Source organism: Herbiconiux sp. (genome assembly GCF_004297105.1).
Taxonomy (GTDB): Bacteria; Actinomycetota; Actinomycetes; order Actinomycetales; family Microbacteriaceae; genus Herbiconiux.
Genome location: NZ_SCVE01000012.1, coordinates 1 through 56,796, shown reverse-complemented (window position 1 = coordinate 56,796; position 56,796 = coordinate 1). Strand labels below are relative to the sequence as shown.

The following is a 56,796-nucleotide window of genomic DNA, read 5'->3' as shown; positions in this document are numbered from 1 at the left end:
AGATAGTTGCTCTTGTGTATCCGAAGACTGCCTCGAGCGCGGACCTAATTTCGTCCTTCGCCTCAGGAGAGACTCGCCAGCTGAAAGTTGGAACCAGCTGGATCTTATTCGCTTGCGCTCTCCGCTCTGGGTTGTACATCTTGGCGTAGATGGAGCTCGCCGCGAGTAGATCTGAGCGCTTCCAGTAGTTACTTTCGGTATTGATCTTGAAGTAGGGAGCGACCCTCCTCGAAGTTAGTGGGACGCCATCGAGAATGAACGCGGCATTTTGGGCAACAATGCGAGGGTCGTAGGCTGGAGGTACCCAGATGCGGCGCCGAGATCCCGTTCCCCACTGGTAATCTTCTCGCGCTTCTGGTGTTGAAAGCCCGAACCAGAATGGTTGGCCGTTGATAGTTAGATTACGAGTGGGCGTATCAGCCTGCTTTGGCGTCGTCGCTCCAGCGATCGGGGATGCTGTAGCGATTGCAAACAATCGCCCGTCAATGTGGTCGGTGTCTTCGCTTGCCTCTGTTGCGAACCAAGCGCCGATGTACGGGTTCTTGGTTACGTCTATCAGTCGAGTTGGCGCACCGTAATGCTGCATGCGTGCAAGCAGCTCGAGGGGTGAGCCGTCATCCATGCGCCAGTCAGTGCGCGCGATCTCAAGCATGCTGGCTTCTGTCTCGATCATCTGGTGTTCATTGGGATAAGGCTGAGGGCCTGATGGCTGGTCCTTCGGAGGAACTACCTCATTGAGCTTCATGAGCTCTAAAAAGAGCCCGCTATGTAATCCCCAGCTAGCATCCCGGACCCCTCTCCAAACGAATCTCAAACTGGGATTCTTTGACGTCAGTTGAGCGACTGACGCGTGTAACTCCTGGAGGGAGCCGATTCGCTTTTCTGTGTGAGAAAAATAGCTGGCCGCCGACTTCATCTCGTCCGAATACGACGACGGCGTCTCTTCTGCGGACGAGCGCGTTCTGAATTGCCCAGCAGCTATTGCAGCTTCTAGCTTTGCGATCGACGCTTGCATCACGCCGCTCTCAAAAATTGCAGCTTGGGCTCGAGACAAGGCACCCTGCAGGGCTGCCCCAGAGGCCAGGGCTGCCTCTGCCTGAGCGATAGCGCCGGCGGTGAGCGCCCCGGACGCGATATCGGCCTGAGCCTTCGCGAGTGCGCCGGAGACCACGGCACCAGAAGCGACATCAGCACGCACTTGACTCAGTGCGCTCTGCCCCAAGCCACTCGCCGACAACCCAGCAACAGCACGAGCCCCGGCGCCGACGCTCGCCGAGAGGCTACTATCGGAGCTGGGCTCCGCGGATGACTGCTCGGCAGAAGCGTCATCTGACTCCTGGTCCGGCTCTTCAGCATTGGAGACCATAGTCGCGATACTAGGGGATGCGGGCACTTGAGCCTCCTTGCGAAAATTCGCCTCACATCCCGATGGATGCGAGACACCTCTTGATCTGCCCTGCCGAGAGCCTCTGAAGGCTTTGGGGTTGACAGGCAGTGGTTAGGGTCGGGCGGTTGGTTCGGCGGTAGCGAGTGTTGTCTAGCCGGCTACGTCTTCGCCGGCAGGGCAGGAGTGACGCTTGCGGGAGGGCGGTAAGCGCCGCCACAGTGGGCGTATGCGCCACTTCGTTGCGCTCCCCGGCAAGACCGGCCCGCGCGGCACGGATGTGGATCAACCCGAACACATCGTGTCCATGGTCCCGAAGATCACCCGCGACGGCATCCAATATTCCCTGCGAGTCGAGGTGAAGCTCGTCGTTACCCCGCCGTTCGATGCGTTGCTGGGCGATTACAGTGACGTCGGGAGAGCGGATGCGGGATGGGCGTCATTTCTCCAGCAGCTACAGGAACTGCGACCGGTGCCGCCGGCTGACCTCGCTGTATTTCTACCTGTACCTGACCACCACGGGCAAGGCGATTGATCCCCCAAGAACCCCCAGCATTCCGCTGACGCTGACGACTCCGGGCGCGTAATCCCGTAGCTGCTGAGGTCAGGTGGATTCGGCGACGTGGGATTGGAACTGTGCTCGGACGATGCGGTTGATGTTCTCGGTGGCCTGTGGAATGCCATCCCTGGAACTGAGGGCATCTGCGCCCTCGTCCGGGACATCGACGGAAAGCGCGTCATCAATAAGGGATTGCAGGAGGTCCGGGCCGAGATCACGCTCGAGTTGGTCGATGGAGATCCCGTAGACCGTGGAGGGATTCCCTGCGCGAGTTTGGACGTAAATGCCCGCGATATCGAGAGCGCTCCAGCTGCCGGCAGTGTGTTGGGCTGCGGTGATGTTGCGGAGGGCGGCTGCGTCAAGCCTAAGGAGATTGACGAAATCGCGTCGGCTTTCGGGTGCGTCCAACGACGGTGAAGGAGCAGACTTCAACCGCTCTGCGAGACGGTCTCTGAGCGCTTGGCGCGCCGAGGCGACCCATCCCTTCAGCGGCTTGTCGGGTATGTCCCGTAGGAGTCCAGGATCTGTCAGAGCGTCGCGGAAGACATTCATCGCGGCGATATCTGGGCCGTTCGTCGGGTTCCAGAACTGACCGAGTTCTTCCGGGCTCATCCAGGGGATGGTTCGGGCGGTCAGTCGCGTGAGCAGGGCGCGAGCACTGTGTGGTGCCATGGGCGAAACTTCGCCTGCAGGGCCGTATAGCTGTTCGCATAGCTCGACGATGTGGACGCGTTCCACAGGTTGTGACCTTGTGAAGTTGAAGTTCCGCTCGATCGCCTCGATGACTGCCAGCGGGGAAGAGGTGAAGAGTCGACGGATACCTGTGCTGGCGTCGGGTGCAGGGAGGGCTCGGAGGTAAGCGCGAACCTCGCCCTCGGGGACGTGGCCAGGTGGGATGTCGGGCCACACGTAGCGGTGGAAGAACGCGGGGTGTCCGATACCGCGGGCGTCGACAGAGGAATTGGGATCGAAGTCGGCACTGACCTTGTTGCCACCGGTGACAAGCCTGTCGTAGGCGGGGAACAAAAGCTCCAGGAGTATCAGTATGTCCACGGCTATCGGAACATCACCGAGGAGGGCGGCGAATCTGTCTCGGAGCCGTGACGCGCGGTCCTGAACGACCTCGTCCCTGTTGGAGATGTGGCCGTGAGTGACTCCAGTGAGAAGGTCTCGCTCCGAAACGGCAAGTTCCCACACTCGAGGAAAGAACGTGCGGAGCAGGCATGCCAGTACCCAGTGTTCGAGCCGGACCTCGGCCACCATTTGCGGGCGAAGTGATCGAACCGTACTCAGGTAGCGTTGCGCAGCCCGAGGTGTCGCCACGCACCGAAACACGATCGACGCCAACCGCAGGTTGATCATCGCCTCATCACCTTCGGACAGATCAGGATCGACGCTTCTGGCCCACTCGAGAACAGGAGCGATAGCCAGCGCCTCGATCTGTTCAGTTGTCAGAGTCGGGACCGGGATGCGGGTTTCGACGATCTTCTCGAGGTACTGCTCAGACCGTGATGGATCGCCCGCCGAGACATCTGTCTGGTCCAGAAGCCGAAGCACTGTGTCCTGGTCGTAGGCGAGTATGTAGTGCAAGTTCGGTATGTCGCCGAGGAGGCGCACCAAGCGAAAGACAGTGAGCAGTTCACCCGGAGAGAGCCGGTCAAGATCGTCCATAACAACGAACACCCTGCGCCCGCGCAAGTTCATCGCGTTCGCGATTGCCTCGCGCATCGCCTTCGGAGACCCGATAGGGGAAAGACTGTTCGCGAGCTTGTCGGTGAAAGGTGCAAGCCCAGCGCCGAAGAACCAAAAGGACGCGTCTGCCTTGATCAGGCCGATACCGACTGCGAACCAATGACGCCACTTCCTCCGGAGGGCGTCGCGACCCAGAAGCATCAGCGTGAAGCCCCGATACAGCGCGGTCTCGTCTGGAAAAATCCACGGGTTGAACTCAACGACGATGTCCCCAGAGTCCGAGGTGGATGACTTCAAGTGCTCCATCATCCGCTCGAGCAGCCAAGACTTTCCGGAGCCCCACGGGCCCGTCAGGCCGAAGATCCTGGACTTCCCGCGCTCCGCGTCCTCCCGGATCTGGTCCGAGTACGACGCGACCAGGTGAAAGCGACCCAGATCCACGGGGCGCGGGCCATTTTCAGGGGTCATTTCTCTATTCTCGCGCTAAAACTGGGCCCTTACCTCTTAGTCCTACCCACGCGTGATTGGGCGGTGCTCGAGTGGTTCTGCCTACGGGTCAGTTCTGGGCTGCGGACACCCTGCCGGCAGTTCTCGCGCAGGCTGCCATCAACGCGACCATCGACGTCGCCTCCACCCACCTACTCGGCACGAGCTCCCCGGGTTGCGTGTGGGTCGGAACCGACGCCCGGTACGAGCTCTGCACGATCATCTCCCTAGTCGACGAGCCGAAGGTCTCCTCGATCCGCTGCACCAACCTGGACAAGTTCCAAACGCAGGGCCTGTCGGTATCCAACGGGACCACCACCGCTGCGGTCGAGGCCTACCTCGTCCCCGATGCGGCAGTAGCGTCATTGCCCGCGATCGCGAGCGTCGACGGGTCCCAGTCCCCAACCTCGTGCTGGGCGACCCGGCCATCAACGACCCCTAAATCGATGCCTCAGCAGTTGATGAGTTCACGAACGAACCGAACACGGGCGGCTCTGGGAGGGCACGCAATGGCACGTCGTCGACGGGCCTGATGCAGTCTGACGACACCGGCCAGCGCTGCAACGGCACCTCTCGCGATCGAAGTGCGACGCAGGCTCCCAGGTCGGACTGAGCGACACCATTGCTGACCTGACCCGGGCGGTGGCCGGGATTGGTCGTACCCAGATCCAGATCGGACTGACGTTGGAGGCCGACGTTATCATCGACACGTACCCGACGAAGGGGAGCGTCGTCATGAGCGACATTTTGTTCTCAGCCCTGAAACTCACCGGCGGTCCGATTCTGCGGTGGCTTAAGCGTTTCTTCATCGAGGTCCGCGTCGGAATCGCCGTCCGGCGCAAGCTCCGCAGGGCTGGCTGCACTGTGAACAGCAAGCAGTTGCGCGAGGTGATGTACGCAGCCGGATTCCGGGACCGACTAGTCAAGCAGCCGCGCGCCGACGACGAGCTCGACCTTGCGCTCAGCGCGGTCATCGTGCCGTCCACCCCCCAGAGCATCGCGCTGCTGCGTCAGACACTGACCAAAGCGTTCCGTGCGGGGCTCGAGGGCAGCACCCAATCTGCCGAGTTTCGCGAGGATCGGGCGGACGCGCGACACGACGAGGCCATGTCCACCTTCGCTGCCGCCGACGAAAGCGCGTGGGAAGCCCGCCTCAACGCGATGCCGCCGCTTCGCTCGGAGGTGCTGCGCGATCTCCGAATTGAGTGGCCGATGGTGACCCGCCTGATCGCGGATCTTGCGACGGCACCCGATCGCACCGAGCACCTGCGTCGCCTGGCCGCGTACCCGCCGAAATATCTAGAAGGGGCGCCAGCCTCTGTATTCGGGCTGCTTGCCGACATGGCCGCCGAACTCTCGGCTCCGGACGACCTGCGGACCTCAGTCCGTCTCATTGAGGTTGGTCTTGAGCGCGGCCTTCAGCCAGCCGGGTACTGGATGCTTCGCCTTTCAGGCGCGCAAGGGATCACCGACCTCGCCGAGGCCGACCAGTTCCTGCGCGATGTGCGCGACTACCCGCTTGTAAAGGGCGCTCTCCGCGACGGAGGCATTGAAGGAGCGATCGAGAACCTTGAGCAATGGAACGCCCCGTCCAAGCTCGAGGACCTCCAACGTCGCGTCATGCTCGCCGACCTCTACCTCGGTTCGAAGCGGATCGACGACGGTGTGACTCTGTCGCGGGAGACTGCCGACCTGTATGACTCGACCAGCGCAGCGATGGCCGCCGTTCGAGCACTCATCGCACGGCAGATGATTCAGCCGTCGGCGGTTCACGCCGCGGACCTGTCGACGGCGCTGCAGATGGTGATGGAGGCCCGCGCGAAGAGGCGTCGATGGGGACTGGAATCCGGAACGGCGCTCGCTCTGGAGATCCGCGTCCGCCGCGCTCTCACCGACCAGCAGGGGGTGTTGGATCTGGTGAACGGGACCGGGGAGCTTCCCGCCACGAGCGAGGAGTTCCAGCATCCCGACGTTGTCGCAGAGGCGGCATTGTTCCACGCCGAGTTCGGCGACATCGACGTCGCAAAAAGGCTCCTCTCTACTGCACCGGCAGCAAAGCGCGAGCACATCTCCGCCGTAATCGCCGAAAGCGAGGGTCGGCATGATGACGCCATCACGCACTGGCATGCGGCGGTCGAGCAGACCGAGGACTGGGGAGAGAAGGCGGATCTCTCGCTCCAGCTCGCATTCCAAGGCGTCCGAGCAGAATTCGTCCACCAGCTTGGATCCGAAAACGCGGAGACCGCGCAAGAACTGAGTATGATCGCCGCGCTCTACGGCCATGAGCCCGGTGCACTCGAAGCCTTCCGCGGGTTCGCGAATGCCAACTACCGCGGCACCCTATTCCTCTACATGTACTACAAGAAAGTCGGCGACGATGACACTGCCGCGGCGGTGGCACGGGACGGCGCCGCGCGGTGGGGCGACCCGGATCTCTGGGTGGCATCGGCGAAGTCTCGGATCCCCGGAGGCCAGATTCCGGAGGCTATCGCCGACCTTCAAAGCGCCCTTAGCAGCGCAACCGAGGCCTGGGGCGGCAGAGCGGGCGCGTACCGGCTCCTGGTCGAAGCGTACTCGGCGAACGGCGATTGGCAGGGGGCGTTGACGGCCGCTGGGCGCCTGCTCGCCGACCGGCCCGGTAGTACGGGTGCAGCGTGGGCTGTGGTCATCTGCCAGGTCAAAACACACGACCTGCCCGGCGCCCTGCGCACATGGCGTGAGCAGGGAACTCCCGAGCCGCATACACACAACGAGGTCGCCGCCTGGATCGAGCTGGTCACGGAGTACGGCCCTGAGGTCGGTACCGCGCAGGACGCGCTCCGCATCTCCGCGCGTTTTCCCACCGAGGAGGATGTCCAGGGGGCGCTTCTGGGCGCCTTTTTCTTCGGCCCAAGGTCGGATCTCGACGACTCAGAAGACGAGCCTGACGAAGAGACGCCTGACCCGGACCGCGACGCATTCCGGGAGATGTTGCAGAACTACGTCGATCAGTTCCCCGAGGGAGGGATCCGCCAGGTCGCCATCGACATGGAGAACCCTCTCCAGTCGATGCAGGACTTCATCGGTGACCGACCGCGGAACGTCGGGCTTGAGGAACAGATTTCTACGGGTGGCGCCCCGCTGGGGCTCGCCGGGCTCATGTATGGAAAGGGCTATCTCGAGACACTGCTCGCTCGAGACTATGGCCCTGTCTTCAGCGCCTCACGTGACACCGAGGCGGAGCGGACTGCGATCGAGCACGCGCACGCCGTGGGCGCCGTTCTCGACCTATCGGCGCTTGTCACCATCGCCCGTCTGCCCGAGCAGATCCGACCCCAACTAATCGGGCATTTCGCGAACGCCCGAGTCCTGCGGGAGCAACATGCCGACGCGGTCAACGGCGCGCGCCTGAAGCGACGCGAAAGTGGAATGACATACCGTCCAGGCATCAACGGCGAATTGGGCACTGTCGAGCAAATAGACGAGGAAGCAGTCGCTGCGCAATCCACCCTAGCTGACCAGGTAGAAGCGTCCTTCGAGCAGTTCGCCACCGATTCCCACCCGGCCATTACCGCGTTCGACCCGCTCGCCGAGCGCGACTTCAACCAGACCTTCCTGCTCGGAGCCGACCACGCAGTGGGCGCGGACCTCAGCCTGTGGGTCGATGACTTTGCCCTGAAGGAACTCGTCCGGCAGCAGGGTGGGCACGCGTTCGGCACCCCGGAGCTGATGGTCCGCCTCCGTACGGAAGGATTCATCGACGAGGCGCTCGTCGATCTCGCCGAGGCCCACCTCATCGCGGCCGGTTATGTTGGCATCCGATTTCGGCGGCCGGTCTGGGATCTCGCCGCGGGGCTGGCCGGCTCGCCCTTCGGTCTCGCCAATGCGATCCGCAATGCCGGTGCAGACGACGTGCCGGATCGAGCGCATTTCGCGATCGAGATGATCAACACGCACGTTGGAGATCCGAGCGAGCTGGCAATGTTCGTGCACGCCATGGCACAGTGGCTAATCAACATCGCTGCTGACGAACCCACCGCCGCCAGGAACCTTCAGGTGCTCACCGTCGATATCATGCATCGCCCGTGGATCAGCTCGTCCACCCTGCCCTACTGCCTGAACGCGTTCCGTGCTACGACCGGCAAGGCGGATGCGGTGCCGATGCTGCTGCGGGGAATCTTTCGCTACTACGAGATTCTTGCGGCTCGCACCAGTCATGAAGAAGCGGCGCTAGTCGTGTTCGACCTAGTCAGCCGTTTGGATCCTCCGGACGCTCACCGCGTCCGCGCCGCCATTTTGTCCGGCGAGTTTGAGTAGCTCGGACTGGGCCGGGGCGCAAATGCCAGCCCGCAATGCTGCAATGTGTTCCCCGCGGTCACGGCGTCCGCGCCAGGGGAGGGCGCGGAGGGGATGGACCTCGGGTTGCGCATCGTGTTCGGGATCGGCGCGGCGGCGGTCGCGAGTGCCGCCGCGCTAGTCGGTCGGGCCTTGCCGCCGGCGGCGCGTTAGAAGTCTCACCCACAGTCTCCGCGGCATCAACTCCAGGGTCTCTCCGTCGAGGCCTCCCGACGTAGGCCGAGCAGGCGTAGAGCGTGCTGCACGAAACCTTGAGTCAGGGGCGGCAGGCCAGGAAGCGTCTCCAGCTTGGAGAGCAGATTGCGAGTGGCCAGCGGCTTGAGGCGCAGGTCGCGGCGGCTCTGGGGGTAAGAGATCCCGAGGGTCAGTGACAATACGAACTCGTTGACGGCTGCTCCCCGTTCGCGGTTTCCGTTCACGGCGGCATCAACGATCAGGTCGCTGACATAGTTGCTTCGCGAGTCGTCCATCGAGTAATCGAGTTCTCCCTGACCGGCCGCGCGGAGCAGACTCGCCTGGATCACCGGATCGTTGAACCGGTCGAACATTGCCGGCTCGATCACGAAGAATTGGCCACCGCCGGAGACATGCATGTACCGGCCACCGTCTTTGGTGGTTGCTGCACTCCACCGGTTGGTTTGCATGACGCTGGTGATGGTCCAGAACACTTGCTCTTCGGTCGGTTCGTGATCGTAAGCGAACGACCAGAATACGAACCCTCGATTCAGCGTGGGCAACCGGCTCCCGTACGGTCCCACGCCGCTTCCCAAGAAGAGCCACTTGGGATCGTCGGTGTCCACATGGCCCTCGAGCGTCTGCAGCCGGGAGAAGACGGCATCCGTCAGGCCCGGGATGCTTCCATCGTCGTGACTGATCAGATCGTTGAGTAGTCGCGTTTCGCGGGTCCAGGCGTCGTCGCCCTCGCTGGCTTCCCGATAGATCCTCCAGCCGACGGCCAGCGCGTTGTTCGCCGAGGAGGACCGTTTCTGCAGCGTCGTCGAGACCAGATGCCACCCGTGCTCGGTCTCCGGGTGAGCGACCGCGACCAGGAAGCTGAGCCCCGTCGACTCCGGGAGGAACCGGAGTCGACGGCTCGCCTCCAAGAGTGTCCGCCCACTCGACGCGACCGCGCAGACGACCTGCAGGTGTCGCGGAAGCGGATCGCCCACCGCGACCCGTCTCTCCAACTCCTGGACGGCCTTGTCGATGTCGAGCACAGGCGGATGATTCCGTTGCAATCCGCTCACGGCCTGAGCGAAGCCGGTCGAGTTCTCTCCCCGCGTGTGGGCGATCATCTCGACTGGGCCGTACTCCTTGTTCGTGCTCTCGACCGAGGCGATCAGCTCGCGACACTTCGCTTCGAACGCCGAGGACATCGGCGAGATGAGGGGCGCCAGCTGCGTCGCGATCGTCCTCACGCGGTCGGGTCTGGTCCGATGCCTGACCCGGAGCGACGAGGGGTGCGCGACCGCGATCCGGACGAAGTCGCTCAGTGAATCCGTGGTGTCGCTCGCGAGAATCCGGCGCGCAGTTAGGGTCCCGGTCGCCGGCAAGAAGCCATCGCCCTCCAACGGAACGGCGGGTTCTCCTTGATCGATGCACAGCACGCACTCGTTGGCCGGGTACGACTCGAACGGCTCGATGTAGGAATCGTCGCGCCCGGGACCGTACTCGGTGAGGTCGCAGACGATTGGATGTCCGGGAGCGCCGACCAGTGTGGCGATCCCGGCCATGTTTGCCGTAGGCGGCGTGTCCCGTGCCTGCAACGCCACGCCCGGGGAGCCCCCCTTGAGCGTTGCCATGAGGTAGAACAGGGTTACCGCTCGTCCGTGGGTGAGCTCGGTCTTCCTGATGACATCGCCCGCCAGATTGCCCGAGGTGCTGCAGGAGATCAGGGCTACGTCGTCCGCGGCCACGCGCAAGGCGACCTCGTCCAGGCCGTCATAGCCCCCGAACGTGTCGACCAGGAGGAGCGGCGATTCCGGATGGTGCACCGAGCGGATCGCGCCGAGTGCCGCTGCGACCCCGACGATTCCAGCGGTGTCGACCCACACGCGCCTGATGCTCTCGAGGTCGAGATGACGCAAGAGGCCGGCGGCGACGAAGTGGGCGTGCGCATCGCGGGCGACCGCTGGCTGTGCGCGGAGAAAGTGCTTGGTGTGGGTCCGGCCGGGCTTGCCGAAGTGGAAGTTACCGTGGGCGGTGAGGAGGGCGCGGCTGTCACGGAACTGCTGCCGCAATCCCGCACTTTGCACGTGCACCGCCCGGCTATCGCTCTCATGCGCGGAGAGCGCATTCGCGTCCGGTTCCGCCAGCGGTCGCCACCGCCCGTCCGACTCGACTACCATTCCCACGACGGGTCGATCGAGCCTCGGCTCCCTCGCCCCGTGGTCGACCAGGGATTCGAGATGCCGGCGATGGGGTGCGTGCGCGACCAGCCAGATCTCCTGAGCGAGGGGAACCCGGTCGAGGTGGTCGGAGAGTGCAGCGAAGACTAAAGCGGCCGGTGCGCTGTCATGCGGCATGAACGCCACCGCGATGTTCAACGGTGGGGCGGCCGGTAGGTCGACCGAGGCGGTGTAGATGTAGGTGAATTCGGTGACGATGCTCGCCGAGCGTTGGCGACGGCCCGGGTCGCTGACAGAGTCGTCACTCATTCCGCGTCTCCGTACGAGGGCAGGACCACGGTCACCGCAGACCCGAATCGCCTGAACGGCCGAGCGGAGTCATCCAGGTCGAAGTGCCAGTCCAGCGGATCGTCTCGCTCATTGGCGGACCGAGGGCGCGCGGCGAAGTCTCGGCTGAGCGACAGGGAGCCGCTGCGAATCCGGAGCAGACCGCCGAGGTCGGTCAGCAACTGCGACACGATGGGCATCCCGAATCCGTGCATCGGACGTTCCGGGGACTGGCTCGTTCCGCGGACGGCCGACTTCAGGTAGGCGATCTCATCACTCTCGTCGAGGAACCCCACATCGTCGCGCGCCGCCGCGGTGTACGCCAGTCCGTCACCGCTGTCGAGGACCGTGACCATGAGGTAGCCGTCCACCTTCGTTCCGGATGCGCGTTCCACGCCGTCGACATAGCGCGACATAGTCTCGGGAGCGGACATCAGCTCCGTCTTCGACCACCGGGTGCACAGGAGCATGCGAGTTGCGCGATCGATGCGTGTTCCGCCCGTGCTGCTCGCGTGGTGCTCGGTGTTCTGGAAGATCTCCCACAGCGCCTGACCGAGCCAGTCAGCCGGACTGGACCCGCGGGGATGGCCCCGCTCCCAGGCGTCGATCATGGGCCGTGTCGGGTTCAGGATCCTCTGCCCCAGGGTGGTGAACGGCCCGCTTCCCCCGAGCGGATGCGCCTCGGGCCAGCGTGCCCGGACCAGCCAGTCACGGGTGAACTCATCCGTGACCACCGTCTCGCCAGCACCCAGCAGCATGGACCTCTCATCGGTGGACGTTCCTTCGAGACTGACGCGGAAGAACAGGCTGCGTGCGCCGGCATCGGTGCTTACCGACGGCGGAGCACCAGCCATCGCGTCCGGGGAGGTGTTCCACGAGGGTTCGGTGTTGTTCAGAACGAGGGTTCGGTGGGTGCCTTCGCTCGGGATGGCCCGACGCCGGGCCAACTCGTGGCTCGCGGAGGAACGGGCGTCCGGTGTGATCTGGGCGTCGTTGAATCGCCGAACCTGGCGTGCCGAGATGCCAGCGAGCAGCAATTCGTCGCACTCCATGAACCGCGTCAGATCCGCTGCGCTGGACACGGCTTCGCCCACGACGAGCGTGGAACTCTGCGTGAGGCGACCCCAGGTGATGATGGCGTGGAGCAGGTTCGATCGATCGAGCGGAGTTGCGTAGCTCGTCGGCTCGTGCCAAACCAGTCGCGCGTCGGGTGCGCGAAAGATGCGCTCCTCGAACTCGCGCACGGTCGACTGGTCGGCAACCGCCGGGATGACGTGACTTACCATCGGCCGCCACGTGAAAGTGTCGTTGACTGCATGCTCACCTCTGCCCCCCCCCGAAAACCCACCCCCCGGTGGTGCTCACCCACTGAGCATATCCATCGACGGGAATCGAGACGGGAAATGCTCCGAAACCGCCGATCAGTTGAGCCTCGAGGATCGACTAAACGTGCGCCGTAAGCAGTTCGCGAGCGTGACTACATTCCGACTACATTCGGAACCCCAGCGAGTCGCGTCAACGTGATCACATGAGTGCCTAGATCTCTGCAAAACCCGGGTTTTCCAGGCTGGGCCGCTCATTTCTGAGGCCCTGGCTAGAGTCCAAATCCCACCGGTACCGCCATCAGAACACCTCATCAGGGGCACTTTTCGAAGTGCCCCTGATCTGCGTTCGGCGGCCTTTCGGCGACCGACCCGGTGCGGAAGCGGCGGGCGGGGCCACACTGGGAGGAATGACTCCACACAACGCCCGCGCCGCCCGAACGCTCCTCGATCTGGTTCAGGTGCGGGGCGCCCGCGAGCACAACCTGCAGAACGTCGACGTCGATCTGCCCCGCGACGCCCTCGTGGCCTTCACGGGTGTCTCGGGGTCGGGCAAGAGCTCGCTCGCTTTCGGCACGCTCTACGCCGAGGCTCAGCGCCGGTACTTCGAGTCGGTCGCGCCGTATGCCCGCCGACTGATCGACCAGGTCGGCGTGGCCGACGTCGACTCCATCGAAGGGCTCCCGCCGGCCGTGGCTCTGCCGCAGCAGCGCACGGGGGGCAGCGCGCGCTCGACCGTGGGCAGCGCCACCACCATCTCCAGCGTGGTGCGCATGCTCTTCTCACGAGTGGGCACGTACCCGCCCGGAGCGCCGATGCTCTTCGCGGAGGACTTCTCGGCCAACACCGTGCAAGGCGCCTGCCCCACCTGCCACGGGATCGGCCGTGTGTTCGACGTTCCGCTCGAACTCATGGTGCCCGACGACTCGCTGAGCATTCGGGAGGGCGCCCTGGCCGCCTGGCCCACCGCCTGGCACGGCAAGCAGCTGCGTGACAGCCTGATCTCGCTCGGCTACGACATCGATGTGCCGTGGCGCGACCTCCCCGAGGAGCAGCGAACCTGGGCGCTGCTCACCGACGAGTCGCCGCAGGTGCCCATCTTCACCGACCGCTCGCCGGCCGAGGTGCGCAAGGCCGTGGCCGCCGGGCGGTCGCCGCGGTACATGAGCACCTTCCTCGGGGTGCGACGCTACGTGCTCGACACCTTCGCCAATTCCAAGAGCGCCCGGATGCGCGAGCGGGCGTCCACGTTCATGCGCAGCGTGTCCTGCCCGACCTGCGGCGGCCGGCGGCTCAAGCCCGAGGCCCTGGCCGTGACCTTCGAGGGCCGCTCCATCACCGATGTCGCGGCGATGCCGCTCGACGAGGTGGCGCAGCTGATGGCCGTCGCGCTGGCGCCCGAGTGGGAGCCGCTCGGCGCGGAGCCGCTCGCCCCGGAGAAGCGCCTGGCCGCACAGCGGCTGGTGGGCGAGTTGCTCGCCCGGTTGTCGCCCATCACCGACCTCGGCCTCGGTTACCTGTCGCTCAGCCGTACCACGATCACACTCTCCTCGGGGGAGCTGCAGCGGATGAGGCTGGCCACACAGGTGCTGTCGCAACTGTTCGGCGTCGTGTTCGTTCTCGATGAGCCGTCGGCAGGGCTCCATCCTGCCGACACGACGGCTCTGCTCGGCATCCTGCGCCGGCTGCGCGACAGTGGCAACACGGTGTTCTTCGTCGAGCACTCCCTCGACGTCATCCGCGAGGCCGACTGGATCGTCGACATCGGCCCGGGCCCCGGGGCGGCGGGTGGACGAGTGGTCTACTCGGGCGAGCTCGAGGGTCTGCGTTCGGCGAAAGAGTCGGTCACACGCCGGTATCTGTTCCACGATGCCGATCCCTCCGACGTGCAGCCCCGTGCATCCGCCCCTCGCGTCGCCGATGGCCGGCTGGAAATGCGCGACGTGACCCGCAACAACATCGAGGGGCTGTCGGTGTCGTTCCCTCTGGGCTGCCTGACGGCGGTCACCGGCGTCTCGGGTTCGGGCAAGTCGACGCTCGTCAACCAGGCCGTGCCCGAACTGCTGCGCGCCAGCCTCGACAGCGAGGTGGAGGAGCGGGAGGAGCGGGATGGCGGGTCGAGCGCCGGGAAGTCGGCAGCGGATGCGCGCGCCGACGACCTCCTGCTCACGCCCTCGCCCACGGCCACCACGGGTCGCGCCTCCGGGCCCGCAGATCGGCTGCGGCGGGTCGTGCAGGTCAGCCAGAAGCCGATCGGGCGCACTCCGCGATCGAACGTGGCGACCTACACGGGTCTGTTCGACCGGATCCGCACCCTGTTCGCGGCGACACCGGAGGCTCGGAAGCGGCGGTACGCCGCGAGCCGCTTCTCGTTCAACCTGCCGAGTGGCCGGTGCCCGACGTGCAAGGGCGAGGGCACCATGGAGGTCGAACTGCTCTTCCTGCCGACGGTGCACGCGCCCTGCAGCACGTGCCATGGTGCCCGGTACAACAGTGAGACGCTCGAGATCCGGTTCGACGGTGCGACCATCGCCGACGTGCTCGGTCTCAGCGTCACCCGGGCCCGCGAGCTGTTCGCCCGCGACCCCGAGGCGGTGCGGCACCTGGATGCTCTGCTCGACGTCGGGCTGGGCTACGTCGCCCTCGGGCAGCCGGCCACAGAGCTGTCAGGCGGGGAGGCGCAGCGCGTGAAGCTCGCCTCGGAGCTCCGTCGCGTGCAGCGTGGGGACACGCTGTACCTGCTCGACGAGCCGACGTCGGGCCTGCATCCGGCCGACACCGACCGCCTGCTGGAGCACCTGCAGCAGCTGGTCGACGGCGGCAACACGGTGATCATGGTCGAGCACGACATGCGGGTGGTGGCCCAGGCCGACTGGGTGATCGACCTCGGCCCGGGCGCGGGCGACGCCGGCGGCCAGGTGATGGCCGAGGGTACTCCGCGCCAGGTCGCCGACGCCGAGCGGAGCGTCACGGCGCCCTTCCTGGCTGCCGCGCTCCCGGCGCGCTGACCCGCCCATCCCGGTCGTGTCGATCTCGAGTGGAGGGAGGCTCGGACGCGCTCGGATAGGCTTGAACTCGATCAGAGGGAGTTCCGGATGACGTCGAGGTGGGCGCGGGTCGCGCGCGGTGGCCTCGTGGCGTCGATCGCGGTCTTCCTCGCCGCGTTCTCCCATGTCGCCGCCGGCGGCTCCGCTCCAGGAGTAGCGGGCACCGCGATCGCCATTGCGTTCGCACTTCTGGCAAGCATTGCCGTGACCGGCAAGCGCCTCACTCTTCCGCGGATCGCAGTCGCGGTCACGGTCAGTCAGTTCTTCTTCCACCTCGTGTTCTCCCTCGGCGGGGCGTCATCGATGACGATGACGCAGAACGGTCACCACGGCGCGGTCATCGTCGAAGGCGCCGCAGATCCGATGGCGTCCATGGATCACTCGGGCGGCTGGATGTGGGTTGCTCACGCGGTCGCTGCGGTAGTCACCATCGTCTTCCTCTGGCGCGGTGAGCGCGGACTGTGGAGGGTGCTGTCGACAGCGACCCGTCACCTCGCCACGGTACTGATCGACCACCTGGTGTTCGTGCCGGTGGCATCGAGGGGCGTGGCCGTGCGCGTGCCGACCGTTTCCCGAACGGTGTTCCGTGATGATCTGGGTGTGGTGCTGTCGTCATTGCGGCACCGCGGCCCGCCTGCGAGCATCCTCTCGTTCTGATTCCTTCCCTCACCTCACCGGTGTGACCGCTGCGCGCTCTCGCGCAGCATGGGTCGCCGTGAGCGCGTGTGGTGTGGGTTCGTATTCGGCACGCTCCCACGACGTGTGATCCGTCGCGTGGTGTGCTGCCGCCCCGAGGCTGGGGCGGGTTCTGCCTCGACCCGGTGATGGGCGTGGCGAGAGGATGTGTTCTTCGTGGTCGAGAAATCGACGATCGAAGACCAGGAGACGCGCGAGCCGCGCACGTTGACGCTTCCCCGGATCGGGGTCGTCGAGACGGTGCTGCTCGTGTGTGTTCCGCTGGCCGTCGGTGCGGCGTTGGCGGGGATGGTCTTCACGGATGCGTTCAGCGGAACTCTGCTGATCGATCCCGGCGTACTGGTGACCCGCGGGCTCCCGATCGCGCGGGTGCTGCACGATGCGGCCGCCTGCGTCACGGTCGGATTGCTGCTGATCGCCGCGTTCGCTCTGCCCGGGCAGAGCAGAGTGCCGGGAATCGCTTCGTTCACACAGTGGACGGCGGCGCGTTGGGCCGCGCGATCCGCATCGGTGTGGGCTGCCGCCGCGATCGCGGTGCTGATCTTCACCGCGGCCAACACGGTGGCCATCCCGGTGGACGAGCCGCGGTTCTGGCCGCAGTTCTGGTTCTTCGCCACAGGCATCGAGCTGGGCCAGTCGCTGCTGGTGTCGATCCTCCTCATCCTCCTCGTGCTCGTGGTTCTGCTGGTGTCCAAGCACGTGACGGCGATCGGATTCGCCGCCGTCGTCGCCGTGCTCGCCCTTCTGCCGCTGGCGCTGTCCGGGCATGCCGCCGGGTCGGATGAGCATGCGAACGCCGTCGACAGTCTCGCGATGCACTTGGTCGGCGTCACCGCCTGGGTCGGGGGCCTGGTCGCGATCGTGCTGCTGCGCAAGCGACTAGGCGACGACATCGCGCGGGTCGTGTCCCGGTACTCGACCTTGGCGCTGTGGGCCTTCGTGCTCGTCGCGATCTCCGGAACGATCAACGCATCCCTTCGGCTCGGCAGCCCCATCGAGTTGCTGACCACTCCCTACGGTGCGCTGATCTCGGTGAAGATCGCGATCCTCACCGGCCTCGGGGTCGCGGGGGCGTGGCAGCGGCGACGAATCATCCCGGGCCTGGTTCGTGAACCGACGCGCACCCGCGCGTTCGTGCGGCTCGCGGTCACCGAGACCGTGTTCATGGCGATTGCCATCGGCGTGTCCGTCGGGCTCTCGCGGAGTGCGCCTCCGGTGTCCCAGGAGTCGCTGGCGGCGATCGACATCCGGAAGTCGCTGCTGGGATTCGAGTGGCCCGAACCGGTGACCGTGTGGCGGATGCTGACCTCGGTGCATGTCGACTGGTTCTGGGTGCTGCTCGCCGGCACGATGGCCGGACTCTACGTCGCCGCCGTGCTGAGGCTGCGCCGCCGCGGGGACACCTGGCCGTGGGGGAGGACGGTACCGTGGCTGGCCGGCTGCGCCGCGCTCATCTGGGCGACGAGCGGTGGTCCGGGCGTGTACGGGGCAGTGTCCTTCTCGACGCACATGATCCAGCACATGTCCTTGATGATGGTCGTCGCACCGCTGCTCGTGCTCGGCGGACCTGTCCTCCTCGCCCTCCGGACGCTTCCGGCGCGACGCGACGGCGGTCGCGGCATCCGGGAATGGATCCTGCTGCTCGTGCACTCCCCGCTGCTGCGCTTGTTCGCCAACCCCATCGTCGCCGCGGTGCTCTTCGCGGGCAGCCTGGTCGCGTTCTACTACACCGACTGGTTCGAGTGGTCGCTGCAGACCCATCAGGGGCACTTCGTCATGACCGTGCACTTCCTCGCATCCGGGTACTTGTTCTTCTTCGTGCTCATCGGCATCGACCCCGGCCCGGCACGGCCGTCGTATCCGATGCGGCTGATCCTGCTGCTGGCGACCCTGGCGTTCCACGCGTTCTTCGGCCTCGCGATCATGAGCCAGACCACCGTGCTCGCCGAGGACTGGTGGCATGCGCTCGGCTTCACCGACACCGATGCTCTGCTGGCCGACCAGAGAGTCGGCGGGGGCATTGCCTGGGGCGCCGGGGAGATCCCGGTGGTGCTGGTCGCGTTGGCGGTGGTGAGGCAGTGGGTGCGGTCGGACGAGCGCACGGCGAAGCGCCTCGACCGCAAAGCCGACCGCGACGGCGACGCCGACCTCGCCGCCTACAACGCCCGCCTCGCGGGCCTCGCCGAGCACGACAACCGCACGACCTCGCGAGATGGCGGCTCCACGACCGTCGGCGACAGAACCGGAGACACCCCATGACCGCACCACGCACCCGAGCGCTCACTGCGATCAGCGCCGCCACAGTCCTGTTGCTGACCGTGGGAATCGGTGCCGGCACGGCGACCGCACACGACCAGCTCCTCTCGTCCACACCGGCCGAGGGGCAGGTGCTGGCAGAGGCGCCTGCGGAGATCTCGATGCAGTTCTCCGACGACGTCCTCGACATCGGTGGCGTCGTGGTGGTCGCCGATGCCGCCGGCACGAACTGGGCCGACGGCGCCCTCAGCCTGAACGGGGGCACCGTCACCCAACCCGTGATCCCGGGGGCGCCGGATGGGGCTTACCAGATCCGGTGGCGGGTCGTCTCGGCCGACGGCCATCCCATTTCCGACGTCATCAACTTCACCATCGGCGAGACCGCCCAACCCCCGCTCACCACGGGCCAGCAACCCTCCTCCGCCGACGAGACCGGCGGCGATCCGACCTCGACGTCGGATGCGGCTGTCGCGAGTTCCTCGACGCCACCCGATCTCGGCATCGTCGTCATCGCAGCCTGGGCGATCGGTGGAGCCGCTGCGGGAATCGGCGTCTACGCCCTGATCGCCATCCTGATCCGTCGCCGGAAGGTGACCCCGTGAACCTCCGGCCCACCAGGCCGGACCCCCAAGAAGAATCCGCAACCACCGCAAGGAGAAACCCCATGAAGTTCCGCACCGCTACCACGATCACGGCCCTCGCCGCCGCAGCGATGCTCACCCTCGCCGGCTGCGCCGGCACCACCACCGCCGCAGAGACCAGCACCGCAGCGCCGGAGGCGGACAGTCTGACGATCCAGGACGCGTGGGTCAAGGCCGCCGACAGCGGCATGTCGGCGGCGTTCGGCACCCTCGAGAACGCCAGCGACACCGACCTCGTCGTCACCGGTGTCGAGTCCGCCGCGTCGACCACGATGCAGCTGCACGAGACGGTCGAGAACGAGTCCGGCGCGATGGTCATGCGCGAGAAGGACGGCGGCTTCACCATCCCCGCCGGCGGCAGCTTCGAACTCGCCCCCGGCGGCAACCACCTGATGCTGATGGACCTCACCGCCCCGATCACCGCCGGCACCGATGTCGACTTCACCCTCACCCTCGAAGACGGTTCCACCTACGAGTTCACCGCGCCGGCGAAGGACTACACCGGCGCGAACGAGAACTACGAAGGCGGCGACATGGACATGGACATGGGAACCGGCACCCCGACCGACAGCATGGACATGGGGAACTGATGACCAGCGATCAGAACACTCCCGCATCCGCCACGGGTGCGGGGCGGGCTGGTCGCGGGCTGAGCCGGCGGCATCTCCTCTTCGGAGGTGCCGCCGCCGGCCTCGGCGCGGCCGCCGCAGCCGGTGCCGGTGTGGGCATCCTCACCGTCCAGCAGTCCACTGCGGCCGTGACACCGCCGGTCGAGGTGGTGCCGAACGGTGCCGAGACCGTGCCCTTCTATGGCGCCCATCAGGCGGGCATCGCGGTCATCCCGCAATCCCACGCGACCCACATCGCTGTCGATCTCGCCGCCGGCACCGACCGGGCCTCCCTGGTGCGGATGATGCAGATCCTCACCGACGACGCCGCCCGACTCTCCCAAGGCCAGCACGCCCTCGCCGACTCCGAACCGGAACTGGCGACCGTCCCTGCCCGGCTCACGGTCACGTTCGGGTTCGGCCACGAATTCGTGACCCGCGCCGCCGGGGTCGTGCCATCGTGGTTGCGGCCGCTGCCGGCGTTCGGTGTCGACCGGCTCGAGGACGCCTGGACCGGGGGCGACTTCCTGATGATCGTCGCCGCCGACGACCCACTCACGGTCGCGCACGCGACCCGGATGCTGCTGAAAGACACCCGCTCCTTCGGCACCGTCCGCTGGACCCAAGCCGGATTCCGGCGCGCCCCCGGCTCGGAGAAGCCGGGCACGACGATGCGGAACCTCTTCGGACAGGTCGACGGCACCGTCAACCCGCACACCCAGGACACCGACTTCGACCAGCTCGTCTGGTCGCAGGGCGACCCGGCGTGGATGGCGGGCGGGACGTCGTTCGTGCTGCGCCGCATCCACATGAACCTCGACAAGTGGGACCTCCTTGACCGCTCCGGCCGCGAACAATCCGTCGGCCGAGACCTCGCCAACGGCGCACCCCTCACCGGCATCAACGAAACCGACGAACCCGACTTCACCGCAGTCACCCCGATCGGGTTCCCAGTCATCCCGGAGTTCTCCCACATCCGCCGCGCCCGCTCCGACAACCCCGCCGAACGCATCCACCGCCGCGGCTACAACTACGACGACACCCCCAACCCGGGCAGCGTCTCGAACTCGGGCCTGCTGTTCGGCTCCTACCAGGCCGACGTCGACAAACAGTTCGTCCCCATCCAGAAGAGGCTCGACGACCTCGACCTGCTGAACGAGTGGATCACCCCGATCGGGTCAGCCGTGTTCGCGATCCCACCCGGGTGCGCCGAGACCGGATTCATCGGTGAGAGTCTCCTCGCCTGACGCCCCCGCACCCACCGACCCACGTCGACGGCTCGGGCTCCTACCGCTGGCGTAGGAGGTCGAGGAACTCGTCGGCCATGTCGAGCTGCTTCTGGAGCTTCTGCCGCTGCTCGGTGGCGCGCGCGATGAACCCCTCGAGCTCTGCGCGGAGTGACGGGTCATCGGCCTGTTCGAGCACGGTGATGATACGCAGCAGCTCGCTCATCTCCTCGAGCGGGAACCCGAGCGGCTTCATCCGCCGGATCAGCATCAGCCGCGAGAAGTCGCTCTCGGTGTAGAGCCGGAAACCGCCTTCGGTGCGCCCGGAGGGCTTCAACAGGCCGACCTCGTCGTAGTGGCGGATGGTGCGCAGCGAAAGTTCGGTGCGTTCGGCCAGTTCCCCGATGTGCATCATCGGGGTCGTCTTCTCGGGCTCCATGACACCCTCCTGTAAATCAACCCTTACGTTAGGGTAGTGTTGCAGTGTCCACTGAGAGATCGGTGAGACGCACACTCTTCCCCACCATTCTCGGCCACGAGACCGGTGGCGTGCGCAATGGGGCGCCGGACCCGACATAGTCCACCGGCCCTCCGAGGATGGCCCCGCCCATTGGAGACAGCTTTGGCTCTCGCCCGGAAATCCGACTCCCCCGATCGTTACACAGCGAATCCCTCCGTGCTCACCGCCTTGCGTACCCCGCGCCTGCTGACCCGCGAAGTGCTCGCCGGACTGGTCGTCGCCCTCGCGCTCATTCCCGAAGCGATCTCGTTCTCGATCATCGCCGGCGTCGATCCTCAGGTCGGTCTGTTCTCCTCGTTCGTGATGGCGATCGCGATCGCATTCCTCGGCGGCCGCCCCGCGATGATCACCGCCGCGACCGGTGCCGTCGCACTCGTCATCGCACCCGTCGCGCGCGACTACGGGATGGACTACTTCATCGCAACGGTCATCCTGGCCGGCATCTTCCAGGTGCTCTTCGCCGTGCTCGGCGTTGCGAAGCTGATGCGATTCATCCCGCGCAGCGTGATGGTCGGCTTCGTGAACTCCCTCGCGATCCTGATCTTCGTCGCCCAGGTTCCGAACCTCATCGGAGTGCCATGGCTGGTGTACCCATTGGTCGCAGCGGGCATCCTGATCATGGTGTTCATGCCGAGGATCACGAAAGTGATTCCCGCCCCGCTGGTGGCGATCGTGCTGGTCACCGGTGCCGCTGTGCTGTTCGCATTCACCGTGCCGACCGTCGGCGACCAGGGGGAGCTGCCGCGCAGCCTGCCGTCGTTGTTCCTCCCGAACGTGCCGTTCACCTGGGAGACGTTCACGATCATCGCCCCGTTCGCGGCCGCGATGGCTGTCGTCGGGCTGCTCGAGTCGTTGATGACCGCGAAGCTCGTCGACGACATCACCGACACCCACTCCCGCAAGACCCGCGAAGCGTGGGGTCAGGGCGCCGCGAACGTGCTCTCCGGCTTCTTCGGAGGAATGGGCGGCTGCGCCATGATCGGCCAGACGATGATCAACGTCAAGGCGTCCGGTGCCCGCACCCGCATCTCGACGTTCCTCGCCGGCGTGTTCCTCCTCGTCCTCGTGGTCGGCCTCGGCGACCTGGTGTCGATCATCCCGATGGCTGCACTGGTGGCCGTGATGATAATGGTGTCGGTGGCGACATTCGACTGGCACTCGATCAAGCCCTCGACCCTCAAGGCGATGCCCGTCGGAGAGACCGCCGTCATGGTGGCCACAGTGGTCGTGGTCGTGGTCACCCACAACCTCGCGATCGGCGTGATCGTCGGCGTGTTCGTGGCCATGGTGATCTTCGCTCGCCGTGTTGCCCACTTCGCCACCGTCACCCGGGATGTGCGGCTCGATGAGACCGTTCCGACCGCCCGTTACACCGTCGACGGGGAACTGTTCTTCGCATCCTCGAACGACCTCACCACGCAGTTCGAGTACGTCGCCGACCCCGACAGAGTGGTCATCGACATGTCCGCCAGCCACATCTGGGATGCGTCGACCGTCGCAGCCCTCGACGCCATCGCGACCAAATACGAGAGCCACGGCAAACACGTCGTCTTCGAAGGCCTCAACGAGGCCAGCAGTCAGTTCCGTGGTCGGCTCGCCGGAAAGCTCGGTGTCGGCCACTGACCTGAACGCATCCCGCATCTCGGCGAGTGCTCCTGGGTGTCGAGGTGCCCGCCCCTGACACGGCCGGTTCGACCAGCGCTGTGGTGCTACTTGAGGGCGATCGCGTTCGGCGGCGAACCGACTCCGCCGATCAGGTTCAAGGGTTTGCAGGTGAGCAGGAACTCGTACCGCCCGTCGGCGGCGCAGTCGGCTGCGAGCTCGTCCAGCTTCCAGAGCTCACCGAGCGCCATGCCCAGCAGCGCGATCAGGGGCCGGTGCAGCATGCCGCTGTGGTCCACTCCACGTTCGGGTGGCACGTCCCCCGGGGCGCGGAAGTCGCTGTCGATCACGGGATCGGCCTCGACCGCGAGGTTGTCGGCGGCCACCAGGGCGATCTCGTGGTCCCACAGCCAGCGCACGATCTCCTCGCGCTGCGCGAGTCCGGGAGAGCGCCGCCACGGTGTCGCCGCCCTCTCCTCGGTGGTCTTCGCGAGATACTGCTCGGCCCATCCGGTGCGCAGCAGCAGCATGTCACCCGGCTGCCACGACACCCCCTGGCTCTCGGCGATGTCGTCCAGCATCCGGGCATCCACGACAATCGTGGTCGCCGCATCGTAGGGGAGCCCGAGGCGCTCGAAATAACGCGGCAGGTCGAGCAGCACTCCTCGCCCGGCGATGCCCGCGTTCGCCCAGGTGTGCACGCCGAGTGCCGTGCTCGCCGGGCTGTTCGCCTCGGGGGTCAACCCGTTGTAGAAGCCGTGCTCGGGGTGGCCGATGTGACGGAGGGCGTCGATCTGAGACGACGCCTGCAGGTAGAACGAGTCGACCCAGTCGTCGCGGTGCCATTCGTTGTTCGAGAACACGTGGTGGTCGAGCGGATGCCGGGTGCCGGTCGGGTAGGGCTCGAACGCCGTCACCGGGTGGTCGAGCCCGAAGCGGCGGCCGGTGCGGACGAGCCGTGCCGCGGCGGCGATGCGCTCAGGGGTCAGGAAGTTGATGGTGCCGAGCTGGTCGTGTCGGCCGAAGACGTCCCAGCTCGATCCGGGCGGATCGGCCGAGGCGAGCTCGTCATACGTCGGAGGTCTCATTCTGTCGCGCCTCTCGGGTGTTGCGCAGTTCGTCGCTGAGAGCCCGAGTGGTCTTCAGCAACTGGGTGACGATGGGGGAGCCGGGGGAGAGGTCTGCGTGCGGGTCTGCCCCCAGAAGGCCCACCGTGGCAGCGATACCGAGTTCATCGAACACCGGTGCGGCCACGGAGAAGACGCCGCCCGACTGCGAGGCGATGCAGTAGCCCGCTCGCCGAGCGGTGTAGACGGCCGCCTCGAGCTCGGCGCGCTGGGCAGAACTGGCGCCCTCGGTCAGCCCCTCGATCGCGCGCTCGTCGGCGAGATGACCGAGGAAGACGCGGGTCTGCGCGGCGGTGGCGTCCAGCTGGGAGCCGGCCCGCACCGTCACGACGGCCGTGCGGCTCGTGTCCTCCTCGACCAGCGCGACAACGGGGCCACGAGCCCCCCAGAGGCTGAGCACGGCCGTCATACGAACGGCCGCACCCAGCTCGGTGAGGTGGCGGGGGGCGATCTCGACGACCTGCCGGCGGCTCAGGGCATGGATGCCGAGCTGCAACATCAAGCCGCCCAGCACGAAGGTGCCCCGGCGGGGCCCGCGCTCGAGGATTCCGGCCGCGACGAGCGACGCGCAGTAGCGGTACGCCGTCGTGCGGTTCAGGTGGAGGCGCTCAGCCACATCCGCCGCCGTCAGCTCGATCGTGTTCGGGCCGAAGAGGGAGCAGATCTGGCCGACTCGCGCCACCGCCTGGATGTCGGAACCGGACGCCTCGCCTGTGCCATCGGTGTTCACCATGCCTGAAGCGTAGTTCAGAGGCAGAACATCTCCGGAGGGGCGGAGCGTGAGCGCGGGCCCGGGGGTCATCCGGCCAACCAGGTGGTCAGCTTGGTCGACACGTCATTGAAGTTCTCGGCGTACCAGTCGACATCCTGCAGCACCGTGCCGCCCGTGTTCGCGGGCCCGTAGACCTCCACTTGCTTCGTGAACTCGTCGAGCTGCGGCTTCGCCGCCGTATTCACCGGTGCGACACCGAGCAGTTCGGAGATCTTCGCCACCTGGTCGGGCTCCACCACGCTCGAGATGAAGTCGACGGCGGCATCCTTGTTGGGCGCACCCTTCGGGATGGCGAAGGCGTTCAGCGATGCCACGGTCTCGTCCCACACGATCGTGATGTCCATGCCGCTCTGCAGCAGGGGGACCAGACGGGAGTCGGGCAGCAGGAACATGTCGACCTGGTCGGCCTCGACGGCCTGCTGCAGCGCGCCCACGTTGGGAGCGAACGTCGTGACGTCGCGGATGGTGTCGAGCTTGTTCAGGGCGCGATCGACGTCCAGCGGGTAGAGCTCGTCGGGGTCGACGCCGTCGGCGAGCAACGGGTACTCGAGGATGCCGTTCTGCAGGTTGGTGACGATGCCGCGCTGCCCGGGGAACTTGTCGGTGTCGAAGAAGTCGGCGACCGTCTTGGGTCCCTGTCCGGCAGGGAAGGCGTCGGTTCGGTAGGCGATCGGGGTGGCATTGATCCAGTTGCCGAGGTAGCACTCACCGACCGTGCCCTCGACGAGGTCGGTCTGGTCGATCGCGCTGAGGTCGAGCTTCTCGAAGAGCGTGCCGCAGTTCTGTTGAGCTGCGTACGGAGCGGTCGCCATGACGTCCCACTGCACGGAACCGCTCTCGACCTGCGCCTTGACCTGGGCGACGTCGGGCGGTGAGGTGTTCACGAAGGTCACATTCGGGTGCGCCTCGGTGTACGGCTTCTGCCAGGCCTCGATCTGGGCGTCCTGGCCACCTCCGCCGTAGCCCACGAACGTGATGGTGGCTGGCGCATCGGCATCGCCCGCCGCAGTGCTGCTGCCGGGGTCGCTTGAGCCTCCGGCGCAGCCCGAGAGCAGCGCGGTCACGGCGAGGAGGCCGAGGCTGACGGAGAGGGTTCTGGATCTGGACACCATTGTCGTTTCCTTCGATCGGGTACCCGGGGGCCGGGTGCTGTGGTGGTTGTGGTGGTCGGATGGATGGATGGATGGATGGACGGGAGGAGGGGGACGGTTCGACGGCGTTCCAGGTCACGCGGCGACGATGCGCTGGCGTTCCGGCTTCCACCAGGCCGTGACCTCGTCGCCCACCGCGAAGGCGGCGTCGAGGGCATCGATCCTGGCGCGGCCGAGCTGCCGGGAGTGACCGACGTCGAGCATGACCGTGCGGTACGACCCCATGTACTCGAGGTCGCGAACGGTCGCGCGCACCGCATTGGCGCCGGGCGCGACCGCTTGGGGATCGTGAGAGATCCGAACGTCTTCCGGTCTGACGACGACCGCGCCGTGAGCCTTCACACCCGGATGTTCGGCCACGGTGGCCGGATCGACCGACCAGATGTGGTCCTCCCACGTCGCCTGCGTGCCGACTGCGGCTTCGCCGAGATCGAACACGTTCGAATCGCCCAGGAAGCGAGCCGTGAAGAGGGTGTCGGGGCGGCGGTAGAGCTCCTCCGGAGTGCCGACCTGCTCGATTCGTCCGGTGTTGAACAGCGCGATCCGATCGGAGAGGTTCATCGCCTCCTCCTGGTCGTGCGTGACGAACACGAAGGTCGAGCCCACCTCGCGGTGGATGCGACGGATCTCCATCTGCAGGGCTCCGCGCAGATTGCGGTCGAGTGCTCCGAGCGGCTCGTCCAGCAGGAGTGCAGCCGGGTCGAACACGATCGCCCGTGCGAGGGCGACACGCTGCTGCTGGCCTCCGGAGAGCTGCGACGGATAGTTCTGATCGCGTCCGGGCAGCTGCACGAGCTCGAGCACCTCGGCGACACGACGCGCGATCTCGTCCTTCGGCACCTTTCGTTCCCGCAACGGGTACGCCACGTTCTGCGCGACCGTCATGTGGGGGAAGAGGGCGTAGTTCTGGAAGAGCATGCCGAGGTTGCGCTTGTGCGGAGGGAGGGTACCCACATCGGCGCCGTCGAGCGCGATGGTGCCGGAGGAGAGGGTCTCGAAGCCGGCGATGAGGTTGAGAGTGGTGGTCTTGCCCGATCCGCTCGGTCCCAACAGGGTCATGAACTCGCCGGGCTGGATCGTGAGCGAGACGGCGTCGACGGCGGGAGAAGCGAGTCCGTAGTCCTTCGTGACGCCTGACAACCGGATCTGCGTTCCCTGCCGTGCGGAATCCGGCGTGGATGCCGGTGCCGGCGCGGCGGCGGCTACTTTGCTCGAGATGGTCAAGTCGGTCTCCTAACGGGTCTTCTTGCGGCTGCCGATGAGCAGCGGCACCAGGAAGATGATGGTCACCACGACGACGACGAGACTCGACGAGGCGGAGATGGTGGGGTCGAGCTCGAAGGTCACGCTGTTGTACATCTGCACGGGCAGGGTCTGGAACGTGGGCGAGCGGAGGAAGAGCGCGATCACGACCTCGTCGAAGGAGGTCACGAAGGCGAAGATGGCTCCCGTGATCACGCCTCGACTGATCAGTGGCATCGTCACCCGCAGGAACGACCGAAGCGGCGGTGCACCCAGGGACGCGGAGGCGCGGAGCAACGTGGAGTCGAACCCGCCGAGCGCAGTCGTCACCGACACGAGCACGAACGGTACGCCGAGTGCGGCGTGCGCGAGCACGTAGCCCAGGAGACTGCCGGTGAGGTGCCACTGCAGGAACGAGATGTACACGGCCACCGCCACCACGATGGCCGGGGTGACCATCGAGATCATGAGCAGCGTGCGAAGGAAGCCTGCGAGCCGGCCGGTCAGCCGGTTGAGCCCCACCGCGGCAGCCGTGCCGACCACCGTGGCGATAAGGGCGGCGAGTATGGCCACCAGGAACGAGTTGCCGAGCGACTTCAGCCAGACCGGATCGGTGAAGAAGTTCTCGTACCAGCGGAGTGAGAAGTCTTTCGGCGGAAACTCGAACGCCGACGCCGAGCTGAAGCTCAACGGGATGACGATCAGGGTGGGGAGGATGAAGTAGAGCGCCACGAGCGTGCCGACGGCGATCAGCCACCAGGGGATCGGGTCGACTCCCCGCTCGCGGCGGCGGGCGGCGGTCATCGGGTCTCCTTCGTTCGTGAGGTGCTGGCGACCCCGATCGCCGAGATGGTGCCGCCGAAGCGATTCGCCCAGGCGACGAGCACGAGCGTGATCACGAGCACGAGGATGCCCAGGGCGCCCGCGCCGGCGAAGTCCAGCAACTGGGTGGTGCGCTGGGCGAGGAGCTGGGCGATCAGTGACTGCTGGGGGGAGCCGAGCAGCGCGGGAGTGACGTAGAAGCCGAGACTCAGGGTGAACACGAGGATCAGGCCCGAGACCACCCCACCACGCGACAGCGGCCAGTAGATCTTCCAGAACGCCATGAGCGGTGACGATCCGAGTCCACGGGCGGCGAGCAGCAGCTTCCGGTCGATTCCGCCGAGCGAACTGAACAGCGGAAGAACCATGAACGGCAACAGAACCTGGCTCATCGCGATGGTGACGCCCACCACACTGCCCTGGAAGACGATGTCGCCGGCCCCGAAGAACTCGAAGACGCTCTGCACCGGGCCGCCGCGCTGGAGCAGCACGATCCACGCGTAGTTGCGGGCCATCACCGAGGTCCAGAAAGGGATCAGCACGATCACGAGCAGCACACCGCGCAGCCGTGGACCCACTCGCGTCATGAGGTAGGCGTAGGGGTAGCCGAGCAGGAACGCCACGGCCGTCACGATCACCGCGGTCATCGCCGTGCGGCCCAGCACGGTCAGCGTCACGCCGTCGGTGAAGAGGCTCGCGTAGTGCTCGAGGGTGAACTCCGGCGCGCCGATGCTCCTCAACAGGCTCTGCCCGAGCGGCACGAGCAGGATCCCGGCGAGCAGCGCGAGAGCGGGCACCAACAGGAGCCAACTCGGGCGCGGGGCCCGCCGTGGTCGGGGTGTTGTCGTCATGGGGGTCATCCGTTCACCATCGCGCTGAGTTGCTCTGCGGCGTCTCTCAGCATCATCACGCGCTCCGCCGACTGTTCGGAGGAGGGCAGCATCGTTGTGGTTCCGAGCACGGCCATGGCCGCCTGCACATCACCGCTGCCGAACACGGGTACGGCGACCGATGCCAGTCCTACCCGCCCGAGATCGGCCCACGCCACACGGTCGCGGCGCACGAGCGCCAGTTCGGCGTTCTCTTTGCGCGCTTCCTCGGGGGTGAGGCCCGCGTGCAGACGTGCCACCACGGCGGGGTCGGACTGGAAGGCCAGGAGTGCGCGGGACTGCGCGGCCTTCAGCTCCAGCACCGTGCCGACTCGCACCGTGAGCACGATCGTGCCCGCGTTGGCCTCCTCGACGTGACCCACGACCGCTCCTGACCGGCCGAGGAAGCTGAGCACCGCGGTCAGACCGGTGCGGTCGGAGAGCTGCCGGAGCATGGTCGGGGCGAGGGACAGGATCTGCTGCCGCCCCGAGACGAGACCCGAGAGCTGGTCGATCAGTGGTCCGGGGCCGTACGAGGCACCGAGGAATCCGGATGCCTGCAGCGACTGCAGATAGCGGTGCGCGGTCGTGCGATTCAGTCCGAGGCGCTCCGACACCAGTGCCGGGGACAGCCTGCGGGTGTTCTGGTCGAAGAGCGCCAGCACCATGGCTGCGCGCTCGATCGACTGGATCGCGCCTCGCTCGGCCTCGGGGAGGGGGAAGACCCGCTGGTCGTCTCCGGACTCGGTTGCCGTCTCGGTCATCTCTCACCTCCTCATCGAGGTTTCTGCGGACTTGTACGAGCACCAGTAAAGCAAGCAAATGTTCATAATGCAATTACCAATTTCGCATCACGAACATGATGGAGGGTCATCAAACCGTGAAGATCAGCGGAACTGCGCTGGACAGTTCCGGCGAAAGTCCGTATTCTGAACCAAAAGTACGCAATCCGAACACAAGGAGGTTCTCGGATGCTCGTCGCCGACGACATGACCACACCAACGCCCGCTCTACTCAAAGTGCTCGACGGAGCGGTCGACCTGCACGTGCACTCCGGCCCCAGCCCGTTTCCGCGCCGGCTCGACCACGTCGACGCCTCCTACGACGCGGCCCGCATCAACATGCGCGCGATCCTGATCAAGTCGCACCACCACAACACCGTGATGGACCTGCTGGCGATGAAGGAATTGCTGAAGGATGCGCCGACCCCGGTCTACGGCGGCGTGGCGCTCAACTCCGAGGTCGGCGGCATCAATCCCTCGGCGGTCGCGGTGGCGATCCAGATGGGCGGGCGGGCCGTGTGGGGCCCGACGGTCTCGGCCGGCCAGCACATCCGGGCCCACAGTCACGACGACGGGTTTCCGACGGCGGGCTCCAACCTCGAGGAGAAGGAGGAGTCGGTGTGGGCGAGCCCCGGCGTCGTCTCGCCGGAGACGGTGCGCGTCACCCAGTTGGTGGGCGAGGCCGGGATCATGCTGTCGGGCGGTCACCTCGATGCGGAGTCGATGAAGGCCCTCTTCGCGACCGCGAAGGAGAACGGCGTACGCCGGCTTCTGCTGCACCACCCCGACTTCATCGTGAACGCCTCGGAGGGCGATGTCGAGGAGATGCTCGGCTACGGGGCTTTCGTCGAGCATGAGATGTCGATGTACCACCCGGGCGTTCCTGCCCCGGGTTTCCCCATCTCCCAACTGGTCGACTGGATCCGGAAGGTCGGCCCGGAGCGCACCGTCATCGATTCCGATCTCGGCCAGAAGACCAACCCGCTGCCGGTCGACGGCTACATCTATGTGGTGCAGCAGCTGCTCGATCACGGCATACCGGAGAAGGATGTGCGCCAGATGATCTGCCGCAACACCGCCTTCCTCCTCGGCCTCGAGGAGACCATCTGATGCGCACCGCCGAGAAGGTCATCATCAGCACGGCCGTCACCGGCTCGGTCAACGTTCCGTCGCAGAGCGAGTATCTGCCGCGCGACGCCGACCAGATCGTGGCCTCCGCCTTGGAGGCCGTCGAGGCCGGCTCGGCGATCATCCATCTGCACGCCCGGCACCCCGATGGCCGGCCGGCCTGGGAGGCCGAGATCTATGAGCAGATCGTGCCGCGCATCCTCGAGAAGACCGACGTGGTGATCAACATCACCACCGGAGGGTCGTCGGCGATGACCATGCCGGAACGGCTGGCGGGAGCACTTCGCTTCGCGCCCGAGCTCGCGTCGCTCAACATGGGCTCGATGAACTTCGTCTACTCCGGAATCGCCGACAAGGTCACCGACTGGAAGTACGACTGGGAGAGGCAGTACGTGCTCAACACGTATTCACACCCCTTCATCAACTCCTTCGACCGCATCGAGTACACCCTCCGCGAGCTGGGCGAGAATCTCGGAACCCGGTTCGAGTTCGAGTGCTACGACATCGGTCATCTCTACACGTTGGCGTATTTCGTGGAGCGGGGATTGATCCGGCCGCCGTTCCTGATCCAGGGCGTGTTCGGCATCCTGGGCGGCATCGGTGCCGATCACGAGAATCTCACGCACATGGTGGCGATCGCCGACAAGCTGTTCGGCAACGAGTACTACTTCTCCGCCTTCGCCGCCGGCCGGGCTCAGATGCAGTTCGGCACGCACAGTGCCTGGCTGGGCGGGCATGTCCGGGTGGGGCTCGAGGACAGTCTGTGGATCGGCAAGGGCCGGCTCGCCACGAGCAACGCACAGCAGGTGCGGAAGGCGCGCGCCGTGGTCGAAGACCTCGGCAAGGCCATCGCCACCCCGGCCGACGCGCGCCGGATGCTCGCCCTCAAGGGCGGCGACAAGGTCACCCTCTAAGACGACACGAACGACAAGGATCACGAAGATGACGATGTATGCCGACGACGACATCCGTTCACGGCTCGCCGCCCCGACCGCCCCGGCGCGTGCGGTCGACCCGTCCACCCCCATCAAGCCCTCGCAGTGGATCGCCTTCCACGACACCGAGCCCACAGAGGTGGGTGAGGCCGGCAGTCGCACGTGGATCGCGCGCGCCGCGAACCTCGTGATCGCCTATACCGACGCGAAGGCGGGAGAGGTTTTCGTGCGCATCGGGCAGCCCGACGAGTACGCGGTGCTGATGTATTCGGAGAGCGCACCCCTGCGGGTGACCGCGGGTGACGCCCACGTGGAGGTCGACGAGGAGGCATTCGTCGTCGTTCCGCCGGGCGACAGCCGGATCGAAGTCGTTGCCGACGGGCCGCTCATCCGTGTGTTCTCGCGTGTCGACGAGCAGCTGCGCGAATCGGCACTCAATGCGCAGGCCTACGCCGAGCCCGATGGGCGGGCCACGCCGCTCGTGCCGTGGCCTGATCCCGTCGGTGGCTTCGCCCTGCGCGTCTACCCCCTGTCGGAGACGCCGATCACCGAGGGCCGCTTCGGCCGCATCTTCCGCACGACCAACCTGATGGTGAATTTTCTGGCCGAGGAGCCGGCGCCGCGCAACGAGCACAAGCTCTCCCCCCACCACCACGACGACTTCGAGCAGATCTCCTTCGGCGTGAAGGGCCGCTTCGTGCACCACATCCGCTATCCCTGGGGGCCCGACTCCGCGAGGTGGCGGCCCGACGAGCACCGCGAGATCGGCACTCCGTCGATCTGCATCATCCCTCCACCCACCGTTCACACCACCCAGGGTGTCGGGCCCCACCAGCAGCTGTTGGACATCTTCTCGCCTCCGCGAGAGGACTTCTCGGCTTCGGGCTGGGTGCTCAACGCCGACGACTATCCGTCGAAATGACCGCGCTTCCCAGGCCCTCGAGCCTGTTCAGAGCGGCGTTGGCCAGGCCGCATGGGCCGGCCATCGGCACCTGGGTGAAGATCCCGGCCATGGAGAGCATGGAGCTGATCGCGCTGGCGGGCTTCGACTTCGCGGTCATCGATCTGGAGCACTCGGCGATGAGTATCGAGTCGGCCTACCGACAGATCGGCGTCGCCCTGTTCGCGGGTGTGTCGCCCATCGTGCGCATCCCGTCCCTCGACTCCGGGGTGGTGCAGCGCGTGCTCGATGCGGGCGCCGAGGGCATCATGCTGCCGCACGTCGACACCGTGGCCGAGGCGCAGGCCGCTGCGGCGGCCGTGCGGTTCCCCCCGCGGGGCACCCGAGGGGTGGGCGGCACGAGCCGCGCGGGCGCGTGGGGGGCTCTGCCACGCGAGGAGTACCTCCGTTTCGGTCAGGAGGAGGTGGTCTTGATCGCACAGATCGAGAGCGCGACCGCGGCCCGCGAGGCGGGTGCCATCGCCTCGGTCGACGGGGTGGATGCGCTGCTGATCGGCGCGGCCGATCTGTCGACGAGCGAGGGCCGCAGCGAAGACGATCCCGCGGTCGTGGGCCTGATCGCCGACGCGATCCGCGACACCCTCGCCGTGGGCGTGCCGATCGGCAACGCCGGTGGCGCGACCGCGGCCTCCGTCCAGGCGGCGGTGGACGCGGGCTACCGGTTCACCCTGATGAGCAACGATGCGAGCTTGCTCGGCGCTGCGGCGGCGGCTGCCGTGCGGGAGGGTCGCACGGTGTCGTATGACTGAATCGCCGACCGCGATCACAATCGATTCAGCACCACTCGAGAGGAACAGCAATGACAGACCATGACCACACCCGGATGCTGCACGGCAAGGTCGTGCTCGTCGTGGGCGCGAGCGCGGGCATCGGGGCCGACGCGGCCCGGGTCTTCGCCGGGCACGGGGCATCCGTCATGCTCGTGGCGCGCACCGAGGGACCGCTCAGGGAGACGGCCGACGGGCTCACCGCGGCGGGCTTCGACGCCGCGTGGGCGGTCGGTGACATCAGCTCGGGACGGGATGTCGCGCGGGTCGTCGACGCGGCGGTCGACCGGTTCGGTCGCCTCGATGGAGCGTTCAACAACGCCGGGCTCACACAGGGCGGCCGCCTCGACGAGGTGTCGGAGGAGGCCTTCGACCGAATTCTCGCGGTGAACGTCAAGGGTGTCTGGCTGTGCCTGCGCGAGGAATTGCGGGTGATGCGCCAGGCGGGCACGGGCTCGATCGTGAACGTGAGCAGCATCGGCGGACTACGAGGCAGCTCGGGCATGGGCGCCTACCAGGCCACGAAGCACGCCGTGATCGGCCTGACGCGCACGGCGGCCCACGACAACGGGCCCCTCGGTGTGCGGGTGAACGCGCTCGCCCCGGGGCCCACCGAGACGCCGATGCTCGAACAGACCCGCATCGCGATCCCCGGGGGAGTCGAGGCGCGGATCGCCGCCACCCCTCTGCGCAAGGCCGGCACCGGCGCCGAGGTGGGCGAGGCCGCGGCGTGGCTGATGAGCGATCTCGCCAGCCATGTCAGCGGCGTGGTTCTGCCGGTGGACGGAGGATTCAGTGCTTAGGGACACGGACTCCGACCGCCGGAGGAGCGGGGAGCTGCACGAGACGGGCACGCTGAGGCTCCCGTCCCGCATCCACTTCGGCTACGGGGTGCGTCGGCAGCTTCGCACGATCCTGGCCGAGCACGGCCGCAGGGTGTTCGCGGTGGTCGACCCCTTCCTCGCGGGCTCACCCGAGTTCGTGCGGCTGCACGACGAGCTGATCGCCGACGGGTTCACCGTCGAGGTGCACACCGAGGTGCTGCCGGAGCTGCCCGTGGACTCGCTCACCGCATCCGGGACGGTGGCGGCGAGCTTCTCGCCCGACGTCGTGCTCGCGTACGGCGGCGGGAGTGCGCTCGATGCGGCAAAGCTCATCGCCCTTCTCGTGGCGCACGGCGGTCCGCTCGGTGCGTACTACGGCGAGAACAAGGTTCCTGGCCCGGTGCTGCCGATCGTGGCGGTACCCACCACGGCGGGCACCGGGTCGGAGGTCACTCCTGTCGCAGTCGTCTCCGACCCGGCTCAGGAGATGAAGATCGGGATCTCGAGCCCCTACCTCATCCCCGTCGCAGCGGTCGTCGACCCGGAGCTGACCCTCGGCGCGCCGGCGTCGGTCACGGCCTTCGCCGGCATCGATGCCCTCGTGCACGCCCTGGAGTCGTACACCGCCGCCGTGCTCCCGGTCGACTGGTCGGAGACCCTGCCGGTCTTCACCGGTCACAACCTGTTCGCCGGCCATCTCGCGCTCGAGGCCGTGAGGCAGATCGCGCCGAACCTGGCGCGAGCAGTCGCCGACGGAGGCGATCGCGAAGCACGCGCCCAGGTGGCCTACGGGAGCCTGTTGGCCGGTATGTCGTTCGGGCCGAGCGGCACCCATCTCTCGCACGCCCTGCAGTACCCGATCGGTGCGATCACGAAGACGCCGCACGGGCTCGGCACCGGCCTGATGATCCCCTACGTGCTGCAGGCGTGCGTGCCTGTCATCCCGCTCAGGCTTGCGGCGATCGACGCCGCCCTCGGCGGGTCGGAGAGCGACCCCTCGATCGCGGCGCACGACGCCGTCGACCGGGTGGCGGAGCTGTGCCACACCATCGGCATCCCCCGGGGGCTCGCCGACATCGGAGTCGCACAGGATGACCTTCCGCGCATCGCCGAACTCGCCCTGCGCTCGAAGCGCCTCGTCGACATGTCACCGATCGGGTCGCATCCGCAGACCCTCCTCACGATCCTCGAGGCCGCCCACGCGGGCGATCGCACCCTCATCGCCGACCCGGCCGACCGCGGCCGCCGAACCCCGGGAGCCAGATCATGACCACCACGACGAACACCCCCGCCTCATCCGGTCCGTCGTCCGGATCGCTCATCGCCGAGCTGTTCATCGATGGGCGATGGCGAGCCGGCTCGGAGGGCGCGACCTTCCCTGTCATCGATCCCTCCGACGGCAGCACCATCGCCTCCTTCGCCATCGCCAGCAGGGAGGACTGCCTCGAGGCGGTCGAAGCCGCGGCGGGCGCCCAGGCGTCATGGGCAGCCACCGCGCCGAGGCAGCGGAGCGAGCTGCTGCGCGCGGCCTACGAGGTCTTGACCGACGAGGTGGAGCTGTTCGCCGAGATCATGATCCGTGAGAACGGAAAGTCGTACGCCGACGCCATCGGCGAGGCGAACTACGCGAAAGAGTTCTTCCGATGGTTCGCCGAGGAGGCCGTGCGCATTCCGGGGGAATACCGGCTCTCGCCCGGGGGCGACAAGCGCATCGTGGTCGACCGCAAGCCGATCGGTGTGTCGCTGCTGATCACGCCCTGGAACTTCCCGGCCGCGATGGCCACCCGCAAGCTCGCGCCGGCGCTCGCCGCGGGGTGCACGGTCATCCTGAAGCCGGCTCGTGAGACACCGCTGACCGCCGCGTACGTCGTCGACGTGCTTCGCCGGGTCGGCTTCCCCGAGGGTGTCGTCAACCTCGTCACACCGGAGCGCACCGGGCCCATCGTGGCCGAGATGCTCGCCCACCCGGCGGTTCGCAAGCTGTCGTTCACGGGCTCCACGGAGGTGGGCCGCGAGCTGCTTCATGCCTGCGCCGACACCGTGGTGAGCGCCTCGATGGAGCTCGGTGGCAACGCGCCGGTGATCGTGCTGCCGGGGGCCGATCTCGACCTCACGGTGCGCGAGTCCCTGCTCGCCAAGATGCGCAACGGCGGGTCAGCCTGCACCGCGGCGAATCGCTTCTATGTTCACTCCTCTCTGCACGACGAGTTCGTCGAACGGATGGCGAAGGAGCTGCGCAGCCTCCGTGTCGGCCCGGGGCTCGATCATGCCAATCAGCTGGGGTCGCTCGTCTCGGTGCGCGAACGCGACAAGGTGGCCGCTCTCGTCGACTCCGCCGTGCAGGACGGCGCCACGATCGTGCAGGGCGGCCACAGCTCGGAGTCCGGCGCGTTCTACGACGCGACCCTGGTGGCGGGCGTGCGCCACGGGTCGGACATCACCGAGAACGAGATCTTCGGGCCGGTCACCGCCGTGGTGCGCTTCGATGACGTCGACGAGGCCGTATGGATGGCCAACGACACGATCTTCGGGCTCATGGCGTACGTGTTCGGCGAGGAGCGCGAGGCGATCGCGGTCGCCGGGCGGCTGGAGGCGGGGATGGTGGCGATCAACCGTGGCGTGGTGAGCGACCCGGCGGCGCCGTTCGGCGGTGTGAAGCAGAGCGGACTCGGCCGGGAGGGGTCGAGCGAGGGCATTCTGGAGTTCCTCGAGGAGAAGTACATCGCGCTGACGGCCTGAGGCCCCTTCTCCCGCGGAGCGGTCGGGAGCAGGCTGTGGAGTGGGACGCTTCGTGCCCGCTTCGAGAGGAAACCCCATGGCCAAGAAAGACATCCAGAAGGTCGGTTTCGACCCCATCGAGTTCGTGCACGATCTCGGCATCCAGAGCAAGCACGCCTACCTGGCGGGCTTCGCCTCGATCGTGATCTCGCTGGTCGCGTGGCTCGTGTCGCGCGGCAAGAAGAGCGACGACAAGGCGCAGTCCGACCGTTGGGGCATCTTCATCGGCCACTGGGCGCCGACGTTCTTCGCCATCGGGATCGCCCTGAAGCAGGAAGAGTGACGGAGTCCGCGGGCGAGCGCTCCGCCGAGGAGAAGCGGCGCGATCAGCTCACCGCCGCGCCGAAGTCGACCGACGACGACGCGCGACCCCGCATCGACGTGTCGGAGACGGCGGAGGGAGCCGTGCGGATCGACATCCGCGACGATTCACCGGTGCGCCCGGGCGGTGACCCCGACCTCGTGTGAACGCCGTGGTCGGTCGGGCGTGGTCTCCTCCGCACCCGACCGTCCCGGCGTGCTGGGCGGAGGAGACCGGACTGAGGCTGGGATTCAGCTGAGAGCCGAACCGCTCGGGACCAAAACGGGAAGAACGGACGTTCTAGTCAATGACCGCCGCATCCAGTGGCGCGAAACCCCGAGGAGCTTCACCGTGACACAGGAGTACCGCAAGACCCCCGAGGCGATTTCCCGCCTCACCCGCCAGCAGTTCCGTGTGACGCAGGACGACCAGACCGAGCCCGCGTTCCGCAACGAGTACTGGGACAATCACCAGCCCGGCATCTACGTCGATGTCGTGTCGGGAGAGCCGCTGTTCGCATCCGTCGACAAGTACGACAGCGGATCGGGCTGGCCGAGCTTCACCGCCCCGATCGATCGCAGCAATGTGGTCGAGAAGACCGACCGCAGCTGGGGGATGGCACGCACCGAGGTTCGTTCGACCCACGGTGACAGCCATCTCGGGCACGTCTTCCCCGACGGGCCGCGCGAGGCGGGCGGGTTGCGCTACTGCATCAACTCCGCCGCGCTGCGCTTCGTGGCGCTCGAGGATCTCGAGGCCGAGGGCTACGGCGACTTCACCGCACTTTTCGACACCAAGGAGAACGCACGATGACGACCACCACCACCGAGAAGGCGATCCTCGCCGGCGGCTGTTTCTGGGGCATGGAGGACTTGATCCGCCGGCGCCCTGGCGTGCTCGACACCCGCGTCGGCTACACGGGCGGCGATGTGCCGAACGCCACGTACCGCAACCACGGGAGCCATGCCGAGGCGATCGAGATCACCTACGATCCCACGCGAACGAGCTACCGCGAGCTGCTGGAGTTCTTCTTCCAGATCCACGACCCGTCGACCAAGAACCGCCAGGGCAATGACGTGGGCACCAGCTACCGCTCCGGCATCTTCTACGAGAACGCCGACCAGCGGGCCGTGGCCGAGGACACCATCGCGGATGTCGACGCCTCGGGTCTCTGGCCGGGCAAGGTCGTGACCGAGGTGAGCCCGGCGGGTGCGTTCTGGGAGGCCGAGCCCGAGCACCAGGACTACCTCGAGCGCTACCCCAACGGGTACACCTGCCACTACGTGCGGCCGGGCTGGACCCTGCCGCGGCGCTCGCAGGAGGCGACATCGGCGTCCGCCGCGAGCTAGTCCGCTAGCGGCCATCGAGGGGGAGAGTCAAGCCCCCTCGGCGGAGAATCCCGGCCGATATCATCGTGATGAAGCGGAGAGCGACCCTATCCCGGTCTCGCTCTCCGCTTCTTCATGCGACCGTACGCCCGTTCTTGGCGTGTCGCATCGACAGGGCTCATGATGGACATTCGAACATACTTTCGAATGTCTGGAGGCGTGCATGAGCACCATCGATCTGACCGAGACCGCTGTGCTGTGGTTCTCCGAGGCCGTACCGATCCGCATGATGTGGCACGGGCGGCGATGGCGGGTGAGCGATCGCCCCACGGAGCCCGAGGGGCTCTACTGGGGCACGCATGCACCCGACTTCGCGGCGTGGCGGTTCCAGGCCACCGACGAGGCCGGGGTCAGCCATGTGTTCGATCTGGTGCGGCAGCACGGCACACCGCACTGGACCGTGGCGCACGTCTACGAGTGAACGGCGCTCAGGCGGGCGGCATCAGCTCGGGTGTTGTACGGATGCAGCTGATGAAGCGGTAGCGGATGCCGCTTCGCGACTCCAGCCAGCCAGCCGGCGGTGTGGGTGTGCGGTGCCAGCCGTCGGCGCCGAGTCCGGGTGCCCGCGTGTCGCCCTCGATCGTGAGGTCGACCTCCGTGATCTCCACTCGGGTTGCGAACGGCAACGCCTGACGGTAGATCTCTCCGCCACCCATCACCCACGTGGTGCTGTGGCCGCCCGTGCCCGCCTCCCGCAGCGCCTCCTCAAGGGAGTGTGCGACGACGGCGCCCTCCGCGTGCCAGCCGGTCTGGCGCGTGACCACGACGTTGCGCCGTCCCGGCAGCGGGCGGAAGCGGGGCGGGAGCGAGTCCCAGGTGCGGCGGCCCATCACCACGGTGGAGCCATCCGTCACCGCGCGGAAGTGGGCGAGGTCTTCGGGCACGTGCCAGGGGATCGACCCGTCGTGGCCGATGACGCCGTTCCGGGCCTCGGCCCAGATGAGGGCGACGGCGATGCTGCCCGAATCGCTCATACCGCGACGGCTCCGCGGATGGCGGGGTGGTGCTCGTAACCCACGATCTCGAGGTCGCCGTACTCGTAGTCGAAGATGCTGGCCCGCTCGCGTGTGAGGTGCAGCGTCGGAGCGGGGAACGGCTCGCGCTCCAGCTGCGTGCGCACCTGATCGACGTGGTTGTCGTAGATGTGGCAGTCGCCCCCCGTCCACACGAAGTCGCCCACGCCGAGGCCCGTCTGCGCCGCGATGAGGTGCGTGAGCAGGGCGTAGCTCGCGATGTTGAAGGGCACGCCGAGAAAGAGGTCGGCGCTGCGCTGGTAGAGCTGGCAGGAGAGCTTGCCGTCGGCCACGTAGAACTGGAAGAGCGCGTGGCACGGTGCGAGCGCCATCTGCGGGATCTCGGCCACGTTCCAGGCCGAGACGATCATGCGGCGCGAGTCGGGGTCGGTGCGGATGGTGTCGATCACCTGCGAGATCTGGTCGATCTGACCGCCCTCGGGGTTCGGCCACGAGCGCCACTGCACCCCGTACACCGGGCCGAGTTCGCCGTTCTCGTCGGCCCACTCGTCCCAGATCGTGACCCCGTTCTCCTGCAGCCAGCGCACGTTGCCCTCGCCCCGCAGGAACCAGAGCAGCTCATAGGCGATCGACTTGAAGTGCACGCGCTTCGTGGTGATGAGCGGGAATCCCTCGGCGAGATCGAACCGCAGCTGGCGGCCGAAGACGCTCCGGGTACCGGTGCCCGTGCGGTCGGATTTCAGCGTGCCGTGCTCGAGAGTGTCACGCAGCAGGTCTTCGTAGGGCGAGGCGGTTTTCGGGCTCACGGTGGTCACAGCATCGAGCGTAGAGCGAATCCGGCCCGGATGTGCGACGGTGGGTGCCGAGTCGAAGTACCCTAGGGCGACGCCGGGCGATGACCGGCGAGAGACACCCGAAGAAAGGCAGTGCGCGGTGAAGCGGATCAACATCATCTATGGCGGAAAGCAGTACTCCGTGTCGGGCCGGGATGTCGATGAGATGAAGGAGCAGATCCGTGCCGCAGTGGCGGCGGCCGAGCCCAGCTGGCTCGAGGTGAACGTCGGCGAGGGCAAGTACAAGCGCGCTGACATCCTGCTGAGCCCGGGTGTCGACCTCGCCGTGATCGGCATCGACGCGGACGACTGAGCCAGCCGTGATCCCCTCGCCGGAGTCGTCGTCGCCGGAGCCATCGCTGGCATCCGAGACCTCGTCGTCCCGCCTTCCCGCCACTTTGTCGCTCACCGCACCGCCCCTCAAGGGAGGTGCGCTGCACGAGCAGGACTGGCAGTCGCTCACCTTCCTGCACTGGCGGGTCGACCCCGCCTTGGTGGCACCGCACCTGCCGCCGGGGTCGCGCCCCGACGTGTTCGACGGATCGGCGTGGGTGGGCCTCATCCCGTTCCGGCTCGCCAACGCGACCGCCCCGGGCTTCCGCTCGCTCGGACCCATCCCCTATGCGGGAACCTTCCCCGAGATCAACGTGCGTCTCTATTCCGTCGACGACGCGGGCCGCCACGGTGTGGTGTTCTCCTCACTCGAGTCCTCGCGGCTCGCCGCGGTGAGCGCCGCCCACGCGCTGTTCGGCCTTCCGTACCGCTGGGCGCGGATGTCGATCTCGACGGCGGCCGACGGTGTCATCAGCTATCGATCTGAGCGTCTCGGCGAGAACGGCTTCGGAGGCGCACCCGGCCCGCACTGCCGGGTGGATGCCCGCCCGGGCACGGCGGATCGCTCCACCGATGACCTCGCGGTGTTCCTCACCGCACGCTGGGGCCTTCACGTCGCCCGTGGAGGGCGCACCCGCTACATCCCGAACGAGCACGAGCCCTGGCAGATCGTGGATGCCGAGCTGCGCTTCCTCGACGACGAACTCCTCGCCGCCGCTGGATTCCCAGGTCTCGCCGACCGTGCCCCCGACTCCGTGCTCTTCTCGCCCGGGGTGCACACGGGCTTCGGCCGCGCGCTCCCGCTCTGACCGCGTCGCTCGTGGCTCGCGAGGCCCCGGGTCCGGGCCTCCCGTGCGTGGCCGGCCGGCCGAGACCGGGCGACCGCCTCGTTCGTCTCCCGGGATAATGGAGCAGTGATGTCAGACGTGCCCGCCCTCGGTCTCCTCCTCGATGTCGACGGGCCGGTGGCCAGCCCGGTCACTCGCAGCATCGCCATCCCGTCGATCGCCACCGACATCGTGGCGCTCGCCAACGCGGGCGTTCCCGTGGTGTTCAACACGGGCCGTTCCGACCAGTTCCTGAAAGACGAGGTGGTGGGCCCGCTCGTCGAGGGCGGACTCCTGCCCCACGCCCGCGTGTTCGGCGTGTGCGAAAAAGGCGGGTCGTGGTTCCGCATCACTCCCACCGGCGCCGGCGACCTGTCCATCGATGAATCCCTCTTCCCCTACCCCGACTTGGTGACGGCGGTCGACGACCTCGTCACCGAACGCTTCGCCGACACGGTGTTCTTCGACCGCACGAAGCGCACCATGATCGCGGTCGAACAGCGACTGGATGTCGCCTCCGACGACTATCTCGCGCAGCAGTCGGTGATCGACCGCGCGGTCATCGATCTGTGCACAGAATCGGGTCTCGGCACGATGTGGAGGAATGAGCGGCACCCGGCGCCCGACGGGAGCATCAGCATCCGTCTCGATCCCTCGATCATCTCCACCGACATCGAGTCGGTGCGGGTCGGCAAAGACTTCGGTGCCGAGCGCGCCCTCACCCTCGTGGCGGCCTCCGGCCCCGTGCCCGCCGTGTGGCGCACGATGGGCGACTCCCGCGTCGACTACGCCATGGCCGACTGGCTGCACGCAGCCGACTACGAGATCGCCCACGTCGACGTGCGTCCGGCCGACGGCGTGCCCGAGAAGCCCTACCCCGTTCTCACGGCGGCGGCGGCACTCACGAACGATGCCGCGGGCGCCGTCTTCCTCCGCCGCTGGGCGTCCCGGATCGTCGAGGGCACCGCCCCCGACGACCACCCCGCCTGACCTGAGCGGCCCCGCCCCCATCCCCGCACAGATCGACGGAGGTCCGAGGTCGTAACGGGCCGGTGCTCCGTCGTTTTCGCGATCCGCCCCGAAACTCCGTCGTCTCTGCCAGAGCACACAGGTGAACCCGCGGGGCTCAGCTGCGCCGGATGCTCGCCCGTCGCCCCGCGGTCGCCGCCAGCAGGTCGTCCGGTGCGATCTCGATGTCGAACCCGCGCCGCCCGCCCGACACGAAGATCGTGTCGAACCCGAATGCCGTCTCGTCGACAACCGTCGGCAGCCGTGTCTTCTGCCCCACAGGACTGATGCCGCCCACCACGTAGCCGCTCTTGCGCTCGGCCACGGCCTTGTCGGCCATCGCCGCCTTCTTCGCACCGAGCTCACCGGCCAGCGCCTTCACGTCGAGCTGGTCGCGCACCGCGACGATGCCGATGCCGAGCCCCTGATCGGTGTCGATCATGAGCGTCTTGAACACCCGCGACGGGTCGACCCCGAGTTCGCGCGCCGCCTCGGCGCCGAAATCCGAGGAGGCGGCATCGTGCACGTAGACATGCGGCGTGTAGGAGATACCGGCCCGCTCCAGCGCCACGGTCGCCGCCGTCGACGGTCCGGATGCGCCGCTCCCGGATGCCCGCCCTGCCTTCTTCGCCATCAGTCGCCGAGCTCCGACGGAACCTGGTCGGCGACATCCAGCGGCAGCACCTCGCGGAGAAAGGCAGCCACGTCGTCGAGCTCGGACGGAGAGATCGAGTGCGCGATCCCTGCGTACTCGCGGGCGGTCACCGAGAAATGCGAAGGCGCCCACGTCTGCGTGTGCGCCACACCGGATGCCGCGATGATCGGGTCGTCGACGTCGCGCCCCCAGAACAGCGGCGGGCGTCGCGCGGCCAGAACCTCGTCTCCGGGCACCGAGCCTCCGGCCGCGACCCCCGAGAGATCGACCGCGGCGGCGAATCGGTAGGGTGCCTCGCGCAGAAGCTGGATCGACATCATGCCGCCCTGCGAGAACCCGAGCGCCGCGAGGGCTGCCGGTGCGCCGAACTCCGCCTCGACCCGGTCGACCCAGTGGAGCACCGCGTGAGCGGCAGCGCTCACATCAGCGGGGGCCGGCCCGTCGGGCACGTCGAGCGGGAACCAGGTCCATCCGCCGAGGCCGTAAGAAGCCCCCGAGATCGGCGCCCTCAGTGAGGCGTACACCACGCCGGAGGGCAGCAGCGGGAAGAGTGAGGGCAGATCGTTCTCGTGCGATCCGCGCCCGTGCATCACGATCACGAGCGGCTCGTCGGAGAGCCGCTCGGAGATCTCGGAGCGGGGCACCGACCACACCACGGCGTCGTCGTCGATCTGCAGAGAAGGCACGGATGATTCGCTCACCCGCCGAATCTAACACCGGCGGCGGGCACCCCTGCCGCGCCCGCCCGCGCAGCGGTATCCTGCGAGGCATGTCGCATCCGCCGCTCTTCGAGGCCGACGACCCGATGGTCGAACGGCTGCGCGCCCTCTGTGCGCCGTTCCCCGAGAGCATCGAGGTCGAGGCGTGGGGCCGGCCTACGTTCCGGGCCGGCAAGAAGATCTTCGCGGTGGCCGGAGCGATGATGGACCGCGCGCACACGCTCGTGTTCAAGCCCGATCCCGAGGAGCATCCCGCGCTGCTCGAGCTCTCGGACGTGTTCGTTCCGCCGTATTTCGGGCCTTCCGGATGGCTCGCCCTCGAGCTCGACGACCGCACCGACTGGGCTTTCGTGGCCGAACTGCTCGACACCTCCTACCGGCAGGTCGCCCTCAAGCGCCAGCTGAAACTGCTCGATGCGCGGGGTGCCGACTGAGGCGACTCGCCGGTCAGGTCTGGCAGTGCGGGCACCAATAGGTGTCCCGGAGCGCCAGGTCGTTCGCCCCGAGCGCACCCTTCACGATCGGCGTACCGCACCGTCGGCACGGCTTGCCCTCCCGCCCGTACACCCAGGTCTGCCGACCGGGGCGCAGATCTCCGGTGGTGGTGCGCTCGACCCGGTCCCGGTTGGCGGTGATCAGCCGGTGAGCGAGGTCGACCACTTTCGGCAGCGCCGCGACATCCGCCACCGCACGCTGTGGCAGCACACCCCGCAGAAAGCACAGCTCATTGGCGTAGACATTGCCGAGCCCCGCGAGATTGCGCTGGTCGAGCAGTGCCACATCGATCTCGCGCGAGCCCTGGGCGGCCAGACGGCGCACGGCCTCAGCGGCGTCCCAATCGGCACCGAGCAGATCGGGCCCGAGGTGGCCCACCAGTTCGTCTTCCTCCTCCCGCGGCACGATCTCGAGTGTGCCGAGATCGAAGCCCACGGTCACCCACTCCTCGTTCTCGAGCACGATGCGCGCCTGGTAGGCGGGCCGCCGCCAGCGGGTGCCGTGGCGATAGATGTGCCACGAGCCCTCCATCTTCAGGTGCGAGTGGATGCTGTACCCGCCCACCCGCGTGAGCAGATGCTTGCCGCGCGAGACGACGCCCTCCACCACCTCGCCTGTGAGATCGACGGAGGCGTACTTCGGCACACGCACGTCGCACACGGTCAATGCCCGCCCACGCAGAGCGGCATCCAGGTGCACCGCCGATCGGTAGACGGTATCGCCCTCAGGCACGGAGCCTCAGCCCTCGCGGTGTGCCGGTGAAGCCCGCCACCTCGAGGGCGGTGCCGAGGGGGGTGCCGAGCACGAATTCGCCGTTGACCTTCTCCACCGCCAGCTTGTCGACCCGGCCCGCGGTCACCGCCGCCGCGATCGACCGAGCAGCGGATGAGAGCAGGCCCTCGTCATCGCTGAACGCCAATGCCGTCTTGCCCCCTCGCTCGAGATAGAGCACCAGCTCGCCGTCGACCACCGCGACGAGCGCGCCCGCCTTGCGGCCGGGTCGATGGCCCTCGGTGGCGGGCCAGGGCAGCGCGGCGCCGTAGGGGTTGGCGGGATCGGTGGCCGCGAGGGTGAGCGCCTCAGGCGGCCGGTCGCGGCCGCTGTCGCGGCCGACGGCATCCGGTGCGAAGCCGCGCAGCCGGTCGATCGTGCCGCCCGTGGCGAATTGAGCTGCGCCGAGCGACTCCACGAAATAGCCACGGCGGCAGCGGGCCGCCTCCTCGAACTGGCTGAGCACGCGGTAGACCAGGGCGAAGCCACCGGGCACCCGCTCGCTCACCACTGAGCCCCGGGTGACCACGCCGTACCGGTCGAGCAGCAGTTCGGCGGTGGCGGCGGCCCTGATCGTGGGGTCGCTCGTGGGTTCGGGCAGCAGCGACCACCGGCCGCCGGCGGTCGGGGGGCCCACTCGCGTCTGCATCGACGCGCGCGCGAGGCTGCGCCCGCGGTACATGCGCGAGCGGGGCGCGGGGCGTTTCGTGCTGTGGGCTGAGGAGCCCGAGCCGGTGAGCGTGCGGAGCGGTGCGACCGTGTCGTTGGTGACGAGACCGGCCCACACGAGGTCCCACAGCGCATCGACCACGGCCGAGTCGGCGGGCGCCTCGCCATCGAGCGCCGCCACGAGCTGGTCGGCGAGGGCGCGGAAGAAGTAGGCGCCACCTCCCGCGAGCGCGGCGAGGAGCGCGCGGTGCACCTCGGTGTCGTCGAACTCCTCGGCGGGCACGCCGGACACCGGGAGGGTGTCGAGCGTGTGGAAGGCCACCCACCCGTCGCTGCCGGGCAGGCTCCCTCGCCCCGACCAGACGACCTCGCCCGAGGCGGTGAGCTCGTCGAGCATGGCTGGGCTGTAGTCGCGCACCCGGGCGGGGAACACGAGCGTCTCCCACGCGGAGGCCGGAACCGGCACTCCGGCGAGCTGCTCCACCACCGTGAGCACGCCATCCGTTCCGCGCAGCGTGCCGCCCACGTGCTGCCAGGCCGGCAGGAACCGGGCGAGAGTGGTGATGGGCACGGGCTCCACCTCGTGGCGCAGTGCGGCCAGCGAGCGGCTTCTCAGCCGGCGCAGTACCTCGGCATCGCACCATTCCGTGCCGCCCGACTGGCCGAGGAGGGCGGTGTCGACCGCGAGACCGCTGGGCCGGAACTCCCCTTCGATCACCCGCCGGTCGACCGCGAGCCGGCGCAGCGCCTCGGTGACCACGGCCACACCCAGACCGAAACGGGATGCTGCTTCCTGAGCGAGGAAGGGCCCGTGGGTGCGCGCGTAGCGGCTCACGAGATCGTGCACCGGATGCTCGACCGGCGCGATGAAGGCATCGGGCACCCCGAACGGGATCGGCACACCGAGGGCGTCGCGCAACCTCCCGGCGTCTTCGATCGGTGCCCACCACTCGGCGCCTGCGAACGTCACGCGCAGCGCCCGCTTCGAGAGCACGAGCTCGTCGAGGGCGCCCCGCACATCGAACTCGCGCGAGCGTTCGCCCACCTCCTCGGTGGTGAGCGGCCCGAGCATCCGGAGCAGGTCGGCGACGCCTTCGATGTCGCGTGCCTTGCGCTCGTCGGTGAGGCGCTGCAGTTCGCGCTGGGTGTCGACGATGACGCCGGGGTCGAGCAGCTCGCGCAGCTCCGCCCGCCCCAGCAGTTCGGAGAGCAGACTCGGGTCGAGCGAGAGCGCAGCGGCCCGGCGCTCGGCCAGCGGGCTGTCACCCTCGTACACGAACGACGCGACGTACCCGAACAGCAGCGACCGGGCGAACGGCGACGCCTCGGCCGACTCCGTCTCCACCACGCGGATGCGGCGTGCCTCCAGATCGCGGGCGATGCCGAGCAGCGCCGGTAGGTCGTAGACGTCTTGCAGGCACTCCCGAACCGTCTCCAGAACGATCGGGAAGCTCGGGTACTTGCGGGCCACCTCGAGCAACTGGGCCGACCGCTGTCGCTGCTGCCAGAGCGGAGACCGCCGGCCGGGATTCTGCCGCGGGAGCAGGAGCGCGCGGGCGGCGTTCTCACGGAAGCGTGAGGCGAACAGTGCCGACCCGCCCACCTCCTCGGTGACGATCTGCTCGAGCTCGGCCGCGTCGAAGAGGAAGAGTTCGGCAGAGGGCGGCTCGCCATCGGTGTCGGGCAGCCGCACCACGATGCCGTCGTCGCTGGCCACGGCGTTCGCATCCATCCCGAACCGCTCCCGGATGCGCGCATTGATCGCAAGCGCCCACGGCGAGTGCACGGGCATGCCGAACGGGGAATGCAGGATGACGCGCCAGTCGCCCAGTTCATCGCGAAAGCGTTCCACCACGAGGGTCTTGTCGCTCGGCACGTGCCCGGTGGCGTCGCGCTGCTCGGTCACGAAGGCCACGAGGTTGCTCGCGGCCCAGGCATCGAGACCCGCGTGCTCGGCCAGCACCTCGGCCTCCTCCGGGCTCGCGGAGGCGACCGTGCGCGTGAACTCCCCGATGGCCAGGCCGAGCTCGGCGGGCCGCCCGAGCCCCTCACCCCGCCAGAACGGCAACCGCCCGGGCTGGCCGAACGCGGGCGTCACGAGCACCTGGTCGTGGGTGATCTCGTTGATGCGCCAGCTCGTCGCACCCAGCGCGAACACGTCGCCCACGCGCGATTCGTACACCATCTCCTCGTCGAGTTCGCCCACGCGCCGGCCTGGTGCCGAACGCGGGGAGCCGGATGAGGGGTCGGCATCCTTCGGCTCGCCGCCCACCATGAACACGCCGAACAGACCGCGATCGGGGATGGTTCCGCCACTCGTCACGGCGAGGCGCTGAGCCCCCGGCCGTCCGGTGAGCGTGCCTGCATCTCTGTCCCACACCAGGCGGGGGCGCAGCCCGGCGAACTCGTCGGAAGGGTACAGGCCGGCCAGCAGGTCGAGTGTGGCATCGTATGCCGAACGGGGCATGTTCGTGAACGACGCGCTCCGCCGCATCACGTCGAACCACTCCTCGACGTCGATCGGCTCGAGGGCGCACGCCGCGACGGTCTGCTGGGCCAGGATGTCGAGCGGATTCGCGGGGATGGAGATGCTCTCGATGAGCCCCTCCGACATGCGCGTGGCCACCACGGCGGAATGGATGAGGTCGGCCCGGTGCTTCGGATAGAGCAGCCCCTTCGACACCTCGCCCACCTGATGGCCGGCTCGGCCCACCCGCTGCAGTCCGCTCGCCACCGACGGCGGAGCCTCGACCTGGATCACCAGGTCGACAGCGCCCATGTCGATGCCCAGCTCGAGGCTCGAGGTGGCCACCACGCACCGCAGCCGGCCCGACTTCAGGTCGTCTTCGATGATGGCCCGCTGCTCTTTGCTCACCGAGCCGTGGTGGGCCCGTGCGAGAACGGGTTCGGCGCCCTCGGTCTGGCCGGCCTGCCCCATCGACTGGGCGGGCGGGCGGGCCGGGGTGCGGTTCGCAGCAACCTCGGTTCCGGCCTCGGCGTGGGGTTCAGAGGGGCCTCCGGATGCCTCGCCCATCCGTTCGGCGAAGATCTCGTTGAGTCGAGCCGTGAGCCGCTCCGCGAGCCGTCGTGAATTCGCGAACACGATCGACGACCGGTGCTCGAGGATGCGGTCGACGATGTCCTCTTCGACGTGGGGCCAGATCGAGCCCTGCTCGGGCGCATCCGCTCCCGCCGCGGAGCCCTCGAGCGAACGCTCGGGCGCGGGGATCTGCGTCATGTCCTCCACCGGAACGACGACGCGCAGGTCGAACTTCTTGGTCGAGGGCGGAGCCACGATGGTGACGGGCCGCCCGCCGGCCAGGAAGCGCGCCACCTCTTCGCGAGGACGCACGGTGGCCGAGAGGCCGATGCGCTGTGCGGGCTGGGCGAGGAGCATGTCGAGCCGGTCGAGACTCACGGCGAGATGTGCGCCGCGCTTCGTGGCCGCCACCGCGTGCACCTCGTCGATGATCACCGTGGTGACCTCGGAGAGCGATTCGCGTGCGGCCGAGGTGAGCATCAGGAAGAGCGACTCGGGCGTGGTGATGAGGATGTCGGGTGGTGTCTTCGCCAGCGCCCGCCGCTCGTTCGCAGGGGTGTCGCCCGAGCGCACGCCCACGGTTATCACCGGGGGAGTGGCGCCCATCCGCTTGGCCGTCTGGGTGATGCCGACGAGCGGCGCACGCAGGTTGCGTTCGACGTCGACCGCCAGCGCCTTGAGCGGTGACACGTAGAGCACGGAGGTCTTGCGCTCGCCGCCCGGCGCTCGGGAAGCCGCGCCGGCCGTGACCGCGCCATCCGTCGCGCCGCTCGAAGCCAGGCGGTCGAGCGCCCAGAGGAAGGCCGCCAAGGTCTTGCCCGACCCCGTCGGGGCCACGACGAGTGCGTGCGCCCCGCTCGACACCGCGTTCCAGGCACCCTCCTGCGCGGCGGTCGGCGCGCGGAACGCCCCCAGGAACCATTCTCGGGTCGCGGGGGAGAAGCCGTCGAGCGCTTCGACCATCCCCCAATCCTCACCCATGCCGCTGACAACGGCATCGGCCCCGGTGCGCAACAATGAACTATGAGCGTGCGCACCCCTGACCCCAACTCCGGCTGGTTGAGTGACAGCGAACTCGCGGAGATCAGGCAGCGCCTGCCCCTGCTCTACGTCGAGGCCGTGCCGGTGCGGGTCGACGGGCTCGGCCAGGTGGTCGAGGTCGGCGTGCTCCTCCGCGTCGGATCGAGCGGCACCATCGCCCGCACGCTCGTCTCAGGCCGTGTGATGTACGGCGAGACCCTCCGCGACGCACTCTTCCGCCACCTCGAGAAAGACCTCGGGCCGATGGCATTCCCCCAGCTGCCCGCGAGTCCGGTGCCCTTCCAGGTGGCCGAGTACTTCCCGCTCCCCGGGGTGTCGGCGTTCTACGACGAGCGGCAGCACGCCGTGTCGCTGGCCTACGTCGTTCCCGTCACAGGCACCTGCGAGCCGAGGCAGGACGCGCTCGAGCTCACCTGGATGACGCCGGAGGAGGCAGCCTCCGCCGCCGTGTCCGAGGAGATGGAGGGCGGCCGCGGCTCGCTGCTCCGCTCCGCCCTCGCCTCCGTGGGCAAGCTGATCTAGCCGCGCCGGGCATCCGAGCACCGATACCGTCATGGCCGACGAGTACAACGAACTCGAGTTCATCGATGCCGCCGCCTGGGAGGCGTGGCTCGAGGTCAACGCCGAGACCATCGGCGGTGTACGCCTGCGCATCGCGAAGAAGGGCAGCGCCCACACCACGGTGAGCCACCAGGAGGCGCTCGACGTCGCCCTCTGCCACGGCTGGATCGACGCCCGCCGAAACGCGCTCGACGCCGACTACTTCCTGCAGACCTTCACCCTCCGCCGCGCCAGGAGCCTGTGGTCGCAGGTGAACCGCGACAAGGTGGCCATGCTCATCGAGGCCGGCCGGATGCGCGCGGGCGGTCAGCGCGAGATCGACCGGGCGATGGCCGACGGCCGGTGGGATGCGGCCTACGCCTCGTCGAAGTCAATCGAGGTCTCGCCCGAACTGGCTGAGGCGCTGAGGGCGAATCCCGAGGCGGACGCCTTCTTCGCCACGCTCTCGGCGCAGAACCGCTACGCGATCCTCTTCCGCCTCCACAACGCCAAGCGCCCGGAGACCCGCACCCGCAGCATCGCGAAGTTCGTGGCCATGCTCGCCGCCCACGAGACCATCTACCCCCAGCCCCCCGCCAAGCCCTGACGGCAGATCCGTCACTATTTGTCCAAAAAGCCGAGTTTTCGAACAGAAACTGACGAACCTGCCGCCACCATCCACCGGGATCCGTCAGTTTTGGTTCGAGAATCCCGGGTTTCGCGCGAAAAGTGACGGATGCGGGTGCCGCCCGCGCCCTCGCAGAGAGAACGGCCCGCCTCCGAGGAGACGGGCCGTTCAAGTGAGACTGCGAGCGAGGCTCTAGCGGGAGCGGCGTCCACCGCCGGAGCCCGCCGAGAAGCTGGCCGCCGACTGGCGCGGGCGGCCCGAGGCGTTGCCGCCCTGGCCGCCATTGCCGCCCTGGCCACCGCGGCGTCCGCCGCCGTCGCCCGAACCCGAGCCCGATGCCGAGCCCGAGCCGCCGGTGCTGCCCGACGAGGTGCTGTAGAACGAACGGCTTCCGCCCGAGGCGTTGCCGCCCTGACCGCCACGACGTGAACCGCCGCCGTTGCCGCCCTGGCCCGAACGGGCGCCGCCACCGGCACCGCCCTGGCCCTCGGCGCCACCGCGTCGCGCGCGCTTGCGCTGTGCGTTCGCGCCCTGCGACTGTCCGCCGCCGCGACCCGTTCCGTCATTGCCCGTTCGGCGCTGACCCGAGGCGGGGAGCTGGCTGGTGGTGCGCGGTGCCGGCTTGACGTACGCCGCCACATCGCCCACCAGCGCGTTGACCGACGCCGACTCGGCCGAGACGACCTCGGGTGTCACGGTGATGGCCGCCTTGCGGAGCAGGTCCTTCACGTCTTTGCGCTGTGCCGGGAGCATGATCGTCACCACGTCCCCGGCCGAGCCGGCACGAGCGGTGCGGCCCGAGCGGTGCAGGTACGCCTTGTGCTCCGCCGGCGGGTCGACGTGGATGACGAGCTCGATGTCGTCGACGTGCACACCGCGCGCCGCGACATCCGTCGCCACGAGCACCCGCACAGAACCGGCCGAGAAGGCCGCGAGGTTGCGGTCGCGGGCCACCTGCGAGAGGTTGCCGTGCAGGTCGACGGAGGGGATGCCCGCATCCGTCAGCTGCTTCGCGAGCTTCTTGGCGTGGTGCTTGGTGCGCATGAAGAGGATGCGGCGGCCGGTGCCCGAGGCGAGCTTCTCGACCAGAACGCGCTTCGACTCCACCGATTCGGTCTCGAACACGTGGTGGGTCATGGCGGCGACGGGGGAGTTCGCCTCGTCGACCGAGTGCAGCACCTCGTTGTGGAGGAACTTGCGCACCAGCTTGTCCACGCCGTTGTCGAGCGTGGCCGAGAACAGCAGGCGCTGACCGGTCGAGGGCGTCTTGTCGAGGATGCGCGTGACGACGGGCAGGAAGCCCAGGTCGGCCATGTGGTCGGCCTCGTCGAGCACGGTGATCTCCACGGCGTCGAGCGACACGAAGCCCTGCTTCATGAGGTCTTCGAGGCGACCGGGGCAGGCCACGACGATGTCGACGCCGGCCTTCAGCGCGGTGACCTGACGGCCCTGCGAAACGCCGCCGAAGATCGTGGTGGTGGTCATGCCGTAGGCCTTGGCGAGCGGCGCGATGACGGCGTCGATCTGGGTGGCGAGCTCCCGCGTGGGAGCGAGGATGAGGCCCACCGGGCGGCCCGGGCGGCGCTTGCCGCCGGAGAGGGCGCCGGCGAGGCGGGCGACCATGGGAATCGAGAAGGCGAGGGTCTTGCCGGAGCCGGTCTTACCGCGGCCGAGCACGTCGCGCCCGTTGAGAGTGTCGGGGAGGGTGTCGACCTGGATGGGGAAGGGCTCCGTGATCCCGGCCGCCGTGAGGGCGGTGACGAGGGGAGCGGGCACGCCGAGCGCGCCGAAGGATGAGGGGGTGTTGGACAAAGTGCGTGCCTTTCGGGGCATGAGACCGAGTGGCACGTCTGAACGATTCCCACTCGGAATGATGGCGAACGCACCGACGGTGCATCCGTTCGCCGCAAGAAGTATCTGCAAGTGATCCAGCCTGGCAAGTGGTGCCCGGTGCTGTGATCAGAGTGAAGAGGGAGCGTTCTTTCGACGCACGGGGCTCGCGATTGAGCCCTCGAGTACCACCAGCCTAGTGCACGGAACCGGGATAACTCTCGCCGACCGGTATTTCCACGGTCACCCGGTTGCCGGGCTGCGCCAGCGGGCAAGCCCAGGCGGGGTCGTACGCGCACGACGGGTTGTAGGCGAAGTTGAAGTCGAGCACGAGCGTCTGCGGGGTCTCGATGCCGAGCATCGGGCTGGAGTTCAGGCTCGCGCCCTTGATCGTGTCCACGAGGTAGCGGCCGCCGCCGTACGTGCCCCCTGGGGTGCCGGCGAGCGCATCCTTCACCGGCACGAAGAGGCCGCCGCCGTAGGAGGCGAGCCGCCAGACGTCGAGCGTGCCGACACCCTCGATGCGGGCGAGGCCGAGCAGTTCGAACGGCACGACGCCATCGGTGCCGGTGGCGAACTCGAAGCCGCGAGGCCGCGGGTCGTCGTCGCCCACCTCCTCGATCGACACTTCGAAGCTCCACGCGGGGTCGTAGGGAGCGATCGGCAATCCCGCGAATCCCGCAAGGTCCTCGGCGAGAAGGGGGGATGCCGGATGCAGCCGGAACAGGTCGTCGCGCGACTCGCGCCAGAACTCGTGCGCCTCCGCCGCATCCACGGTGCGCAGCCGCCGCACCTCCTCGTAGATGCTGAATACGCGCATCCGCCAGTCGGCGGTCTGCAGGGCGGTGTCGGCGCGGGCGTTCATGTGGTCTCCTCGAGTTCATCGGTGCCGGGGTCATAGGCCCAGCCGGGGGCCAGCTGCTGGAGCTTGTGCCCGCGCCACTGCCAGAACGCCCACAGGCTGTACCAGGCCAGGGGCGTGAGCAGACCCGCCTTCACGATCAGCTGGTCGCGGTACAGCGTCTTGCCGGTGCCGGCGGGATCGGGGGCGATCGCCATCCGGTGATCCCACAGCGTCACCGCGCTCACCGCGCCCGTGACCCCCTGGCCCGAGTCGTGCACGATGCGCACCGACCCGTGGCGAGCGGTCTCGAAGTTCAGCCGGATGATCTGCTTCCCCATCGGGATCACTCCGCCGCCGCGCATGGAGACCGGATGCTGCCCCGGCTCCCACACGGTCGGGAACCCGTCTGCGGCGAGCGATTCGATCTGCACGAGCGGACTCGACACCTCACGGAACACCGCCGGGCTGCGGATGGCGCGCCACGCCGCGTCGGGATCACAGTCGAGGACGAGTTTCAGAAGCACGCGCACGTCCCCAGTGTGCTCGTAATATCGACGGATGCCCACCACATCGAGCGAGTTCCTCGACTCGCAGTCCCGCTACCAGGTGCGTCTGCACGTCGGCGTCCCGGCAGCCGAGGTTCCGGAGCTGGCCGGCACCGCGCACCTCGTGCTCGTGGCCGACGCGCTCGATGACGGAGACATGGCCGCGATTCCGCCGCTCGAGGATGCGACCGTGCGGGTGGTGGGGTTCCGCACGCGCGAGAGGGCCGCGGCCGACGTGCTCGAGGTGCAGGCGCGACGAGGCGACCGCGCCATCGTCAGCATCGTCACGCTGGCCGGCCCGTCGCGGGCGTTCAATGTGGAGGACTTCCTCGTGGCCGGTGCCGTCGTCGACGCGCTCGCCGCCAGGGGCATCGACTTCTCCTCGCCCGAGGCCGCGGCAGCGTGTGCCGCCTTCACGAGCCTGCACCGTGCGGTGGGCCATCTCGTCACGGCGTCCGCCACGGGTGCCGAGTGGGCGGCTCGGGGCCGCACTGCCGAGATGGTGGAGGCCTGCCGCATCGACGCCGGCGCCGACGCCGATGTCGCCGCGAAGGCGTAGCGTTGGGGTGACATTGGAGGTCACATCATGAAGGCAGTCCTGGATGGCACCGTCATCGCCGAAGCTCCGAAGGAAGACCTGATCGCCATCGAAGGCAACTGGTACTTCCCACCGGCGAGCGTGAAGGCCGAGTTCCTCGAGAAGAGCCCCACTCCGTACACCTGCCCCTGGAAGGGCGAGTGCCAGTACTTCACCGTGAAGAACGGTGATGTGTCCCTCCAAGACCGCGCGTGGAGCTACCCGCATCCCTACCCCACGGCGTTCGACCGCGTGGGCAAAGACTTCACCGACTACGTGGCCTTCTGGAAAGAGGTCCAGGTCACCGACTGAGCCGGTGTGCTCAGCGTGCTCGGGCATCCACCCGGCACGATTGAGTAGAAAGTACTGGGGTATGGTCCCGCGTTCGCTCTCTTAGCGTGGTCACGTCTGCCGATCGTCGGCGGTCGACCTGAGGAGTTCTCCGTGTCCACATCCCCCAATCGACTCGGCCGTGGCAGCACGGCGGCTGCGCTCGCCCTCGCGTTGATGGCCCCCGCCGCCGGCCTCATCGTGTCCTCGCCGGTCGCCGCCATCCCACTGACTGCTCACGAGGGCGCGGCGGCGCCATCACTCGTCACGGTTTCGTCGGCCTGGCACGAGGCGGCGACCGCGACGCCAGGGGGGCTGCCCACGACGGTCGCGGTCGACCCCGCCGGCTCGCTGTGGTACGCCGACTACACGCACGATCAGCTCGTTCGCATCGACATCTCGGGAGGCGAACGGGTCTTCGGCCTCTCCGGCCCGAAAGCCCATGTCACCAGCATCGTCGCCGGCCCGGATGGCACCGTCTGGTTCAGCGATCAGGCACACCGCACAATCGGCCGCATCTTCCCAGGCAGTGGGTTGGAGAAGAGATATCGTCTCGACGACGCGCGAGTCAACGCCACGTCGCTCGCGGCCGGGATCGACCGTGTCTGGTTCGCGGCGGGCCCAGCCGGCCTCGGCTACATCTTTCCGAGTGGGGAGGTCGACTACGCCCGCCTCGGCGGAGCGACGACGATCGACTCGATCGATGTCGCTCCCGACGGGCGCGTCTGGTTCGCGGTCTCCGGCGGCACCTCGATCGGGGTCTACGATCCCGCCACGACCACTACTCGCATGATCGATGTGGGCGTGGGCGCGCTCAGCGACATCGCGGTGGCGCCCGATGGCAGCGTCTGGGTCGGCGGTGACAACGCCTTGATGCACGTGGCCACCGACGATTCCGTGGCGGTGGTGACCCTCGCGGCGCGGTCGTTCGAGCACATCGCCCCGCGATCGATCACGTTCGACTCCCTCGGCCAGCTCTACTTCACCGACCTCAATCGCGGTATCGGTGTCCTGGATGCCCACGGCACCGTCACCTACGAGACCGCTCCCAGCGGTGCCGTCCCCTGGGACCTCGCGATGGTCGGCGACTCCCTCTGGTTCAACGACATGGGCCGCTCCACCCTGGGCTGGCTCTGACCCGGGCCGTTCCGTCCTGGGCTGGCTCTGACCCGGGCCGTTCCGTCCTGGGCTGGCTCTGACCCGGGCCGTTCCGTCCTGGGCTGGCTCTGACCCGGGCCGTT

General features: G+C 67.7%; 51 protein-coding genes (1 of these 51 only partly in view). 30 read left to right on the top strand and 21 right to left on the bottom strand.

Features of this window, described 5'->3' with window-relative positions:
* Nucleotides 1–1,366, bottom strand: the 5' portion of a protein-coding gene (locus EPO52_RS06580) for an FRG domain-containing protein (protein ID WP_290803760.1). 77 nt of this gene lie to the left of the window's left edge; only the first 1,366 of its 1,443 coding nucleotides appear in the window; its start codon is at nucleotides 1,364–1,366; its stop codon lies beyond the left edge, outside the window.
* Between the two features lie 247 nt (nucleotides 1,367–1,613).
* Here EPO52_RS06580 and EPO52_RS06575 point away from each other — a divergent pair, with 247 nt between their 5' ends.
* A complete protein-coding gene (locus tag EPO52_RS06575) occupies nucleotides 1,614–1,919 on the top strand; it encodes a hypothetical protein (protein WP_290803757.1) in 306 nt (101 codons plus the stop codon).
* Between the two features lie 69 nt (nucleotides 1,920–1,988).
* On the opposite strand, the gene EPO52_RS06570 is transcribed toward EPO52_RS06575, so the two are convergent.
* Nucleotides 1,989–4,103, bottom strand: coding sequence for a P-loop NTPase fold protein (locus EPO52_RS06570; protein WP_290803755.1), 2,115 nt, complete (start codon nucleotides 4,101–4,103; stop codon nucleotides 1,989–1,991).
* Nucleotides 4,104–4,856: 753 nt separating this feature from the next.
* Here EPO52_RS06570 and EPO52_RS06565 point away from each other — a divergent pair.
* Entirely contained in the window at nucleotides 4,857–8,417 is a 3,561-nt protein-coding gene (locus EPO52_RS06565) for a hypothetical protein (RefSeq protein ID WP_290803751.1), read from the top strand.
* 218 nt (nucleotides 8,418–8,635) lie between these two features.
* Here the strand turns inward: EPO52_RS06565 and EPO52_RS06560 are convergent, their stop codons facing one another.
* Both EPO52_RS06560 and EPO52_RS06555 read right to left on the bottom strand, forming a co-directional pair.
* Nucleotides 8,636–11,113 (bottom strand): hypothetical protein, encoded by a 2,478-nt coding sequence (locus EPO52_RS06560; protein ID WP_290803749.1) that lies wholly within the window; start codon nucleotides 11,111–11,113, stop codon nucleotides 8,636–8,638.
* Nucleotides 11,110–12,417, bottom strand: a complete 1,308-nt coding sequence (locus tag EPO52_RS06555; RefSeq protein WP_290803747.1) for a hypothetical protein — start codon at nucleotides 12,415–12,417, stop codon at nucleotides 11,110–11,112. The genes EPO52_RS06560 and EPO52_RS06555 overlap by 4 nt, the downstream gene beginning before the upstream one ends.
* A 446-nt stretch (nucleotides 12,418–12,863) precedes the next feature.
* Between EPO52_RS06555 and EPO52_RS06550 the strand changes: the two genes are divergently transcribed.
* From EPO52_RS06550 to EPO52_RS06525, 6 genes are all read left to right on the top strand, one after another.
* Entirely contained in the window at nucleotides 12,864–15,461 is a 2,598-nt protein-coding gene (locus tag EPO52_RS06550; protein ID WP_290803745.1) for an excinuclease ABC subunit UvrA, read from the top strand.
* A gap of 87 nt (nucleotides 15,462–15,548) precedes the next feature.
* On the top strand, nucleotides 15,549–16,157 hold the full coding sequence (locus tag EPO52_RS06545) for a hypothetical protein (RefSeq protein ID WP_290803743.1): 609 nt from the start codon (nucleotides 15,549–15,551) through the stop codon (nucleotides 16,155–16,157).
* A 195-nt stretch (nucleotides 16,158–16,352) separates the two neighbouring features.
* The gene (locus EPO52_RS06540; RefSeq protein WP_290803740.1) at nucleotides 16,353–18,455 is read left to right on the top strand and encodes a bifunctional copper resistance protein CopD/cytochrome c oxidase assembly protein; all 2,103 of its coding nucleotides are present in this window, start codon (nucleotides 16,353–16,355) and stop codon (nucleotides 18,453–18,455) included.
* Nucleotides 18,452–19,054 carry a copper resistance CopC family protein gene (locus EPO52_RS06535; RefSeq protein ID WP_290803737.1) on the top strand — a complete coding sequence of 201 codons (603 nt, stop codon included), beginning with the start codon at nucleotides 18,452–18,454 and terminating at the stop codon, nucleotides 19,052–19,054. Before EPO52_RS06540 ends, EPO52_RS06535 begins: the two co-directional genes overlap by 4 nt.
* Nucleotides 19,055–19,116: 62 nt before the next feature.
* Complete coding sequence (locus tag EPO52_RS06530) at nucleotides 19,117–19,683, top strand: copper chaperone PCu(A)C (protein ID WP_290803734.1); 567 nt, start codon at nucleotides 19,117–19,119, stop codon at nucleotides 19,681–19,683.
* The gene (locus EPO52_RS06525) at nucleotides 19,683–20,948 is read left to right on the top strand and encodes a Dyp-type peroxidase (protein WP_290803731.1); all 1,266 of its coding nucleotides are present in this window, start codon (nucleotides 19,683–19,685) and stop codon (nucleotides 20,946–20,948) included. Before EPO52_RS06530 ends, EPO52_RS06525 begins: the two co-directional genes overlap by 1 nt.
* Nucleotides 20,949–20,988: 40 nt before the next feature.
* On the opposite strand, the gene EPO52_RS06520 is transcribed toward EPO52_RS06525, so the two are convergent.
* A complete protein-coding gene (locus tag EPO52_RS06520) occupies nucleotides 20,989–21,366 on the bottom strand; it encodes a MerR family transcriptional regulator (protein ID WP_290803729.1) in 378 nt (125 codons plus the stop codon).
* Nucleotides 21,367–21,603: 237 nt separating this feature from the next.
* On the opposite strand from EPO52_RS06520, the gene EPO52_RS06515 reads away from it, so the two are divergent.
* Nucleotides 21,604–23,070, top strand: a complete 1,467-nt coding sequence (locus tag EPO52_RS06515; protein ID WP_290803727.1) for a SulP family inorganic anion transporter — start codon at nucleotides 21,604–21,606, stop codon at nucleotides 23,068–23,070.
* An 86-nt stretch (nucleotides 23,071–23,156) separates the two neighbouring features.
* Here the strand turns inward: EPO52_RS06515 and EPO52_RS06510 are convergent, their stop codons facing one another.
* The 7 genes from EPO52_RS06510 to EPO52_RS06480 form a co-directional block, all read right to left on the bottom strand.
* On the bottom strand, nucleotides 23,157–24,137 hold the full coding sequence (locus EPO52_RS06510) for a cyclase family protein (RefSeq protein ID WP_290803724.1): 981 nt from the start codon (nucleotides 24,135–24,137) through the stop codon (nucleotides 23,157–23,159).
* Nucleotides 24,118–24,909, bottom strand: a complete 792-nt coding sequence (locus EPO52_RS06505) for a helix-turn-helix domain-containing protein (RefSeq protein WP_290803722.1) — start codon at nucleotides 24,907–24,909, stop codon at nucleotides 24,118–24,120. The genes EPO52_RS06510 and EPO52_RS06505 overlap by 20 nt, the downstream gene beginning before the upstream one ends.
* A gap of 65 nt (nucleotides 24,910–24,974) precedes the next feature.
* Nucleotides 24,975–26,060, bottom strand: a complete 1,086-nt coding sequence (locus EPO52_RS06500; protein WP_290803719.1) for an extracellular solute-binding protein — start codon at nucleotides 26,058–26,060, stop codon at nucleotides 24,975–24,977.
* Between the two features lie 114 nt (nucleotides 26,061–26,174).
* Entirely contained in the window at nucleotides 26,175–27,323 is a 1,149-nt protein-coding gene (locus tag EPO52_RS06495) for an ABC transporter ATP-binding protein (protein WP_290803716.1), read from the bottom strand.
* Nucleotides 27,324–27,332: 9 nt separating this feature from the next.
* A complete protein-coding gene (locus EPO52_RS06490; RefSeq protein ID WP_290803714.1) occupies nucleotides 27,333–28,145 on the bottom strand; it encodes an ABC transporter permease in 813 nt (270 codons plus the stop codon).
* Nucleotides 28,142–29,014: an ABC transporter permease gene (locus EPO52_RS06485; protein WP_290803711.1), complete on the bottom strand. Its 873-nt coding sequence runs from the start codon at nucleotides 29,012–29,014 to the stop codon at nucleotides 28,142–28,144. The genes EPO52_RS06490 and EPO52_RS06485 overlap by 4 nt, the downstream gene beginning before the upstream one ends.
* A gap of 5 nt (nucleotides 29,015–29,019) precedes the next feature.
* A complete protein-coding gene (locus tag EPO52_RS06480) occupies nucleotides 29,020–29,796 on the bottom strand; it encodes a helix-turn-helix domain-containing protein (protein ID WP_290803708.1) in 777 nt (258 codons plus the stop codon).
* 207 nt (nucleotides 29,797–30,003) lie between these two features.
* On the opposite strand from EPO52_RS06480, the gene EPO52_RS06475 reads away from it, so the two are divergent.
* From EPO52_RS06475 to EPO52_RS06420, 12 genes are all read left to right on the top strand, one after another.
* Complete coding sequence (locus tag EPO52_RS06475; RefSeq protein ID WP_290803705.1) at nucleotides 30,004–30,924, top strand: DUF6282 family protein; 921 nt, start codon at nucleotides 30,004–30,006, stop codon at nucleotides 30,922–30,924.
* Nucleotides 30,924–31,856, top strand: coding sequence for a 3-keto-5-aminohexanoate cleavage protein (locus tag EPO52_RS06470; RefSeq protein WP_290803702.1), 933 nt, complete (start codon nucleotides 30,924–30,926; stop codon nucleotides 31,854–31,856). The genes EPO52_RS06475 and EPO52_RS06470 overlap by 1 nt, the downstream gene beginning before the upstream one ends.
* A 28-nt stretch (nucleotides 31,857–31,884) precedes the next feature.
* Nucleotides 31,885–32,799, top strand: a complete 915-nt coding sequence (locus EPO52_RS06465) for a hypothetical protein (RefSeq protein WP_290803699.1) — start codon at nucleotides 31,885–31,887, stop codon at nucleotides 32,797–32,799.
* Between the two features lie 38 nt (nucleotides 32,800–32,837).
* Complete coding sequence (locus tag EPO52_RS06460; RefSeq protein ID WP_290803696.1) at nucleotides 32,838–33,587, top strand: aldolase/citrate lyase family protein; 750 nt, start codon at nucleotides 32,838–32,840, stop codon at nucleotides 33,585–33,587.
* Between the two features lie 50 nt (nucleotides 33,588–33,637).
* Entirely contained in the window at nucleotides 33,638–34,408 is a 771-nt protein-coding gene (locus EPO52_RS06455) for an SDR family NAD(P)-dependent oxidoreductase (protein WP_290803693.1), read from the top strand.
* Entirely contained in the window at nucleotides 34,401–35,699 is a 1,299-nt protein-coding gene (locus tag EPO52_RS06450; protein WP_290803689.1) for an iron-containing alcohol dehydrogenase, read from the top strand. The genes EPO52_RS06455 and EPO52_RS06450 overlap by 8 nt, the downstream gene beginning before the upstream one ends.
* Nucleotides 35,696–37,168, top strand: a complete 1,473-nt coding sequence (locus tag EPO52_RS06445) for an NAD-dependent succinate-semialdehyde dehydrogenase (RefSeq protein ID WP_290803687.1) — start codon at nucleotides 35,696–35,698, stop codon at nucleotides 37,166–37,168. Before EPO52_RS06450 ends, EPO52_RS06445 begins: the two co-directional genes overlap by 4 nt.
* A gap of 76 nt (nucleotides 37,169–37,244) precedes the next feature.
* On the top strand, nucleotides 37,245–37,490 hold the full coding sequence (locus EPO52_RS06440) for a hypothetical protein (RefSeq protein ID WP_290803684.1): 246 nt from the start codon (nucleotides 37,245–37,247) through the stop codon (nucleotides 37,488–37,490).
* Complete coding sequence (locus EPO52_RS06435) at nucleotides 37,487–37,675, top strand: hypothetical protein (protein WP_290803681.1); 189 nt, start codon at nucleotides 37,487–37,489, stop codon at nucleotides 37,673–37,675. The genes EPO52_RS06440 and EPO52_RS06435 overlap by 4 nt, the downstream gene beginning before the upstream one ends.
* 184 nt (nucleotides 37,676–37,859) lie before the next feature.
* Nucleotides 37,860–38,321, top strand: coding sequence for a peptide-methionine (R)-S-oxide reductase MsrB (gene msrB, locus EPO52_RS06430; RefSeq protein WP_290803679.1), 462 nt, complete (start codon nucleotides 37,860–37,862; stop codon nucleotides 38,319–38,321).
* The gene (gene msrA, locus EPO52_RS06425; protein WP_290803676.1) at nucleotides 38,318–38,857 is read left to right on the top strand and encodes a peptide-methionine (S)-S-oxide reductase MsrA; all 540 of its coding nucleotides are present in this window, start codon (nucleotides 38,318–38,320) and stop codon (nucleotides 38,855–38,857) included. The genes msrB and msrA overlap by 4 nt, the downstream gene beginning before the upstream one ends.
* Before the next feature lie 202 nt (nucleotides 38,858–39,059).
* Entirely contained in the window at nucleotides 39,060–39,317 is a 258-nt protein-coding gene (locus EPO52_RS06420) for a hypothetical protein (protein WP_290803674.1), read from the top strand.
* A 7-nt stretch (nucleotides 39,318–39,324) separates the two neighbouring features.
* Here EPO52_RS06420 and EPO52_RS06415 read toward each other — a convergent pair whose 3' ends face one another.
* A complete protein-coding gene (locus EPO52_RS06415) occupies nucleotides 39,325–39,870 on the bottom strand; it encodes a dihydrofolate reductase (RefSeq protein WP_290803671.1) in 546 nt (181 codons plus the stop codon).
* Nucleotides 39,867–40,676 carry a thymidylate synthase gene (locus EPO52_RS06410; RefSeq protein ID WP_290806140.1) on the bottom strand — a complete coding sequence of 270 codons (810 nt, stop codon included), beginning with the start codon at nucleotides 40,674–40,676 and terminating at the stop codon, nucleotides 39,867–39,869. The genes EPO52_RS06415 and EPO52_RS06410 overlap by 4 nt, the downstream gene beginning before the upstream one ends.
* A 127-nt stretch (nucleotides 40,677–40,803) precedes the next feature.
* Here EPO52_RS06410 and EPO52_RS06405 point away from each other — a divergent pair, with 127 nt between their 5' ends.
* From EPO52_RS06405 to EPO52_RS06395, 3 genes are all read left to right on the top strand, one after another.
* Complete coding sequence (locus EPO52_RS06405; RefSeq protein ID WP_290803668.1) at nucleotides 40,804–41,016, top strand: hypothetical protein; 213 nt, start codon at nucleotides 40,804–40,806, stop codon at nucleotides 41,014–41,016.
* A gap of 7 nt (nucleotides 41,017–41,023) precedes the next feature.
* Complete coding sequence (locus EPO52_RS06400) at nucleotides 41,024–41,845, top strand: DUF2071 domain-containing protein (protein WP_290803664.1); 822 nt, start codon at nucleotides 41,024–41,026, stop codon at nucleotides 41,843–41,845.
* Between the two features lie 108 nt (nucleotides 41,846–41,953).
* A complete protein-coding gene (locus EPO52_RS06395; RefSeq protein WP_290803658.1) occupies nucleotides 41,954–42,853 on the top strand; it encodes a hypothetical protein in 900 nt (299 codons plus the stop codon).
* 136 nt (nucleotides 42,854–42,989) lie between these two features.
* Here EPO52_RS06395 and ybaK read toward each other — a convergent pair whose 3' ends face one another.
* Entirely contained in the window at nucleotides 42,990–43,505 is a 516-nt protein-coding gene (gene ybaK / locus EPO52_RS06390; protein WP_290803654.1) for a Cys-tRNA(Pro) deacylase, read from the bottom strand.
* Nucleotides 43,505–44,227, bottom strand: coding sequence for an esterase (locus tag EPO52_RS06385; protein ID WP_290803650.1), 723 nt, complete (start codon nucleotides 44,225–44,227; stop codon nucleotides 43,505–43,507). Before EPO52_RS06385 ends, ybaK begins: the two co-directional genes overlap by 1 nt.
* Nucleotides 44,228–44,295: 68 nt before the next feature.
* Between EPO52_RS06385 and EPO52_RS06380 the strand changes: the two genes are divergently transcribed.
* Nucleotides 44,296–44,679 carry an MmcQ/YjbR family DNA-binding protein gene (locus EPO52_RS06380; RefSeq protein WP_290803648.1) on the top strand — a complete coding sequence of 128 codons (384 nt, stop codon included), beginning with the start codon at nucleotides 44,296–44,298 and terminating at the stop codon, nucleotides 44,677–44,679.
* A 13-nt stretch (nucleotides 44,680–44,692) separates the two neighbouring features.
* On the opposite strand, the gene EPO52_RS06375 is transcribed toward EPO52_RS06380, so the two are convergent.
* Nucleotides 44,693–45,472: a DNA-formamidopyrimidine glycosylase family protein gene (locus EPO52_RS06375; RefSeq protein ID WP_290803645.1), complete on the bottom strand. Its 780-nt coding sequence runs from the start codon at nucleotides 45,470–45,472 to the stop codon at nucleotides 44,693–44,695.
* Nucleotides 45,465–50,183: an ATP-dependent helicase gene (locus EPO52_RS06370; protein ID WP_290803642.1), complete on the bottom strand. Its 4,719-nt coding sequence runs from the start codon at nucleotides 50,181–50,183 to the stop codon at nucleotides 45,465–45,467. Before EPO52_RS06370 ends, EPO52_RS06375 begins: the two co-directional genes overlap by 8 nt.
* A gap of 60 nt (nucleotides 50,184–50,243) precedes the next feature.
* Between EPO52_RS06370 and EPO52_RS06365 the strand changes: the two genes are divergently transcribed.
* Both EPO52_RS06365 and EPO52_RS06360 read left to right on the top strand, forming a co-directional pair.
* Entirely contained in the window at nucleotides 50,244–50,783 is a 540-nt protein-coding gene (locus tag EPO52_RS06365; protein WP_290803639.1) for an NUDIX hydrolase family protein, read from the top strand.
* Between the two features lie 31 nt (nucleotides 50,784–50,814).
* Complete coding sequence (locus tag EPO52_RS06360; protein WP_290803635.1) at nucleotides 50,815–51,408, top strand: YdeI/OmpD-associated family protein; 594 nt, start codon at nucleotides 50,815–50,817, stop codon at nucleotides 51,406–51,408.
* Nucleotides 51,409–51,621: 213 nt separating this feature from the next.
* On the opposite strand, the gene EPO52_RS06355 is transcribed toward EPO52_RS06360, so the two are convergent.
* The 3 genes from EPO52_RS06355 to EPO52_RS06345 form a co-directional block, all read right to left on the bottom strand.
* On the bottom strand, nucleotides 51,622–53,241 hold the full coding sequence (locus EPO52_RS06355) for a DEAD/DEAH box helicase (RefSeq protein WP_363339492.1): 1,620 nt from the start codon (nucleotides 53,239–53,241) through the stop codon (nucleotides 51,622–51,624).
* Nucleotides 53,242–53,455: 214 nt separating this feature from the next.
* Nucleotides 53,456–54,124 carry a DUF1684 domain-containing protein gene (locus tag EPO52_RS06350; protein ID WP_290803628.1) on the bottom strand — a complete coding sequence of 223 codons (669 nt, stop codon included), beginning with the start codon at nucleotides 54,122–54,124 and terminating at the stop codon, nucleotides 53,456–53,458.
* Nucleotides 54,121–54,633, bottom strand: coding sequence for a hypothetical protein (locus EPO52_RS06345; RefSeq protein ID WP_290803624.1), 513 nt, complete (start codon nucleotides 54,631–54,633; stop codon nucleotides 54,121–54,123). The genes EPO52_RS06350 and EPO52_RS06345 overlap by 4 nt, the downstream gene beginning before the upstream one ends.
* 28 nt (nucleotides 54,634–54,661) lie before the next feature.
* On the opposite strand from EPO52_RS06345, the gene EPO52_RS06340 reads away from it, so the two are divergent.
* The 3 genes from EPO52_RS06340 to EPO52_RS06330 all read left to right on the top strand — a co-directional run bounded on the left by EPO52_RS06340 (nucleotide 54,662) and on the right by EPO52_RS06330 (nucleotide 56,692).
* Complete coding sequence (locus EPO52_RS06340) at nucleotides 54,662–55,207, top strand: hypothetical protein (protein ID WP_290803622.1); 546 nt, start codon at nucleotides 54,662–54,664, stop codon at nucleotides 55,205–55,207.
* Nucleotides 55,208–55,234: 27 nt separating this feature from the next.
* Nucleotides 55,235–55,537 (top strand): DUF427 domain-containing protein, encoded by a 303-nt coding sequence (locus tag EPO52_RS06335; RefSeq protein WP_290803619.1) that lies wholly within the window; start codon nucleotides 55,235–55,237, stop codon nucleotides 55,535–55,537.
* A 132-nt stretch (nucleotides 55,538–55,669) separates the two neighbouring features.
* Nucleotides 55,670–56,692, top strand: a complete 1,023-nt coding sequence (locus EPO52_RS06330) for a hypothetical protein (RefSeq protein WP_290803615.1) — start codon at nucleotides 55,670–55,672, stop codon at nucleotides 56,690–56,692.
* Nucleotides 56,693–56,796 lie beyond the last annotated feature (104 nt).

What these genes read in the sequence shown, in the direction of transcription:
- EPO52_RS06505 (WP_290803722.1), bottom strand. Translation starts at nt 24,909, where the DNA reads ATGGTGAACACCGATGGCACAGGCGAGGCGTCCGGTTCCGACATCCAG.
- EPO52_RS06565 (WP_290803751.1), top strand. Translation starts at nt 4,857, where the DNA reads ATGAGCGACATTTTGTTCTCAGCCCTGAAACTCACCGGCGGTCCGATT.
- EPO52_RS06440 (WP_290803684.1), top strand. Translation starts at nt 37,245, where the DNA reads ATGGCCAAGAAAGACATCCAGAAGGTCGGTTTCGACCCCATCGAGTTC.
- EPO52_RS06475 (WP_290803705.1), top strand. Translation starts at nt 30,004, where the DNA reads ATGCTCGTCGCCGACGACATGACCACACCAACGCCCGCTCTACTCAAA.
- EPO52_RS06535 (WP_290803737.1), top strand. Translation starts at nt 18,452, where the DNA reads ATGACCGCACCACGCACCCGAGCGCTCACTGCGATCAGCGCCGCCACA.
- EPO52_RS06490 (WP_290803714.1), bottom strand. Translation starts at nt 28,145, where the DNA reads ATGACCGCCGCCCGCCGCCGCGAGCGGGGAGTCGACCCGATCCCCTGG.
- EPO52_RS06445 (WP_290803687.1), top strand. Translation starts at nt 35,696, where the DNA reads ATGACCACCACGACGAACACCCCCGCCTCATCCGGTCCGTCGTCCGGA.
- EPO52_RS06370 (WP_290803642.1), bottom strand. Translation starts at nt 50,183, where the DNA reads ATGGTCGAAGCGCTCGACGGCTTCTCCCCCGCGACCCGAGAATGGTTC.
- EPO52_RS06420 (WP_290803674.1), top strand. Translation starts at nt 39,060, where the DNA reads ATGAGCACCATCGATCTGACCGAGACCGCTGTGCTGTGGTTCTCCGAG.
- EPO52_RS06550 (WP_290803745.1), top strand. Translation starts at nt 12,864, where the DNA reads ATGACTCCACACAACGCCCGCGCCGCCCGAACGCTCCTCGATCTGGTT.
- EPO52_RS06465 (WP_290803699.1), top strand. Translation starts at nt 31,885, where the DNA reads ATGACGATGTATGCCGACGACGACATCCGTTCACGGCTCGCCGCCCCG.
- EPO52_RS06335 (WP_290803619.1), top strand. Translation starts at nt 55,235, where the DNA reads ATGAAGGCAGTCCTGGATGGCACCGTCATCGCCGAAGCTCCGAAGGAA.
- EPO52_RS06570 (WP_290803755.1), bottom strand. Translation starts at nt 4,103, where the DNA reads ATGACCCCTGAAAATGGCCCGCGCCCCGTGGATCTGGGTCGCTTTCAC.
- EPO52_RS06530 (WP_290803734.1), top strand. Translation starts at nt 19,117, where the DNA reads ATGAAGTTCCGCACCGCTACCACGATCACGGCCCTCGCCGCCGCAGCG.
- EPO52_RS06455 (WP_290803693.1), top strand. Translation starts at nt 33,638, where the DNA reads ATGACAGACCATGACCACACCCGGATGCTGCACGGCAAGGTCGTGCTC.
- EPO52_RS06470 (WP_290803702.1), top strand. Translation starts at nt 30,924, where the DNA reads ATGCGCACCGCCGAGAAGGTCATCATCAGCACGGCCGTCACCGGCTCG.
- EPO52_RS06395 (WP_290803658.1), top strand. Translation starts at nt 41,954, where the DNA reads ATGTCAGACGTGCCCGCCCTCGGTCTCCTCCTCGATGTCGACGGGCCG.
- EPO52_RS06485 (WP_290803711.1), bottom strand. Translation starts at nt 29,014, where the DNA reads ATGACGACAACACCCCGACCACGGCGGGCCCCGCGCCCGAGTTGGCTC.
- EPO52_RS06415 (WP_290803671.1), bottom strand. Translation starts at nt 39,870, where the DNA reads ATGAGCGATTCGGGCAGCATCGCCGTCGCCCTCATCTGGGCCGAGGCC.
- EPO52_RS06575 (WP_290803757.1), top strand. Translation starts at nt 1,614, where the DNA reads ATGCGCCACTTCGTTGCGCTCCCCGGCAAGACCGGCCCGCGCGGCACG.
- EPO52_RS06480 (WP_290803708.1), bottom strand. Translation starts at nt 29,796, where the DNA reads ATGACCGAGACGGCAACCGAGTCCGGAGACGACCAGCGGGTCTTCCCC.
- ybaK (WP_290803654.1), bottom strand. Translation starts at nt 43,505, where the DNA reads ATGGCGAAGAAGGCAGGGCGGGCATCCGGGAGCGGCGCATCCGGACCG.
- EPO52_RS06545 (WP_290803743.1), top strand. Translation starts at nt 15,549, where the DNA reads ATGACGTCGAGGTGGGCGCGGGTCGCGCGCGGTGGCCTCGTGGCGTCG.
- EPO52_RS06510 (WP_290803724.1), bottom strand. Translation starts at nt 24,137, where the DNA reads ATGAGACCTCCGACGTATGACGAGCTCGCCTCGGCCGATCCGCCCGGA.
- EPO52_RS06340 (WP_290803622.1), top strand. Translation starts at nt 54,662, where the DNA reads ATGCCCACCACATCGAGCGAGTTCCTCGACTCGCAGTCCCGCTACCAG.
- EPO52_RS06500 (WP_290803719.1), bottom strand. Translation starts at nt 26,060, where the DNA reads ATGGTGTCCAGATCCAGAACCCTCTCCGTCAGCCTCGGCCTCCTCGCC.
- EPO52_RS06560 (WP_290803749.1), bottom strand. Translation starts at nt 11,113, where the DNA reads ATGAGTGACGACTCTGTCAGCGACCCGGGCCGTCGCCAACGCTCGGCG.
- EPO52_RS06525 (WP_290803731.1), top strand. Translation starts at nt 19,683, where the DNA reads ATGACCAGCGATCAGAACACTCCCGCATCCGCCACGGGTGCGGGGCGG.
- EPO52_RS06520 (WP_290803729.1), bottom strand. Translation starts at nt 21,366, where the DNA reads ATGGAGCCCGAGAAGACGACCCCGATGATGCACATCGGGGAACTGGCC.
- EPO52_RS06360 (WP_290803635.1), top strand. Translation starts at nt 50,815, where the DNA reads ATGGCCGACGAGTACAACGAACTCGAGTTCATCGATGCCGCCGCCTGG.
- EPO52_RS06365 (WP_290803639.1), top strand. Translation starts at nt 50,244, where the DNA reads ATGAGCGTGCGCACCCCTGACCCCAACTCCGGCTGGTTGAGTGACAGC.
- msrA (WP_290803676.1), top strand. Translation starts at nt 38,318, where the DNA reads ATGACGACCACCACCACCGAGAAGGCGATCCTCGCCGGCGGCTGTTTC.
- EPO52_RS06555 (WP_290803747.1), bottom strand. Translation starts at nt 12,417, where the DNA reads ATGGTAAGTCACGTCATCCCGGCGGTTGCCGACCAGTCGACCGTGCGC.
- EPO52_RS06350 (WP_290803628.1), bottom strand. Translation starts at nt 54,124, where the DNA reads ATGAACGCCCGCGCCGACACCGCCCTGCAGACCGCCGACTGGCGGATG.
- EPO52_RS06380 (WP_290803648.1), top strand. Translation starts at nt 44,296, where the DNA reads ATGTCGCATCCGCCGCTCTTCGAGGCCGACGACCCGATGGTCGAACGG.